The sequence below is a fragment of the Streptomyces sp. NPDC024555 genome (assembly GCF_055559335.1).
In genome coordinates this window covers 1-56,812 of sequence record NZ_JBVHKV010000031.1, presented here as the reverse complement: position 1 = coordinate 56,812, position 56,812 = coordinate 1, and the positions used below count along the sequence as shown (strand labels likewise).

50 protein-coding genes and 1 pseudogene (1 of these 51 cut by a window edge) are annotated in these 56,812 nt (G+C 71.6%); 34 read left to right on the top strand and 17 right to left on the bottom strand.

The genetic code is table 11. The features are described from left to right. On the bottom strand, positions 1–482 hold the 5' portion of the coding sequence (locus ACZ4FH_RS35040; protein ID WP_467309914.1) for a GNAT family N-acetyltransferase. Its footprint begins 52 nt before the window's first position; 482 of the gene's 534 nt are visible here — the first part of the coding sequence; it begins with the start codon at positions 480–482; its stop codon lies beyond the left edge, outside the window. Further along, the gene (locus ACZ4FH_RS35035) at positions 479–1,543 is read right to left on the bottom strand and encodes a LacI family DNA-binding transcriptional regulator (RefSeq protein ID WP_467309912.1); all 1,065 of its coding nucleotides are present in this window, start codon (positions 1,541–1,543) and stop codon (positions 479–481) included. Before ACZ4FH_RS35035 ends, ACZ4FH_RS35040 begins: the two co-directional genes overlap by 4 nt. 215 nt (positions 1,544–1,758) lie before the next feature. Between ACZ4FH_RS35035 and ACZ4FH_RS35030 the strand changes: the two genes are divergently transcribed. The 10 genes from ACZ4FH_RS35030 to ACZ4FH_RS34985 all read left to right on the top strand — a co-directional run bounded on the left by ACZ4FH_RS35030 (position 1,759) and on the right by ACZ4FH_RS34985 (position 17,260). Then, complete coding sequence (locus ACZ4FH_RS35030) at positions 1,759–2,997, top strand: extracellular solute-binding protein (RefSeq protein WP_467309941.1); 1,239 nt, start codon at positions 1,759–1,761, stop codon at positions 2,995–2,997. A gap of 2 nt (positions 2,998–2,999) precedes the next feature. Beyond that, the gene (locus ACZ4FH_RS35025) at positions 3,000–3,929 is read left to right on the top strand and encodes a carbohydrate ABC transporter permease (RefSeq protein ID WP_467309910.1); all 930 of its coding nucleotides are present in this window, start codon (positions 3,000–3,002) and stop codon (positions 3,927–3,929) included. A gap of 4 nt (positions 3,930–3,933) precedes the next feature. Next, positions 3,934–4,827, top strand: coding sequence for a carbohydrate ABC transporter permease (locus ACZ4FH_RS35020; RefSeq protein ID WP_467309908.1), 894 nt, complete (start codon positions 3,934–3,936; stop codon positions 4,825–4,827). Between the two features lie 51 nt (positions 4,828–4,878). Then, positions 4,879–7,290: a beta-xylosidase/alpha-l-arabinosidase gene (locus ACZ4FH_RS35015; protein ID WP_467309906.1), complete on the top strand. Its 2,412-nt coding sequence runs from the start codon at positions 4,879–4,881 to the stop codon at positions 7,288–7,290. Positions 7,291–7,460: 170 nt separating this feature from the next. Next, positions 7,461–8,558, top strand: a complete 1,098-nt coding sequence (locus ACZ4FH_RS35010; RefSeq protein ID WP_467309904.1) for an endo-1,4-beta-xylanase — start codon at positions 7,461–7,463, stop codon at positions 8,556–8,558. A gap of 13 nt (positions 8,559–8,571) precedes the next feature. After that, entirely contained in the window at positions 8,572–11,757 is a 3,186-nt protein-coding gene (locus ACZ4FH_RS35005; RefSeq protein ID WP_467309902.1) for a glycosyl hydrolase 115 family protein, read from the top strand. 35 nt (positions 11,758–11,792) lie between these two features. Continuing rightward, complete coding sequence (locus tag ACZ4FH_RS35000) at positions 11,793–12,182, top strand: hypothetical protein (protein ID WP_467309900.1); 390 nt, start codon at positions 11,793–11,795, stop codon at positions 12,180–12,182. 69 nt (positions 12,183–12,251) lie between these two features. Then, complete coding sequence (locus ACZ4FH_RS34995; RefSeq protein ID WP_383636940.1) at positions 12,252–12,524, top strand: DUF1876 domain-containing protein; 273 nt, start codon at positions 12,252–12,254, stop codon at positions 12,522–12,524. Between the two features lie 143 nt (positions 12,525–12,667). Beyond that, positions 12,668–13,765: an NADH:flavin oxidoreductase/NADH oxidase gene (locus tag ACZ4FH_RS34990; protein WP_467309897.1), complete on the top strand. Its 1,098-nt coding sequence runs from the start codon at positions 12,668–12,670 to the stop codon at positions 13,763–13,765. Between the two features lie 231 nt (positions 13,766–13,996). After that, positions 13,997–17,260, top strand: coding sequence for a LamG-like jellyroll fold domain-containing protein (locus tag ACZ4FH_RS34985; RefSeq protein WP_467309895.1), 3,264 nt, complete (start codon positions 13,997–13,999; stop codon positions 17,258–17,260). Between the two features lie 108 nt (positions 17,261–17,368). Here the strand turns inward: ACZ4FH_RS34985 and ACZ4FH_RS34980 are convergent, their stop codons facing one another. Then, positions 17,369–18,373 (bottom strand): LacI family DNA-binding transcriptional regulator, encoded by a 1,005-nt coding sequence (locus ACZ4FH_RS34980; RefSeq protein ID WP_467309893.1) that lies wholly within the window; start codon positions 18,371–18,373, stop codon positions 17,369–17,371. Between the two features lie 153 nt (positions 18,374–18,526). Between ACZ4FH_RS34980 and ACZ4FH_RS34975 the strand changes: the two genes are divergently transcribed. Next, complete coding sequence (locus ACZ4FH_RS34975) at positions 18,527–19,366, top strand: phytanoyl-CoA dioxygenase family protein (protein WP_467309891.1); 840 nt, start codon at positions 18,527–18,529, stop codon at positions 19,364–19,366. Between the two features lie 53 nt (positions 19,367–19,419). Here ACZ4FH_RS34975 and ACZ4FH_RS34970 read toward each other — a convergent pair whose 3' ends face one another. Together ACZ4FH_RS34970 and ACZ4FH_RS34965 are read right to left on the bottom strand one after the other, a co-directional pair. Beyond that, a complete protein-coding gene (locus ACZ4FH_RS34970) occupies positions 19,420–21,750 on the bottom strand; it encodes an AbfB domain-containing protein (protein ID WP_467309939.1) in 2,331 nt (776 codons plus the stop codon). An 89-nt stretch (positions 21,751–21,839) separates the two neighbouring features. Continuing rightward, positions 21,840–24,290: a beta-L-arabinofuranosidase domain-containing protein gene (locus tag ACZ4FH_RS34965; protein ID WP_467309889.1), complete on the bottom strand. Its 2,451-nt coding sequence runs from the start codon at positions 24,288–24,290 to the stop codon at positions 21,840–21,842. Between the two features lie 525 nt (positions 24,291–24,815). Between ACZ4FH_RS34965 and ACZ4FH_RS34960 the strand changes: the two genes are divergently transcribed. From ACZ4FH_RS34960 to ACZ4FH_RS34935, 6 genes are all read left to right on the top strand, one after another. Further along, positions 24,816–25,901, top strand: coding sequence for an ABC transporter substrate-binding protein (locus tag ACZ4FH_RS34960; protein WP_467309887.1), 1,086 nt, complete (start codon positions 24,816–24,818; stop codon positions 25,899–25,901). A gap of 177 nt (positions 25,902–26,078) precedes the next feature. Next, positions 26,079–27,704, top strand: a complete 1,626-nt coding sequence (locus tag ACZ4FH_RS34955; RefSeq protein WP_467309883.1) for a sugar ABC transporter ATP-binding protein — start codon at positions 26,079–26,081, stop codon at positions 27,702–27,704. Further along, positions 27,701–28,678, top strand: a complete 978-nt coding sequence (locus tag ACZ4FH_RS34950; protein WP_467309881.1) for an ABC transporter permease — start codon at positions 27,701–27,703, stop codon at positions 28,676–28,678. The genes ACZ4FH_RS34955 and ACZ4FH_RS34950 overlap by 4 nt, the downstream gene beginning before the upstream one ends. Continuing rightward, entirely contained in the window at positions 28,675–29,715 is a 1,041-nt protein-coding gene (locus ACZ4FH_RS34945) for an ABC transporter permease (protein WP_467309879.1), read from the top strand. Before ACZ4FH_RS34950 ends, ACZ4FH_RS34945 begins: the two co-directional genes overlap by 4 nt. Before the next feature lie 101 nt (positions 29,716–29,816). Next, positions 29,817–30,833: a LacI family DNA-binding transcriptional regulator gene (locus tag ACZ4FH_RS34940; protein ID WP_467309877.1), complete on the top strand. Its 1,017-nt coding sequence runs from the start codon at positions 29,817–29,819 to the stop codon at positions 30,831–30,833. Between the two features lie 339 nt (positions 30,834–31,172). Continuing rightward, positions 31,173–32,264 (top strand): aldose epimerase family protein, encoded by a 1,092-nt coding sequence (locus tag ACZ4FH_RS34935; protein WP_467309875.1) that lies wholly within the window; start codon positions 31,173–31,175, stop codon positions 32,262–32,264. A 308-nt stretch (positions 32,265–32,572) separates the two neighbouring features. On the opposite strand, the gene ACZ4FH_RS34930 is transcribed toward ACZ4FH_RS34935, so the two are convergent. Next, complete coding sequence (locus ACZ4FH_RS34930; protein WP_467309874.1) at positions 32,573–33,217, bottom strand: TIGR03086 family metal-binding protein; 645 nt, start codon at positions 33,215–33,217, stop codon at positions 32,573–32,575. A gap of 107 nt (positions 33,218–33,324) precedes the next feature. On the opposite strand from ACZ4FH_RS34930, the gene ACZ4FH_RS34925 reads away from it, so the two are divergent. Together ACZ4FH_RS34925 and ACZ4FH_RS34920 are read left to right on the top strand one after the other, a co-directional pair. Continuing rightward, the gene (locus ACZ4FH_RS34925) at positions 33,325–33,936 is read left to right on the top strand and encodes a TetR-like C-terminal domain-containing protein (RefSeq protein WP_467309872.1); all 612 of its coding nucleotides are present in this window, start codon (positions 33,325–33,327) and stop codon (positions 33,934–33,936) included. A 55-nt stretch (positions 33,937–33,991) separates the two neighbouring features. Next, entirely contained in the window at positions 33,992–34,408 is a 417-nt protein-coding gene (locus ACZ4FH_RS34920) for an acyl-CoA thioesterase (protein WP_467309870.1), read from the top strand. A 7-nt stretch (positions 34,409–34,415) separates the two neighbouring features. Here the strand turns inward: ACZ4FH_RS34920 and ACZ4FH_RS34915 are convergent, their stop codons facing one another. Further along, complete coding sequence (locus tag ACZ4FH_RS34915) at positions 34,416–34,991, bottom strand: YdeI/OmpD-associated family protein (RefSeq protein ID WP_467309868.1); 576 nt, start codon at positions 34,989–34,991, stop codon at positions 34,416–34,418. A gap of 154 nt (positions 34,992–35,145) precedes the next feature. Here ACZ4FH_RS34915 and ACZ4FH_RS34910 point away from each other — a divergent pair, with 154 nt between their 5' ends. After that, entirely contained in the window at positions 35,146–35,514 is a 369-nt protein-coding gene (locus ACZ4FH_RS34910; RefSeq protein WP_467309866.1) for an ArsR/SmtB family transcription factor, read from the top strand. A gap of 180 nt (positions 35,515–35,694) precedes the next feature. Here the strand turns inward: ACZ4FH_RS34910 and ACZ4FH_RS34905 are convergent, their stop codons facing one another. Together ACZ4FH_RS34905 and ACZ4FH_RS34900 are read right to left on the bottom strand one after the other, a co-directional pair. After that, positions 35,695–37,065: an FAD-dependent oxidoreductase gene (locus ACZ4FH_RS34905; protein WP_467309863.1), complete on the bottom strand. Its 1,371-nt coding sequence runs from the start codon at positions 37,063–37,065 to the stop codon at positions 35,695–35,697. 492 nt (positions 37,066–37,557) lie between these two features. Next, the gene (locus ACZ4FH_RS34900; RefSeq protein ID WP_467309862.1) at positions 37,558–38,286 is read right to left on the bottom strand and encodes an SMI1/KNR4 family protein; all 729 of its coding nucleotides are present in this window, start codon (positions 38,284–38,286) and stop codon (positions 37,558–37,560) included. Positions 38,287–38,479: 193 nt separating this feature from the next. On the opposite strand from ACZ4FH_RS34900, the gene ACZ4FH_RS34895 reads away from it, so the two are divergent. The 4 genes from ACZ4FH_RS34895 (at position 38,480) to ACZ4FH_RS34880 (ending at position 42,111) form a co-directional block, all read left to right on the top strand. Beyond that, the gene (locus ACZ4FH_RS34895; RefSeq protein WP_467309860.1) at positions 38,480–38,893 is read left to right on the top strand and encodes a hypothetical protein; all 414 of its coding nucleotides are present in this window, start codon (positions 38,480–38,482) and stop codon (positions 38,891–38,893) included. Positions 38,894–38,976: 83 nt separating this feature from the next. After that, positions 38,977–39,411, top strand: coding sequence for a hypothetical protein (locus ACZ4FH_RS34890; protein ID WP_467309858.1), 435 nt, complete (start codon positions 38,977–38,979; stop codon positions 39,409–39,411). A 430-nt stretch (positions 39,412–39,841) separates the two neighbouring features. Further along, on the top strand, positions 39,842–40,843 hold the full coding sequence (locus tag ACZ4FH_RS34885) for a hypothetical protein (protein ID WP_467309937.1): 1,002 nt from the start codon (positions 39,842–39,844) through the stop codon (positions 40,841–40,843). Between the two features lie 287 nt (positions 40,844–41,130). Beyond that, on the top strand, positions 41,131–42,111 hold the full coding sequence (locus tag ACZ4FH_RS34880) for an HNH endonuclease (RefSeq protein ID WP_467309856.1): 981 nt from the start codon (positions 41,131–41,133) through the stop codon (positions 42,109–42,111). Between the two features lie 114 nt (positions 42,112–42,225). Here the strand turns inward: ACZ4FH_RS34880 and ACZ4FH_RS34875 are convergent, their stop codons facing one another. Further along, a complete protein-coding gene (locus ACZ4FH_RS34875) occupies positions 42,226–42,894 on the bottom strand; it encodes a DUF305 domain-containing protein (RefSeq protein ID WP_467309854.1) in 669 nt (222 codons plus the stop codon). A gap of 175 nt (positions 42,895–43,069) precedes the next feature. On the opposite strand from ACZ4FH_RS34875, the gene ACZ4FH_RS34870 reads away from it, so the two are divergent. Next, the gene (locus ACZ4FH_RS34870) at positions 43,070–44,560 is read left to right on the top strand and encodes an LVIVD repeat-containing protein (protein WP_467309852.1); all 1,491 of its coding nucleotides are present in this window, start codon (positions 43,070–43,072) and stop codon (positions 44,558–44,560) included. A 136-nt stretch (positions 44,561–44,696) separates the two neighbouring features. Here ACZ4FH_RS34870 and ACZ4FH_RS34865 read toward each other — a convergent pair whose 3' ends face one another. From ACZ4FH_RS34865 to ACZ4FH_RS34845, 5 genes are all read right to left on the bottom strand, one after another. After that, positions 44,697–44,876 carry a hypothetical protein gene (locus ACZ4FH_RS34865; protein ID WP_383636878.1) on the bottom strand — a complete coding sequence of 60 codons (180 nt, stop codon included), beginning with the start codon at positions 44,874–44,876 and terminating at the stop codon, positions 44,697–44,699. 70 nt (positions 44,877–44,946) lie between these two features. After that, on the bottom strand, positions 44,947–45,648 hold the full coding sequence (locus ACZ4FH_RS34860) for an HAD family hydrolase (protein WP_467309849.1): 702 nt from the start codon (positions 45,646–45,648) through the stop codon (positions 44,947–44,949). A gap of 46 nt (positions 45,649–45,694) precedes the next feature. Next, entirely contained in the window at positions 45,695–46,390 is a 696-nt protein-coding gene (locus tag ACZ4FH_RS34855) for a phosphatase PAP2 family protein (protein ID WP_467309847.1), read from the bottom strand. Positions 46,391–46,485: 95 nt separating this feature from the next. After that, positions 46,486–47,421: a M56 family metallopeptidase gene (locus ACZ4FH_RS34850; RefSeq protein ID WP_467309845.1), complete on the bottom strand. Its 936-nt coding sequence runs from the start codon at positions 47,419–47,421 to the stop codon at positions 46,486–46,488. Positions 47,422–47,508: 87 nt separating this feature from the next. Further along, a complete protein-coding gene (locus ACZ4FH_RS34845; RefSeq protein ID WP_467309843.1) occupies positions 47,509–48,084 on the bottom strand; it encodes a DUF5134 domain-containing protein in 576 nt (191 codons plus the stop codon). 225 nt (positions 48,085–48,309) lie between these two features. On the opposite strand from ACZ4FH_RS34845, the gene ACZ4FH_RS34840 reads away from it, so the two are divergent. Continuing rightward, positions 48,310–48,867 carry a GNAT family N-acetyltransferase gene (locus ACZ4FH_RS34840; RefSeq protein WP_467309841.1) on the top strand — a complete coding sequence of 186 codons (558 nt, stop codon included), beginning with the start codon at positions 48,310–48,312 and terminating at the stop codon, positions 48,865–48,867. A 63-nt stretch (positions 48,868–48,930) separates the two neighbouring features. Here the strand turns inward: ACZ4FH_RS34840 and ACZ4FH_RS34835 are convergent, their stop codons facing one another. After that, on the bottom strand, positions 48,931–49,614 hold the full coding sequence (locus tag ACZ4FH_RS34835) for a glycerophosphodiester phosphodiesterase (RefSeq protein ID WP_467309839.1): 684 nt from the start codon (positions 49,612–49,614) through the stop codon (positions 48,931–48,933). A gap of 268 nt (positions 49,615–49,882) precedes the next feature. Between ACZ4FH_RS34835 and ACZ4FH_RS34830 the strand changes: the two genes are divergently transcribed. The 5 genes from ACZ4FH_RS34830 to ACZ4FH_RS34810 all read left to right on the top strand — a co-directional run bounded on the left by ACZ4FH_RS34830 (position 49,883) and on the right by ACZ4FH_RS34810 (position 54,528). Then, positions 49,883–51,280 (top strand): DUF6421 family protein, encoded by a 1,398-nt coding sequence (locus ACZ4FH_RS34830; RefSeq protein WP_467309837.1) that lies wholly within the window; start codon positions 49,883–49,885, stop codon positions 51,278–51,280. 26 nt (positions 51,281–51,306) lie between these two features. Further along, positions 51,307–52,074, top strand: coding sequence for an SDR family NAD(P)-dependent oxidoreductase (locus ACZ4FH_RS34825; protein ID WP_467309835.1), 768 nt, complete (start codon positions 51,307–51,309; stop codon positions 52,072–52,074). Beyond that, complete coding sequence (locus tag ACZ4FH_RS34820) at positions 52,053–53,132, top strand: threonine aldolase family protein (protein WP_467309833.1); 1,080 nt, start codon at positions 52,053–52,055, stop codon at positions 53,130–53,132. The genes ACZ4FH_RS34825 and ACZ4FH_RS34820 overlap by 22 nt, the downstream gene beginning before the upstream one ends. 74 nt (positions 53,133–53,206) lie before the next feature. Next, complete coding sequence (locus ACZ4FH_RS34815; RefSeq protein ID WP_467309831.1) at positions 53,207–53,809, top strand: transglutaminase-like domain-containing protein; 603 nt, start codon at positions 53,207–53,209, stop codon at positions 53,807–53,809. A 26-nt stretch (positions 53,810–53,835) separates the two neighbouring features. Further along, positions 53,836–54,528, top strand: a complete 693-nt coding sequence (locus tag ACZ4FH_RS34810) for a B3/B4 domain-containing protein (RefSeq protein ID WP_467309829.1) — start codon at positions 53,836–53,838, stop codon at positions 54,526–54,528. A 28-nt stretch (positions 54,529–54,556) separates the two neighbouring features. Here ACZ4FH_RS34810 and ACZ4FH_RS34805 read toward each other — a convergent pair whose 3' ends face one another. Continuing rightward, positions 54,557–55,279 (bottom strand): lysophospholipid acyltransferase family protein, encoded by a 723-nt coding sequence (locus ACZ4FH_RS34805; protein WP_383636844.1) that lies wholly within the window; start codon positions 55,277–55,279, stop codon positions 54,557–54,559. Positions 55,280–55,496: 217 nt separating this feature from the next. Here ACZ4FH_RS34805 and ACZ4FH_RS34800 point away from each other — a divergent pair, with 217 nt between their 5' ends. The 3 genes and pseudogenes from ACZ4FH_RS34800 to ACZ4FH_RS34790 form a co-directional block, all read left to right on the top strand. Further along, complete coding sequence (locus tag ACZ4FH_RS34800) at positions 55,497–55,823, top strand: TlpA family protein disulfide reductase (RefSeq protein WP_467309826.1); 327 nt, start codon at positions 55,497–55,499, stop codon at positions 55,821–55,823. A 196-nt stretch (positions 55,824–56,019) separates the two neighbouring features. After that, a complete protein-coding gene (locus ACZ4FH_RS34795; protein WP_467309824.1) occupies positions 56,020–56,526 on the top strand; it encodes a flavin reductase family protein in 507 nt (168 codons plus the stop codon). 202 nt (positions 56,527–56,728) lie between these two features. After that, positions 56,729–56,812 (top strand): annotated as a pseudogene (locus tag ACZ4FH_RS34790) (electron transfer flavoprotein subunit beta); the annotation flags it as partial.

Sequence of the window (56,812 nt, the reverse complement as noted above, 5' to 3'; positions counted from 1 at the left end):
TCGTCCTCGGTGAGGTCGTCCACGTGCCGGAAGCCGATGCGCTCCAGCAGGGCGAGGGAGGCCGCGTTGTCCGCGGCCACCGTGGCGTGGACCTCGGACAGGCCCAGCGCGGAGAAACCGTGGGCGACCAGGGCCTCGGCGATCTCCGTGCCCAGCCCCTTGCCCCAGACCGAGGGCGTCAGGGCGTAGACGATCTCGTGGCCGTCCACCTCCGGCTCGGGGGACGGTTTGATCTCCGCGTGGCCGACGGCGCGCCCCTCGTGGCGCACGATCCAGACGCCGAACAGGTCGAGCGCGTAGACCTTGGAGAAGACGCGGGCGAAGAGGGCCCGGTCCTCGGCCTCCGTGGACCGGCCGTCGCCCAGCCGGCGGCCCACCCGGGGATCCTGGAACAGCGCGACGAAATCCTCCTCGTCGGCGGGGACGTACGGCTCCAGGAGCAGGCGGCCGGTCCGCAGGACCGGGGACTTCGACGCGCTCACGACCGGCTCCCGGGGGCGGCCGTGCTGCTGCGGGTCACCAGATTGGTGGCCAGGTCGACGCGGGTCGTCGCCGGCTGCCTGCCCCGGCCCAGGTCGAGGACCAGACGGGCCGCCGTCTCGGCCATCTCGATCAGCGGCTGGCGCACCGTGGTGAGCGGCGGGCCGATCCAGCGGGTGAGCGGGAGGTCGTCGAAGCCGACGACGCTCAGGTCCTCGGGGATGCGCAGTCCCAGCTCGCGGGCGGCCTCGTACACCCCGAGCGCCTGGAGGTCGTTGCCCGCGAAGACCGCCGTCGGCCGGTCGGGCAGCCGCAGCAGTTCCAGCCCCGCGGTGTAGCCCGCCTCGTGCTGGAACTCGCCCTCGCGGAACAGCTCGGGGTCGATCGGCAGTCCCGCGGTCTCCATCGCCGCGCGGTAGCCGTCCACCCGGGCACGGCTGCACATCATGCGCGAGGGCCCGCTGATCACGCCGATGCGGCGGTGGCCCAGACCGGTGAGATGGCGGGTGGCGGCGAGCCCGCCCTGCCAGTTCGTCGTCCCGACCGAGGGGACGTCGTCGCCCGGGTCGCCGGCCGGGTCCACCACCGCGTACGGGATGGAGCGGCTGGTCAGCTGGGCGCGCTGGGCGGCCGTGAGGTCCGAGAGGACCAGGATCACCCCGACGGGGCGGCGGGCCAGCACCCCGTCCACCCAGGTCTGGCCGGGTGTGAGCCGGCCGGCGCTCTCCGAGAGCACCAGGCTCAGGCCCTCCTCGCGCGCGACGTTCTCCACCCCGCGCACGACCTCCATGGCCCACGCGCTGTCCAGCTCGTGGAAGACCAGGTCGATCAGTTGCGACTGGGTGGCGGAGCCGCGTCTGCGGCGGTAGCCGTGGCGCAGGAGCAGCTCCTCCACCTTGGTGCGTGTGCTCGGGGCGACATCCGCGCGCCCGTTCAGCACCTTCGAAACTGTCGGAGCCGAGACTCCGGCCGCTCGGGCGATTTCCGCCAGGGTGGCAGTGCCTTCCGACGCATCGCCGGCCGGCGCGTTCTCCTGATGTGACTGGACGTTTGCGGGGCTCATGAAGGGATCGTAGCTTCCCTCGGCGCCGGGGCAACGTCCCGGTGCGGTCCGGTCAATTGCCTGCTCCCACCCTCTTGACGCGCCCGAAACGCGACCGTACGGTTCCGGCAACATTCGGAAGTGGTACCGAAACATTCGACAGAGGTGCGGTCATGCGGTCGGGCATTTTCACTCATGGTTCACGTACGGCGAGATGGACCGCGGCCGGTGCCGCCATGGTCATGGCCGGACTGCTCGCGGGCTGCGGCTCCGACGGCGGGGGCGGAGGCACCCTCACCGCGTACGTCTACGGCGACGACGCCGTCAAGGTTCAGCAGGCGGCGGTGAAGGAGTTCAACAAGACCTCCGACGTCAAGGTCAAGCTCGTCTCCGTCCCTGGCACCGAGTACGTCAACAAGCTCCGCAGCGCCATGGGCTCCCCGAGCGCGCCCGACATCTTCTTCAACTGGGGCGGCGGCTCCATCAAGCCGTACGTCGACGCGAACCAGCTGGTCGACCTCACGTCCACGATCAAGAACGACGCCACGCTCAAGAACGGATTCCTCCCGTCCATCGTCGCCGCCGGCGGCCTCGACGGGAAGACCTACGGCATCCCGATGCGCGGCATGCAGCCCGTGATGCTCTTCTACAACAAGACCCTCTTCGCCCAGAACAACGTCCAGGTCCCCAAGACCTGGGAGGACCTGCAGAAGGCCATCACCGCCTTCAAGGCCAAGGGCATCACGCCGTTCGCCCTCGGCGGCTCCGACAAGTGGCCCGAGCTGATGTGGATGGAGTACCTCCTCGACCGGATCGGCGGCCCCGACGTCTTCCGCAGGATCCAGAACGGCGACAGCTCGGCGTGGGGCGACCCGGCCGTGCTCAAGACGGCGCAGACGGTCAAGCAGCTCGTCGACGACGGCGCCTTCGGCAAGAACTTCAACTCCGTCGACTACGGCAACGGCGGTGCCCCCACCCTGCTCAACAAGGGCAAGGCCGCCATGCACCTGATGGGTTCGTGGGAGTACTCGACGCAGTTGGGCAAGGCACCCAAGTTCGCCGAGAAGGACCTCGGCTGGACCGCCTTCCCGACGGTGGCCGGAGGCGTCGGCAACCCGGCGAACGTGGTCGGCAACCCCACCAACTACTGGTCCGTCAACGCCCGCACCAAGCACAAGGACGCCGCCATCGCCTTCCTGAAGGCCATGGCCGCCGAGTCCTACAGCAAGGCGCTCGTCGACAACGGGGACGTCCCCACCACGTCCAACGCCGCGTCGATGCTCAGCTCCTCGCCGAACCCGCAGTTCGCCAACGACCAGTACACGATGGTCCAGAAGGCGCCCGACTTCACACTCTCCTGGGACCAGGCCCTGGTGTCGAAGATCGCCACCCCGCTGCTCACCGAGATCAGCAAGCTGTTCGCCGGCAAGTCCACGCCCGAGCAGTTCGTCGCCGCGATGAAGGCCGTCAAGTAACGATGTCCCAGCTCTCCACGTACAGGAAGGTGCGCGGAGGAGGAAGGGCGGCCGCCGGCAGCGTCGGCCGCCCTTCGGTCGCCTGGGCCCTGCCCGGCATCCTCTTCTTCGCCCTCTTCGCGATCGTCCCGCTGGCGATCGCCGCCTATCTCTCCTTCTGCCACTGGGACGGGCTGAACTCCCCGACCCTGACCGGCGCGGACAACTGGACCCGGCTGTTCAAGGACCCGGAGTTCCGCCAGGCCGCCTGGCTCAGCCTGCTGCTCACCACGATCAGCTGGGCCTTCCAGACCCCGGTGGCCCTGCTGCTCGGCGTCTGGGCGGCGGGCAGGGAGCGCAGCCGGGCCGTGCTCTCCGCGGTCTTCTTCATCCCGCTGCTGCTGTCCACCACGGCCATCGCGATGCTCTTCCACGCGCTGCTCGACCCCAACTTCGGTGTGATCAACACGATCGGACCGTGGATCGGCGTCGACCCGAACATCATGGGCTCGTCCCACGGGGCGCTGCTCACCGTGGCCTTCGTCGGCGGCTGGCAGTTCATGCCGTTCCACACCCTGATCTACCAGGGCGGAACCCGGCAGATCCCCCAGGTGCTGTACCAGGCGGCGGAGATCGACGGCGCCGGCATGCTCCGGCAGTTCTTCCACATCACGCTGCCGCAGCTGCGCCACACCATCACGACCTCCTCGGTCCTGATGATCGTCGGCTCGCTGACCTACTTCGACACCGTGCTGATCATGACCAAGGGCGGGCCCGGCACGGACACCACCGTGCTGCCGTACCTGATGTACCGGACCGGTTTCCAGACCTACGACCTCGGCTACGCCGCGGCGATCGCCACCGCCCTGGTCGTGGTGGCCACCGCCCTGTCGCTGATCCTGGTCCGCTTCAGCGGCTTCGGGAACATGCGGTCCACCCGGGAAGGTATGTGACGAGATGTCGACCGACACCCGCCCCGCGCCGCGACTCGCGTCGCCCGTGACCCGCGGCCGGGCCGCGACCGCCGCGCGCCGCCGCCGCTGGGGCAACCCGCTGGCCGGCCTCGGCTCCCTGGTCTGGCTCGTGATCGTGGCCGTACCGCTCTACACGCTGGTCTCCGCCTCCCTGATGCACCAGGACCAGGCGCTGAACGGCGATCCGCTGGCCGTGCCGACCGACCCGACGCTCGACAACTACCGCACGGTGCTGGACAGCGGCTTCTCCTCGATGCTCGTCAACACGGCGATCGTCGCCGTGTCCACCGTCGCGATCGTGCTGGTGCTCGCGGTCCCCGTGGCCTATGTCGCGGTACGGACCCGCAGCCGGCTCTCCGGGCTCGCCTTCCGCACCTTCCTGCTCGGTGTCGCCATTCCGGCGCAGGCCGTGATCGTGCCGCTCTACCTGCTCATCACCAAACTGGGCCTGTACGACAGCCTGCCGGCGATCATCCTGCCGACCGCCGCCTTCGCGATGCCGGTCGCCGTCCTGATCCTCAGCGGCACCATGCGCGACGTCTCCGAGGAGATGTACGAGGCCATGGCACTGGACGGCGCGTCGCCGCTGCGGATGCTGTGGCAGCTGGCGGTCCCGATGTCCAAGGGCGGCATCAGCACCGTGGCCATCTACACGGCGCTCCAGGCGTGGAACGGCTTCCTGTTCCCGCTGATCCTGACGCAGTCGGAGGAGAACCGGGTCCTGACCCTCGGCCTGTTCAACTTCATGTCCCAGTTCGGGGTGAACATCCCCGCCGTGCTGGCCGCGATCGTGCTCTCGGTCGTGCCGATCTTCGCCGTGTACCTCGTGGCGCGCAAGGCGCTGGTCAACGGACTGATGGGGGTGGGCGGCAAGTAGAGATCCACGCCGCCCCGCACCACCGCACTCATGAGAGGAACCCCTGCCCCCATGGCAATCCCCGCTGTCCCGCATGCCCGCTCCACACCGGACCCGTCCGTCGACGGCCCGTGGCGCGACCCCTCCCGCACCCCCGAGGAGCGGGTGGCCGATCTGATCCCCCGGATGACCCTGGAGGAGAAGGCCGCCCAGCTGTACGGCATCTGGGTGGGCGCCGACGCCGACGGCGACGGGGTCGCCCCCCACCAGAACGACATGGTCGACCCCGTCGACTGGGACGCACTGACCACCCGGGGCCTCGGCCAGCTCACCCGCCCCTTCGGCACCGCCCCCGTCGACCCCGGCCTCGGCGCCCTCGCCCTGGCCCGCGCCCAGAGCCGCATCGCCGGAGCCGGCCGCTTCGGCATCCCGGCGCTCGCCCACGAGGAGTGCCTGGCCGGTTTCACCGCCTGGGGCGCCACCGCCTACCCCGTGCCCCTGTCGTGGGGCGCCGCCTGGAACCCGGAGCTGGTCGCCGAGATGGCCCGCCGGATCGGCGCGGACATGCGCGCCGTCGGCATCCACCAGGGCCTCGCCCCCGTCCTGGACGTCGTCCGCGACCTGCGCTGGGGCCGGGTCGAGGAGACCATCGGCGAGGACCCCTATCTGGTCGCCACCCTCGGCACCGCCTACGTCCGCGGACTGGAGTCCGCCGGCATCGTCGCCACGCTCAAGCACTTCGCCGGATACGCGGCCTCCGCCGGCGCCCGCAACCTCTCGCCGGTCCGCGCCGGGGCCCGGGAGATGGCGGACGTGATCCTGCCGCCCTTCGAGATGGCGCTGCTGGAGGGCGGGGCGCGCTCGGTCATGCACTCGTACGCGGAGATCGACGGGGTGCCCGCCGCCGCCGACCCGGAGCTGCTGACCGGACTGCTCCGGGACACCTGGGGCTTCACCGGGACCGTCGTCGCGGACTACTTCGGCATCGGCTTCCTGGAGACCCTGCACAAGGTCGCCGCCGACCGCGCCGACGCCGCCCGGCTCGCCCTGACCGCGGGCGTGGACGTCGAACTGCCCACGGTCCGCAGCTACGGCGACGTCCTGGTCGCCGCCGTCCGCGAGGGCGCCGTCGACGAGGAACTGGTCGACCGGGCGCTGCGCCGCGTCCTGCTCCAGAAGTGCGAGCTGGGTCTGCTGGACCCCGACTGGTCGCCGCTGCCCGCCGCCCTGAAGGACACCGACCCCGGGCAGGCCCGCGAGCGGGTCGACCTGGACCCGCCGGAGAACCGGGCGCTCGCCCGCGAACTCGCCGAACAGGCCTGTGTGCTGCTCGCCAACCCCGGCGGCACGCTGCCGCTGCGCGCCCCCGGACGGATCGCCGTCGTCGGGCCGCGCGCGGACGACGCGCTGGCCATGCTCGGCTGCTACTCCTTCCCCAGCCACGTCGGCGTCTCGCACCCGGAGAGCACGATGGGGATCGACGTCCCGACCGTGCTGGAGGCAGTCCGCGCGGAGTTCCCGGACACGGGCGTCGGCTTCGCCGCGGGCTGCGCGGTGGACGGCACCGACACCTCCGGTTTCGCGGAGGCGGTCCGGCTCGCCGGGGACGCCGACGTCTGCGTCGCCGTGCTCGGCGACCGGGCGGGCCTCTTCGGCCGGGGCACCTCCGGCGAGGGCTGCGACGCGGCCGACCTCGCGCTGCCCGGCGTGCAGGGCGCACTGCTCGACGCCCTGCTGGCCACCGGCACACCCGTGGTGCTGGTGATGCTGACCGGCCGCCCCTACGGGCTCGGGCCGTGGGCGGACCGGGCCGCCGCCGTCGTCCAGGCCTTCTTCCCCGGCGAGGAGGGCGGTCCGGCGCTGGCCGGGGTGCTGTCCGGCCGGGTCAACCCCTCGGGCCGGCTGCCGGTGGGCGTGCCGCGCGGTGCCGGGGGCCAGCCGTGGACGTATCTGCAGCCGCCGCTCGGGCTGGCGAGCGGGGTCAGCAGTCTCGACCCGACGCCGCTCTACCCCTTCGGGCACGGTCTGTCGTACACCGCCTTCGACTGGGAGGGCGGCGATCCGGAACCGGCCGAACTGCCCACCGACGGCTCCGCCGACGTGGAGATCACGGTCCGCAACTCCGGGGACCGCGAGGGGGCCGAGGTGGTGCAGCTCTACCTCCACGACCCGGTCGCGCAGACCACCCGCCCGCAGGCGCGGCTGATCGGCTACGCCCGGGTCCCGCTCGCCGCGGGCGCCGCCGCCCGGGTCCGCTTCCGCTTCCACGCGGACCTGGCGTCCTTCACCGGGACCGGCGGTCGCAAGGTCGTCGAACCGGGGGAGCTGGAGCTGAGGTTCGCTCCCTCCAGCGACGCGGCGGCGGTCCGCCGGACCGTACGGCTGCGGCTGACCGGCCCGGAACGGGTCGTCGACCACCGGCGCCGGCTGGTCTGCGGGGTCTCGGTCGAGCCGGCCCCCGTCGTGGAGCCCGCCGCACCCTGACCGGTCGCGTGCCGGCCCCCGCGCACCACCCCTTCGTGGACCTCCCCCCCCCGCCGGCCCCTCCGCCGGATGCGGGGAGGTCCACGAAACTTTCGGAACACCTTCATCGAACGTGCGTCGATCCCGGTACCCAGGGTCCGGGACGGCGTGTCCAGCGAAAGGGATCTGTCATGCGCAAGACAATTCGCGCGGGTCTGGTCGGCACCGCCGCCGCGGCCCTGCTCGTCTCCTCCTTCACGCTCAACGCCTCGGCCGCGCCCGAGCACACCGCCGCCCGGGGCAGGCCGAAGCCGCCCGCCGCCGACACCCTCGGAGGCCTCGGCCAGCGGGCCGGACTGCGCATCGGCACCGCCGTGGACATGGACGCCCTGGCCTCCGACGCCCCCTACCGGGCCCGTGCGGCGGGCGAGTTCACCTCCGTCACCCCCGAGAACGTCATGAAGTGGGAGGTCGTGGAGCCCCGGCGCGGCACCTACGACTGGAGCGCCGCCGACGCGCTCGTCGACTTCGCCCGGAGCAACGGCCAGCTGGTGCGCGGCCACACCCTGCTCTGGCACAACCAGCTGCCCGGCTGGCTCACCGAGGGCGACTTCACCGCCGACGAACTCCGCGCCCTGCTGCGCAAGCACATCACCGATCAGGCGAGCCACTTCAAGGGCCGGATCTGGCAGTGGGACGTCGTCAACGAGGCCTTCAACGACGACGGCACCCTGCGCGACAGCATCTGGCTGCGCGCCCTCGGACCCGGCTACATCGCGGACGCCTTCCGCTGGGCCCACCGGGCCGACCCCAAGGCCGAGCTGTACATCAACGACTACAACATCGAGGGCGTCAACGCCAAGAGCACCGCCCTCTACGACCTGGTCACCGAGCTGCGCGCCCAGGGCGTCCCCGTCGACGGCGTCGGCATCCAGGGCCATCTCTCCGTCCAGTACAACGCCCCGCACGACATCGCCGCCAACATGAAGCGGTTCGACGACCTCGGCCTGGAGACCGCGATCACCGAGGCCGACGTCCGGGTCCCGATGCCCGTGGACAGCACGGACCAGGAGGCCCAGGCCGAGGGGTACGACGTGCTGCTGCGCGGCTGCCTGCTCACCCGGCACTGCACCGACTTCACCGTGTGGGGCTTCACCGACCGCTACTCCTGGGTCCCCGGCACCTTCGAGGGCGAGGGCGCCGCCAACCTCCTCGACGAGAACTACGGGCCCAAGCCCGCCTACCAGGCCCTCACCGAGGACCTGAAGCTCGCCGCCGGCCGGAAGTGAGGGAGGCATTCGCATGAACGACGACAGCGTCCCGCGCACCACCAGCCGCAGAGCGGCGCTCGGCCTCGGACTGGGACTCACCGCCCTGGCCGCCACCCCGCTCGGCTCCCTCGCCGGGCTCACCGCAGAGGCCTCGGCCGCCGGGCACGGACCGGCCGCGGAGCCGACCGACCCGGGCGCGTACATCACCTTCACCCCCGGGAAGGGCACCTTCCCGCTGGCCGGGAGCGGGCGCGCCGCACCGCTCCTGGTCAGCGACCGCGACTGGCCCGGTGTGGTCCGGGTCGCGGGCGATCTGCGCGACGACATCGAACGCGTCACCGGCATCCGCCCCGCCCTGTCGCACGCCCCGGTGGCCGGGGCCCGCGAGATCACCGTCATCGGCACCCTGGGCCGCAGCCCCCTGATCGACGACCTGGTCGCCCGGGGCGTACTCGACGTCACCGGTCTGCGGGGCGCCTGGGAGACCAGCCTCCAGACCGTCGTCGAGCGGCCGATGCCCGGCGTGGACCGGGCCTTCGTGATCGTGGGCAGCGACCAGCGCGGCACGATCTTCGGCGCGTACGACGTCTCGCGCGGCATCGGCGTCTCGCCCTGGTACTGGTGGGACGACGTGAAACCCGAACACCGGGACCGCGTCCACGTACGGCCCGGCCGGCACACCCAGGGCACCCCCGCCGTGAAGTACCGCGGCTTCTTCATCAACGACGAGAACCCGGCCCTGGGCACCTGGGCCCCCGGCTACTTCGGCCCCGGCAAGGCCCCCGGCTTCGAGGGCGGCTTCAACGCAGGCTTCTACGCCAAGGTCTTCGAGGTGATGCTGCGCCTGAAGGCCAACTACCTCTGGCCGGCGGTCTGGGGACGCGCCTTCGCCGAGGACGACCCGCTCAACCACGCCACCGCCAAGGCGTACGGCGTCGTCATGGGCACCTCGCACGAGGCCCCGATGATGCGCGGCATCGAGGAGTGGAACCGGCACGCCGTCGCCGCCGTACGGGACGGCGACGGCAATGTCACCACCCCCGGCCACGACCCCTACGGCGGCACCGGCGAATGGTCCTTCCGCCGCAACGCCGAGGCGATCAAGGCCTACTGGGCCGAGGGCATCCGGCGGATGCGCGACGAGGACTTCGAGGGCGTCGTCACCCTCGGCATGCGCGGCAACGGCGACGTCAGCCTCCCCGACGGCGACGGCATCGAGCTGATGACCGAGATCATCGCCACCCAGCGGCAGATCCTCGCCGAGGTGTCCGGCCGGGACATCACCACGATCCCCCAGGTCTGGACGCTCTACAAGGAGGTCCAGCGCTACTGGGACCGGGGACTGCGGGTCCCGGACGACGTCACGGTCGTCCTCACCGACGACAACTGGGCCAACATCCGCAAGCTGCCCGACCCCCGCGAGGCCGCCCGCGCGGGCGGCTACGGGCTCTACTACCACTTCGACTACGTGGGCGTCGGACGCAACTACAAGTGGGTCGACACCGCCTCCCTGCCCAACCTCTGGGACCAGCTCCACCAGTGCGCCGCCTACGGCAACCGCGGTCTGTGGGTCACCAACGTCGGTGACCTCAAGGGCAACGAACTGCCCACCCAGTTCTTCCTGGACTACGCCTGGAACCCCGGCCGCTGGCCCCTGGACCGGCTGCCGGAGTGGGAGCAGGGCTACGCCCGGCAGAACTTCGGCGAGAGGAGGGCCGCCGAGATCGCCGCCGTACTGAACACGTACGCCCGGCTCCAGTCGCGGCGCAAGCCCGAACTGCTCAACCGGAAAATCACCCTGGACCCGGCCAAGGACCCCGCCCAGGACTCCTCCGCGGTCGTGTACGACGACGAGGCGAGCCCGTTCAGCCTCGTCGACTACCGCGAACTGGAGCGCGTCACCGAGGAGTGGCGGCTCCTCGGCGCCGAGGCCGAACGCGTCGGGCGGAGCCTGCCGGCCTCCGCCCAGGACGCCTGGTACGAACTGGTCGGCTACGAGGTGGCGGCCACCGCCAATCTGTACGCGCTGCGCGAGGCCGAGTTCACCAACCTGCACTACGCGGCGCAGGGCAGGAACCGCACGAACGCCCTCGCGGCCGCCGCCGAGGCCCGGCTCGCCGACGACCTGGCCCTGGCCGACCGCTTCAACACCCGTGTCGCGGGCGGCAAATGGAAGGGCTTCCAGACCCAGCCGCACATCGACTACGGCGATGTCGCCCGCTACGGGCCCAACGCCCCCTGGCAGCAGCCCGAGATCGACAACGTCGCACTCAAGGACGTGCTCTTCCCCGCGGTCCGGCGCATCGACCTGCCCGCCGCCGCCGAGATGGGCGTGGCCGTCGACGGCTCCGCGCACTGGTGGCCGAAGGGGCCGGGCCGTCCCGTGCTGCCGGTCTTCAGCCCGTACCAGAGCCAGCCCGCCCAGTACATCGAGGTGTTCAACCGGGGCCGGGCCCCGTTCGACTACCGGGTGCGCACCGGAGCCCCCTGGCTGTGGGTGGACCGGGTCCGGGGCCGGGTCACCGACCAGGACCGGATCACCCTGCGCGTCGACTGGGACCGCGCCCCGAAGGGGACCACCGAGGTCCCGGTCACGGTGACCGGGCCGGACGGCCGCGAGGTCGTCGTCACGGCGGTCGTCGACCGGCCGGCCCTCCCCGGAGCGCGGCCGGAGGGCTTCGTGGAGGCCAACGGCTACGTCTCCGTCGAGGCCGACCACGTCACCCGGGCCGTCGGCGGCCGGGGCATCACCTGGCGGCGCATCCCCGGCATCGGCCGGACCGGCGCGGGCATGGAACCCTTCCCGGTCACCGCCGCCCGCCAGGTGCCCGGCGGCCGGGGACCGAGGCTGGAGTACCGGGTCACCCTGTTCACCACCGGGCCGGTCACCGTCCACGCGTACCTCTCGCCCCGCAACAACCCGCTGCCGACCGACGGGCTGACCTACGCCGTCTCCTTCGACGACGACGCCCCGCGGTCGGTGAACGTCACGCGGACCACCGGGGCCGACGACGGCACGATGAACCCGCAGTGGGCCCGCAACACCTCCGACAACGTCAACATCACCAGCACCGTGCACCACATCGGCGAGGCCGGCGCGCATGTGCTGAAATTCTGGATGGTCGATCCGACGGTGGTGCTGCAGAACCTGGTGATCGACACCGGCGGCCTCAAGCCCAGCCATCTGGGCCCGCCGGAGAGCCTCCGGCTGCGCTGAAGCCCGGGGGACCGGGCGCGGAGGAGAACAGAGCGATGACGAGCGGGAACGACCACGACGCGGTGGCCGGGGACCTGGAGATCACCCCCATCGGCACCGAGGTGCGGATCCGGGCCGTGACGCCGTCCGGGGCGTTCTCGCTCGTCTGCTCACCGGACCGGGCCCGGGAGCTGGCCGCCGCGCTCGGCGCCGCGGCCGACGAGGCGGCGTCCGCGCGCACGGCCGACCCGGTCACCGTCCGCGCGGACGGGCTGCGCCGGGGCGATGTGCGCGACGGTGAGCGCGTGATGACGGTGGAGTCCGTCCGGGCCGACGGGGCCACCGTCCACATCGGCTGGAGATCCGGCGCGGGCCGCGGCTGGAACCAGTCGTACGACGCCGACGCCCTGATCACCCTGCGCCGCAGGGGACCGGAGCCCGCCTGACCCCGGGCCGCCGTGCGACGCCGGGGGAGGGGGCGCACTCTGGAGAGGTAGCTCCCGGAGGTGAGCGCCATGACCCAGACGGCTGTCGGATGGCACATCGAGCTCGAATTCGAGGAGGACACCCAGCGCACCCGTGCGGCCGCGCTCGTCAGGCTGTCGGACGGGACCGAGGTGCGGGCCCACGGCTACGCCAGCCGGCACCCCGCCGACGCCCGTCAGCCCCGGGTGGGCGAGGAGATCGCGGGCGCCCGCGCCCTCAACGAGCTGGCGATGAAGCTGCTGACCAAGGCCCATGACGAGATCGACGAGGCCTCGGGGCGCACCTCGTACCCGCTGACCTGAGGAAAGCCGCGGAACGGGGCCGGGGCCGCGGCGGGCCGTCGCGCCTGCCGCTTAGTACGAGAGGCTTCGTAATTTGACGGGCGTCGTAGTACGGGATGTATCGTACTAGCGATCCTTTCCGGCCCGTCGATGCGGAGTCTGTCGTGAGTGCCCTGTTCGAGCCGTTCACCCTGCGGTCGCTCGTCGTGCCCAACCGGGTGTGGATGGCACCCATGTGCCAGTACAGCGCCGCGCCCGAGGGCCCCGACGCGGGCGTCCCGACCGACTGGCACTTCACCCACCTCGCCGCCCGCGCCACCGGCGGCACCGGCCTGATCCTCGCCGAGGCGACGGCGGTCAGCCCCGAGGGGCGGATCAGCCCGAACGACCTCGGTCTCTGGAACGACACCCAGGCCGCCGCGTTCCGCCGGATCACCGACTTCGTCAAGGCCCAGGGTGCCGTCGTCGGCATCCAGCTCGGGCACGCCGGTCGCAAGGCGTCCGTGGACGTGCCCTGGGCGGGCGGCGCCCCGGTCGGCCCCGAGGCCCACGGCTGGACACCGGTCGCCCCGAGTCCGCTGCCCTTCGACGAGGGTCACCACGTCCCGCACGAGCTGACCGTCGAGGAGATCCGGCGGGTCGTGGACGACTTCCGCGAGGCCGCGCGCCGCGCGCTCGCCGCGGGCTTCCAGGTCGTCGAGGTGCACGGCGCCCACGGCTACCTCGTCGGCCAGTTCCTCTCGCCGCACAGCAACCACCGCACCGACGCCTACGGCGGCAGCTACGAGAACCGCACCCGCTTCGCGCTCCAGGTCGTGGACGCCGTGCGCGAGGTGTGGCCGGACGACCTGCCGGTCTTCTTCCGCATCTCCGCCACGGACTGGCTCAGCGAGAACGCCGACGACGCGCGCGAGGGCTGGACCGCCGATGAGACCGTGCGCTTCGCGGAGGAACTGCGCGCCCACGGCGTCGATCTGCTCGACGTCTCGACCGGGGGCAACGCGCCCCGTGCCCGCATCGCGAGCGGCCCCGGCTACCAGGTGCCCTTCGCCGAGCGCGTGAAGCGCGAGACCTCGCTCCCGGTCGCCGCCGTCGGTCTCATCACCGACCCCCAGCAGGCCGAGAAGATCCTCACCGAGGGCCGCGCCGACGCCGTCCTCCTCGGCCGCGAACTGCTGCGCAACCCGTCCTGGGCCTGGCACGCGGCCGCCGGACTGAACGTCCGGGGCCGCGCCCCCGAGCAGTACGACTACGCGATCTGAGCGCACGGTCCGGCCCCGGCCCCCGTCGCGCCTCCCCCGAGGGGAGGGCGGCGGGGGTCCGTGCGTTCCCGGGGCGTTTTCCTTCGAGCAAATTTTTCTATCGTTGAAAATTCTTCGTGCACGACTGTTGTTTTGCGTTTGGTGCTGTGACTCAATGTTCGATCATGTGCTGTGCCTCACAGGATCGAGGCACTACGGCTCTCTCGACAGGACGACGCCTTGAGACGACAAATGCCCTGTTCCCGTGCGGTTCTGAGGACCGTGGCGTGCGCCGCCGCCCTCCTCATACCCGTCGGTGCGACCCTGGTTCCCGCCGCCGCGGCCACCCCGGTCGGTGCCGTCCCGGCCGCGTTCGCCGCGTCCGACCCGGCCACCGCCGTGCACGGTCTGAAGGGCGAGTACTACAGCATGTCCGCGCCGGGCGCGCGGGACTTCGCCCAGCTCGGCGGGGTCGCCCTCGAACCGAACATCAACTTCCCCGGCCTCACGGGAACGTTCCAGTCGACCACCGGCCGGACCGAGAACACCACCGCCCGCTGGACCGGCTTCCTCACCGCCCCCGAGGACGGCGACTACACCTTCTCCGCCAGCGGCGACAACGGCTTCCGCCTGTTCATCGACGGCAAGGCCGTCATCGACCACTGGCAGCCGGACTGGGACAACGAGCAGACCAGCGAGCCGATATCACTCAAGGCCGGCGAGCCGCACGCGTTCAAGCTGGAGATGTTCCAGGACACCGGCGGCGCGAACATGTTCCTGCGCTGGTCCAGCCCGAAGCTGGCCAAGCAGTTCGTCCCGGAGTCCGCCTTCACCCCGCCCGCCGACTTCGAGGTCTACCCCGTCGGGCTGAGCATCGCGGACAACGGCACCGAGCTGCACGCCGTCTTCGACGACAAGGTCAGCGACTACGCGTCCCTGAAGGACCACCTCACCGTCGAGGCCGACACCACCCCGATGCCGGTCAAGTCCGTCACCCGGGCCCGCAGCGGCAGGGAACTCGTCGTCAAGCTGGACGCGGCGGTCCTCAAGGACCAGCGCGTCAAGATCGCGTACGACGGGAAGGGCGGCCTGAAGGCGGGCGGCGAGACCGTCCCCGAGATCAACCGCACGGCCACCAACAAGTCCACGCACCGCCTCACCACCAAGTGGGGCGACAAGGTCGACCGCAACCACCCGCTGCCCGAGTACCCCCGGCCGCAGCAGGTGCGCGACAAGTGGAAGAACCTCAACGGCCAGTGGGAGTTCGCCGGCGCCGCGGCGGGCGAGAAGCCCGTTTTCGGCAAGAAGCTCGACGAGCGCATCACCGTGCCGTACCCGGTCGAGTCGCAGCTCTCCGGGGTCGAGCGCCACGAAGACCACATGTTCTACCGCAAGCTCGTCACCGTCCCGCAGAACTGGGCCGTCAAGACCGACAAGCACGGCAAGAAGAACCGGCTGAAGCTCAACTTCGGTGCCGTCGACTACCAGGCGACCGTCTGGGTCAACGGCAAGAAGGTCGCCGAGCACACCGGCGGCTACACCGCTTTCACCGCCGACATCACCGACGCGCTCAAGGGCAGCGGCCCCCAGGAGATCGTCGTCGGGGTCACCGACACCACCGGCCCCGACCAGCCCACCGGCAAGCAGTCCGCCAACCCCGGCGGCATCTTCTACACCGCCTCCTCCGGCATCTGGCAGACCGTCTGGATGGAGCCCGTCGCCCCGGCGGCCGTCGACTCCCTGACCACGACCCCGGACATCGACAAGGGCCGCCTCGCCCTGACGGTCAACTCCGAGGACGCCTCGAAGTCCGCGACGGTCACCGCCGTCGCCCGTGACAAGAAGGGCAAGGTCGTCGGCAGGACCAGCGGCCCGGCCAACCGCGAGCTGAGCCTCCCGGTCGCCAAGCAGCACCTGTGGACGCCGGACGACCCGTACCTGTACGACCTGGAGGTCACCCTCAAGGACGGCGGCTCCAAGGACACCGTCGACAGCTACTTCGGCATGCGCTCCGTCGGCATCGCCGATGTCGGCGGCTACCGGAAGATCGTCCTCAACGGGAAGCCGTTCTTCTCGCTCGCCCAGCTCGACCAGGGCTTCTACCCGGACGGCCTGAACACCGCGCCCAGCGACGACGCGCTGGTCTTCGACCTGAAGGCGCAGAAGGACCTCGGCTTCAACTCCGTGCGCAAGCACATCAAGGTCGAGCCCGCCCGCTGGTACTACCACGCCGACCAGCTCGGTCTGTTCGTGTGGCAGGACTTCGTCTCCGGCAACCTCACCAACGACAAGGGCCACCAGGCCTTCGTCGACCAGGGCGCCGAGATGATGGAGCAGCTGCACAACTACCCCTCGATCGGTTCCTGGATCGTCTTCAACGAGGGCTGGGGCGAGTGGGACCGCACCGAGACCGGCAAGATCACCGAGCAGGTCCAGGCCGCCGACCCCTCCCGCATCGTCAACGCCCACAGCGGTGTCAACTGCTGCAACTCGAAGGGTGACTCGGGCAAGGGCGACATCATCGACCACCACGACTACAACAACACCGACCCGGCCTTCCCGGACACCACCCGCGCCGCGATGGACGGCGAGCACGGCGGCTTCACCCTGCGGATGCCCGGTCACATGTGGCCCGGCGCCCCGACCGTGATCTACAGCGGCGTCGCCGACAAGGCCGCGCTCACCGCCAAGTACGTCGAGAACACCCGCAAGTACTACCTGGAGGCGGCCGGCGCCGAACTCTCCGGCTCCATCTACACCCAGGTGACCGACCTGGAGAACGAGCTCAACGGCCTCTGGACGTACGACCGCCGCGAGATCAAGGTCGACGCCGCCCAGGTCCGGAAGATCAACCGCGAGGTCATCGCCGCCGGTGCCGCGGCCGGCACCCGCACCCCCGTCAAGGGCGGCGGCTCCTGGTCGCTCGACGAGAACAAGGGCACCAAGGCCGCCGACGCCGGACCGAACCACAAGGACCTCACCCTCTCCGAGGGCACGTCCTGGACCACCGGCGTCCACGGCTCGGCGCTGAAGTTCGACGGCGAGGGCCAGTACGCCGAGACCGACGGCCCGGTCGTCGACACCACCGGCGACTACACCGTCTCCGCCTGGGCCTCGCTGGACGCGCTCCCCGGCAACTACGCCACCGTCGTCAGCCAGGACGGCCGGCGCCAGGAGAACCCCTTCTACCTCCAGTACGGCCAGGGCGCGTTCTCCTTCTCCACCCCCGGCGCCCACCGCGCCCGCGCCGAGCTGACGCCGGAACTCGGCCGCTGGTACCACCTGGTCGGCGTCCGCAGCGGCGACGAGATCAAGCTCTACGTGGACGGCGCGCTCGTCTCCACCGCCCCGGCCGGATCGGCCGACGTCAGCAGCGGTGCCCTGTCCGTGGGCCGCGCCAAGTGGTCGGGGAACAACACCGACTTCTGGAACGGCTCCGTGGACCAGGTCCAGGTGTTCGACAAGGCGCTCACCGACCAGGAGGTGACCGCCCTGTACGACGGCGGGAAGGCGTAACACCCTCGGTGCCGCACCCCGTGTGCGGCACCCCGCCCCCTCGGGACCGCTCCCGGCGGTGCGTGGCACAGGCCCGCACCGCCGGGAGCCTCCGGCTGCCCGACGCGCCTACACCCCGCTGCTCTCCCGGACCAGCAGCCGGTGCGGGACCACGATCCGGCGCGCCGCCAGCCCGGAGAGCCGCCCGAGGACACGCTCGCTCAAGCACTGCACCGCCCGCTCGGCGATCTGCGTCAGGTCGGGGGAGACCGTGGTCAGCGCGGGGGTCGAGAACCGCCCGTCCTCGATGTCGTCGAAGCCCGCCAGCGCCAGGTCCTCCGGCACCCGCACCCCCCGTTCGCCGCAGGCCCGCAACGCCCCCAGGGCCAGTTCGTCGCTGAAGCAGAACACCGCGTCCGGGCGCTCCGGCAGGAGCAGCAGCTCGCGCAGCGCCCGCGCCCCCTCCGCGCGGTGCAGGTCCGCCACCTCCACCTCGGCGACCGGACTCAGCCCCGCCTCCGCGAGCCCCTGCCGGAAGCCCTCGGCCCGCAGCTCGGCCGTGCCGTGCCCCAGGGCGGACTGGAGACCGATCGCGGCCACCCGCCGGCGTCCGGCCGCCACCAGATGGCGAGCCGCGTCCCGGGCCGCGGCCACGTTGTCCACCGCCACGTGGTCGATGGTCCCGTGCGGATCCAGCTCGCCGAGGACCACGAGCGGCAGCCCGCCCGCCAGCGAGGCGAGTTCGGCCGGGGGAGTCGACCAGGGGCTGATGATCATCCCGTCCACCTGGTGGCCCTCGGAGCCCTCCAGCAGCCGCCGCTCCAGGTCCGCGCGCCCCGCTGTGCGCTCCAGGAGCACCGTCCAGCCGCGCTCCTGGGCCGCGTCGATGAGAAGACCCGTGAGCGCCCCGAAATAGGGGGAGTGGATCTCGGGGACGGCCACGCCGATGAGGCCCGTGCGGCCCTGGCGGAGGTTGCGGGCGGCGAGATTGGGGCGGTAGCCCAGCTCCTCCACCGCGGCGAGGACCCGGGCCCGGGTCGCCGGGGCGACGGCGGCCGCGTTGCTCACCACATTGGAGACGGTCCTGACGGACACGCCCGCGCGCGCGGCGACGTCCTTGAGTCTCGCTGCCACGTCCGGTGCTCCCGCTCTCTGCCGGGGGCGGAGGGCCCGCGCCCCGTGCGCATGACCGTAACAGGTGGCCCGAGGTTCGTCCGCGCACTCTCTTGCCACGTTGCTTGCAACGTTGCAATATGAGGGTGCCCCGATCGGAGAAAGGACCCCACCATGCATGAGGCCGTCACCACCACCGCCCCGTTCCCGTCCGCCGACGAGGCGGTGCGCGATCTGTACGGCCCGGGGATCACCGCGTGCCGCGGGGCCTTCGCCCCGGAGTGGGCGGACCGGATGCGCGAGGACATCGACGCCGCCTTCGCCGAGGCCCGCGGCCGGGAGGGTGGCGCTGTCGGCCGGGGTCCGCACCGGTACTACGTGGAGATCCACCCCGAGCAGCTGCGCGGCTTCGTGGACCTCGTCGACCACCCCTGGGTGCGCGCGGTCGCCGAGGCGGTGCTCGGCCCCGGCTACCGCGTCGTCGAGCTGGGCTTCGACGTGCCGCTGGCCGGTGCGGTGAACCAGCCCTGGCACCGCGACTTCCCGATGCCGGAGGAGACCCGCCGCGGCCGCCGGCTCACCTCGCTCGCCTTCAACCTCACGGCCGTCGACACGCGCGAGGACATGGGGCCCTTCGAGATCGCGCCCGGCACGCAGTGGGACGACGGCGCCCGCTTCGGGCACGCGATGTTCCCGCGCCGCGAGGAGTACCCGCGCTACGAGGCCCTGGCGAAGCGCACGTACCCGCGGCGGGGCGACATCTCGGCGCGCTCGGCCCTGACCGTCCACCGGGGCACGGCCAACCGGTCGCAGGACCCGCGCCCGGTCCTGGTGCTCGGGGTGGACGCCCCGGGCGCGGGGAACGACGGCCACCACGACATGGCGGTCACCCGGCGCTTCTGGGAGTCGCTGCCCGAGCGGGTCCGGGCGCACCTGGGCTGCCCGGTGGTCGACCGCCTCGCGCCGATCGTGCAGAAGCACACCATCGAGGGCTTGGTCATGGGCGACGCGTAGAGCAGAACGGGGTCCGGCGGACAGGCCGCCGGACCCCGGTGCTCATCTCGTTCTCAGGGTGCCCAGGGCGCCTCCACCGCCCAGGTGGTGTCCTCGGTGAACGTGGCCGGGTTGTCCCAGTCGTGGCCGCCGCCCGGGGTGGCCAGCCACACCTCCGACCGGATGTGCCGCAGATAGCTGCCCGGCAGGTTCGCGCTGGTCAGCCGCACACCGCCGGTGCCGGCGATCGCGCACCAGGTGGCATCGGCCTTGTACAGTGCGGAGCCGTCGTTCGCGTCGCGGCGGACCCGGAAGTCCCGGTGGCGCAGATACTCGCCGGGGTAGTTGCGCGACTCGAACGAGTAGCAGTTGCCGTTCGCCAGACCGGGGACGATCTTCCAGGTGGCGTCGTTCTTCAGCAGCGCGCTGCTGTTGCCGTCGACGACCTCGGTGAAGGCCAGCGCGTCCTGGTGGCGCAGGTACTTGTCGGTGTAGCCGGGTGTGGTGACCCGCAGCGACTTGTAGCCGCCGGTGGGCAGGGTCACCGGCGGGGTCGGGTTCTTGGAGGCGTTGATGAGGGCCTGGTTCGCGGCCCGCACCCGGGCCGTGTCCACCTTGACGACCTGGCGGTCGTAGGTGAGCAGGCCGTTCGCCTCGTTCTCGACGTCGGTGATCTCGGTGTAGACGGAGGCGGAGAGGCCTGCCGGGAGCTGGCCGATCCGGATGCCGTCGATGAGCCCGGTGAACCGGTCGTTCAGCGCGGAGAGGCTCGGCTGGTCCTCGTAGCTGAAGCCGCCGCCGGGGAACCACTCGTGCCCCGGGACCTTGTAGCCCAGCCCGCCGAACTCGCCGAGGACGGCCGCCCGGGTCGCGGTCGGCGCGGTGTTGCCGGGGCCGACGTAGATGTGGTTGTCGACCACGTCACCGTTGCCGCCGTCCACCGAGCCGCAGCAGTTGACCCCGCTCATGTTGTCCACGAGCCGCGTCGGGTCGTACGCCTTGACCTCGTTGGCGATCCTGGCCTGGTCGTACTGCCCCCAGCCCTCGTTCTGGTCGACCCACATCACCAGCGAGGGCGAGCTGCGGTGCTGGTCGATGATCGCGTGGAACTCGGCCTCCCACTGGGTGCGGGCCGCCGAGTCCGGGGACTTGCCGGTGTCCATGGCCGGCATGTCCTGCCAGACCAGGAGGCCCAGCTTGTCCGCCCAGTAGAACCACCGCTGCGGTTCCACCTTGATGTGCTTGCGGACCATGTTGAACCCGAGGTCCTTGTGGGCCTGGAGGTCCGACTTCAGCGCGGCGTCGGTCGGCGCGGTGTAGATGCCGTCCGGCCAGTAGCCCTGGTCCAGGGTGCCCGTCTGGAAGACGAACTTCCCGTTGAGGACCGGCCGCAGGACGTTGTCGACCTTCGCGATCGCGATGGAGCGCATCCCGGTGTAGCTGCCCGCCGAGTCCGTCACCGCCGAGCCGTCGAGCAGTTCCGCCTTCACGTCGTAGAGGAACGGGTCGTCCGGGGTCCACAGACGCGGGTTCGGCACCGGTACGGAGATCTCGGAGCCGACCGTACCGGTGGCCGAGCCGACCACGGTGCCACCGCTGGAGACGGTGACGCGCGCCGTGCGCCCGGAGGCGGACGCGCCCTGCACCTTCACCCGCAGGGTGCTGTCGCCCAGGTTCGGCGTCATGTCCAGCCGGGTGATGTGCGCGGCGGCGACCGGTTCCAGCCACACCGTCTGCCAGATGCCGGAGGCGGCGGTGTAGAAGATGCCGCCCCCGTTGTGCGGCTGCACATCATTGATGCGCTGTTTGCCGACGGCCTGGCCGCCGGTCTGCGTCGGGTCGTAGACGGACACCACGATCGTGTTCGTACCACCGTTGAGCTGCGGAGTGATGTCGTACGAGAACGAGTCGTAGCCGCCCTTGTGCGCGCCCACCTGGGTGCCGTTGACCCAGACCGTGGTCTGCCAGTCGGAGGCGCCGAAGTTGAGCACGGTCCGGCGGCCGTTCCAGTTCGACGGGACGGTGAAGGCGCGCTTGTACCAGAGCTTGTCGTTCTCGGTGATCCTGCGCTGGATGCCCGAGAGCGCGGACTCGGCGACGAAGGGCACCCGGATCTGCTCCGTGAACGACGCCGGCTGCCCGGCGTCGCGGCCGGTCACCGCGAAGTCCCAGATGCCGTTGAGGTTGGCCCAGTCGGGCCGGGTCAGCTGCGGGCGCGGGTACTCGGGCAGCGGCTGATCGACCGGGACCTGACCGGTCCAGGGCGTCGTCATCGGCGGGGTCTTCGGCGACCAGGACGCGGCGGTGGCGGGGGCTGTGCCCACGCCCACCAGCGCCGAGGACACCAGCGCCAACAGGCCGGCCGTCGCGATCGTCCGTCTCCACCACGGCCTGCGGCCGGGCATACGTAAGCGGCTCACGGGTTCGTCTCCTTGATTCGGTTCGGCCCCCGGGAGCGGGGGCGGCATGGGGGGTGTGCGCGGAAGCGCGGGAATCAGACGAGCTGCCAGAGGTGGTCGTCGGTGCCGTTGTCGTCGAACTGGACGACATGGGCGCTGTCGGCGGTGGACATGGAGTCGACGCCGAGGACCTTGCCGGAGTGCCGGTTGCGGATGCGGTACCAGCCGGCCTCGTCCGGGACGAGCTGCCAGAGGTGGTCGTCGGTGCCGTTGTCGTCGAACTGGACGACATGCGCGCTGTTGTCCATCGACATGTTGTCGACGCCGAGGACCTTGCCCGAGTGATGGTTGCGGATGCGGTACCAGCCGTCGCCCTCCGCGACCAGCCGCCAGTCGTGGTCGTCGGTCCCCGTGTCCCCGAACTGCACGACGTGCGCGCTGTTGGCGGTGGACATGACGTCGACGCCGAGGACCTTGCCGGAGTGGCGGTTGCGGATGCGGTACCAGCGGTCGGCGAGCCAGGGACGTGCGTCCGGGGCGGCCGTCGGGAACGAGGTGATGCGCAGCCGGGCCGCCCCCATCGGGACGAGCGTTACCTCCTCCACCGGCTCGGTGCTGCGGGCCGGGGAGTCCTGGAGCGGGGCGACGACGTGCTCGTCGTCGGCCGTCCATTCCGGGATGCGGCGGGCCTTCGCGGTGAGGGTCAGCGGGGTGCCGTCGAGCGTGAACGGGTTGGCGCCGCGCACCGGCCGGCTCCTGTGGTGGCGGGGGGAGGCGGCCTGCCCGTCCGCGTCCAGGACCAGCCCGTAGTTCCACGGTCCGGTCGCGTGCACCGCGTACTCGGGGAACTGGTCGCTGCCGCCGATGCGCTCGTACGTCTCGCCGATGCGCAGCGAGTACGTGAGCGGGCCGTGGTCCACGCTGACGGAGCCCCGGTTGTCCGCCCAGGTGCGCACGGTGGTGCGCTGCGGGAAGCGCAGGACGACCCGGTCCCCGTCCGCCCAGGTGCGGTCGATCCGGGTGAAGGCGGGGCCTGCGGGGGCGTCGACGCGCCGCCCGTTCACGGTGATCTCCGGGGCGTCGCACCAGGCCGGGACGCGCAGCACCAGCGGGAAGGCCAGCCGCTTCGGGGCCTTCAGGGTCAGCGTGACCGTGTCCGTGAACGGGTAGTCCGTCTGTTCCGTGAAGGTGACCTCGGTGCCGTCCGCGACCTTGGCCGTCACCTCGCAGGCGGCGTACATCGCGGCGGCCAGACCCCCGTCCGGGGTGGCGAGCCACAGCTCCTCGGTGAAGTAGGGCCAGCCCATGCCGTAGTTGTGCGGACAGCAGCGGTACTGGTCGACGCCCGGCAGGAACGCCTGCATGGCGAAGCCGTTCTGGAACTGCCGGTCCCGCTTGGGCACGTTGTCCAGATCGACGCTGTTGGCGCTGGTGATGTAGTGGACCGCCTTCCCCGAGGGGTCGAGGGAGGCGGGCAGCGAGTTGAACGCCAGTTCCTCGCAGCGGTCGGCCCACAGCGGGTCGCCCGTGATCCGGGTCAGCAGCTGGTGGCTGGCCATGAACTCGACGATCCCGCAGGTCTCGAAGCCCTGGCGGGGATCGCCGTGCCCCGGGCGGGCGTTCTCGTCGCCGGCGAAGCCGCCGCCGGGGAACTGCCCGTACTGGTCCATGGCCTTCCCGTACGTTCCGTACGTGTTCCGGGTGTCCTGGGCCGAGCCGCTGCGCAGCGCGTACTGGGCGGGCTCGCGGAAGCCCTGGGCGATGTTCACGTTGTGCGGGTTGACCAGGTTGTCGCCCCAGTCGGCCCCGTACGTGTGGATCGTGTCGGCGAGGTCCAGCAGGAAGGCGTCCCCGGTGCGGTTGTACAGCCAGAAGACGCTGTCCAGGCCGTCGCCCCAGCGCAGGGCGATCCAGCTGGTGTTGAAGGCCCCGGGGCCCTGGGCGTTCATGTAGCGGAAGAACCTGCTCAGGAAGGGGATGATCCGGGTGTCGCCGGAGTACTCCTGCCAGGAGCGCAGGGCCTGCACCAGGGGCAGGAAGGGCCAGAAGTCGGGGCCGCCGTTCAGCGAGGTGCGCAGCGCCTTCGGACCGAAGAAGCCGTCGGACTGCTGGGTGGCCAGGATCGCGTCGAACCACCGGCGCACCGACGCCAGCGCCTTCGCGTCGCCCGTGACGATCGCCAGGTCGGTGTAGCCGCGCAGCCAGTACGGGACCTCCTCCCACCCGCCGAGATCGGGGCGGACCCAGCCGGTGGCCGAGAAGTCGAGGAAGTGCGAGAACTCCTCGTACCGGCCGCACAAGCCGTCGAGCTGGAGCTTCAGCTGTCCGGCGAGCCAGCCGCGCGCGGTGACCCGGCCCGGCGGCAGTCTCAGGAACGCGGTGGGGTGCAGGGGCGCGGCGTTGGGGGAGTAGTGGCCGCCGTGCGCGGGGCGCGCGCGGTGCTCGGCGGCGGTCGCGGTGGCGGCCCAGCGGCCGGAGGACACGGCCGTGGCGGCGGCGGCCGTGGCCATCGCGCCGGCCATGAGCTGTCTGCGGTTCAGGGGCATGGAGGGGCTCCTGCTCTCGGCCGGAGGTGCGGGCCGGCCGGTACGGGGTGCGGCACGGGCGGGGGGTGCGGCCGACGCGGTGTCCGGCAGGGCTGGTGCCGTCCGGACGCGCGCACGGTGAGGCGCGCCGTCGGCTGTGGGGGCGGCGCGTGACAGCGTTGTCTTTCAACGTTGGAAAGATGGGTGCCTGCGGTATGACAGCACGGCTCCGGGCGGCTGTCCAGAGGTGCGGCGGCAGTTGTCCGGCGGTCGCCCCGGAGGGCTCCGACTCATTTTGGAAACGGGGCGACGCCACTCTTGCCGCCCGCGCCGCGGCGCATATATAACGTTGTAAACCGAGCCGCCGAGAGGCCGCGAAGGCTCTCATGGCCACAGTTCTCCCAGGTGGGGGCTTTGTGGCCGTACAGGGGCCGTGAGGAATGCAGTCGCTCGACTCCGCACCCCCGCGGCAGCCGACGCACCGTCCAGCCATGCCCGACCGCACGCACATCGGCGTGCCGTCATCCCGCCAAGGAGCTCCCGCGCATGATGATCCAGCGCCGAACCCGTACCCTCGCCGTGGCCTGCCTCCTCGCCGCCACCGCCACGCTGGCCGCCTCCGGCTGCTCCAAGTCGGAGACCTCGGACACCGCCAACGCCGACAGCAGCCAGGGCGCGCAGGCGGCCAAGACCCCCGAGTCCTCCTCCGGTTCGGGCTGCTCGCTGCAGACCTACGGCGCGCCGAAGCTGGACCTGAAGGACGCGGTGGTCGGCTTCTCCCAGTCGGAGAAGGAGGCCAACCCCTTCCGCATCGCCGAGACCCGGTCCATCAAGGACGAGGCCCAGAAGGTCGGCGTCAAGAAGCTGCTCACCACCAACGCGCAGTCCCAGCTGTCCAAGCAGATCAGCGACATCCAGGACATGCTGGCGCAGGGCGCCCAGTTCCTCATCGTGGCCCCGCTCAACTCCGACGGACTGGAGCCCGCGCTCAAGGCCGCCGCGGCCAAGAAGGTCCCGGTCCTCACCATCGACCGCAAGCTCAACTCCACCGCCTGCAAGGACTACGTGGCGTTCCTCGGCTCCGACTTCGTGGAGCAGGGCAAGCGGGCCGCCGACGCGATGATCAAGTCGACCGGCGGCAAGGGCAAGGTCGCCATCCTCCTGGGCGCCTCCGGCAACAACGTCACCACCGACCGCACCAAGGGCTTCGTCGACCAGCTCAAGGCCAAGGCCCCCGGACTGGAGATCGTCGCCCAGCAGACCGGCGAGTTCGCCCGCGACAAGGGCCAGCAGGTCATGGAGCAGCTCATCCAGTCCAAGCCCGACATCACCGCCGTCTACGCGGAGAACGACGAGATGGGCCTCGGTGCCGTCACCGCGCTGAAGGCCGCCGGCAAGAAGCCCGGCAAGGACGTCAAGATCGTCTCCGTCGACGGCACCCGCAACGCCGTCCAGGCCCTGGTCAACGGCGAGTACAACGCCGTCATCGAGTCCAACCCGCGCTTCGGCCCGCTGGCCTTCGCGACCGCCCAGAAGTTCTACGGCGGCGAGGCCATCCCGGAGAACGTCATCATCACCGACCGCGCCTACGACGAGTCGAACGCCAAGGCCTCGCTCGGCGGCGCGTTCTGACCGAGAACGGCCCCCACGGCCCGCACCACCGGCGGACCGCCGGGCGCCCGGCGCCGGCCGCGTACTGAACCGTACGCGGCCGGCCCCGGCCCCCGGTCCGGACGCCACCGTGACGCCGCCACCCGCACGGCGGCCCCGGGCCCCCACTTCTGGAAGAGCGGAAGGCCAAGAACAGCCATGGCACCACCCGAAGCAGTACCGCAGCCGGCCGCCGGCACGAAGGAGTCACCCGCGCCGGCGGCCACCGCGCCCGCGGACCCGGCGACGGCCGCACCGGTCCTCGAAGCCCTCGGGGTGAGCAAGCGCTTCCCCGGCGTCGTCGCCCTGGACGGCGTCACCTTCACGCTGCGCGCCGGCGAGACGCACGCCCTCGTGGGCGAGAACGGCGCCGGCAAGTCCACCCTGATCAAGGTACTGACCGGCGTCTACCGGCCCGACGAGGGCGAACTCCGCCTCGCCGGGGCCCCCGTCGCCTTCGCCCGCCCCTTCGAGGCGCAGCAGGCCGGCATCTCCACGATCTACCAGGAGGTGAACCTCGTCCCGCTGATGAGCGTGGCGCGGAACATCTTCCTGGGCCGCGAACCCAAGAACCGCTTCGGCCTGATCGACTTCGCCCGGATGCACCGCGAGACGACCGGACTGCTCGACGGCTTCGGCGTACGCGTCGACCCCAGGCGCCCCCTGCACACCCTGGGCATCGGCACCCAGCAGATGGTCGCCCTGGCCCGCGCCGTCTCCGTCAACGCGCAGGTCGTCATCATGGACGAGCCCACCTCCTCGCTGGAACCGCGCGAGGTCGAGACCCTGTTCCGGGTCATCGAGGACCTGCGGTCGCGCGGCATCGCCGTCGTCTACGTCAGCCACCGCATGGACGAGCTGTACCGGATCTGCGACCGCGTCACCGTGCTCCGCGACGGCAAGCACATCCACACCGGCGACCTCGCCGACCTCGACCGGATGCGCCTGGTCTCGATGATGCTCGGCCGCGACATGGCCGAGGTCCGCCGCTCCGGCGTCACCAGCTTCGGCGCCGAGGGCCACGACGCCTCCCGCACCCCCGTGCTCACCGCGACCGGCCTGAGCCGCGACCACCAGCTCCACGACATCTCCCTCTCGCTGTACGGGGGAGAGGTGCTCGGTCTCGGCGGACTCCTCGGCTCCGGCCGCAGCGAGACCGCCAAGGCGCTCGCCGGCGCGCTGGGCCTGGACTCCGGCGAACTGAGCATCGGCGGACGCACCCTGCGCCGGCTCAGCTCCGCCGGGGCCATCCGGGCCGGCATCAGCCTGCTGCCCGAGGACCGCAAGGCCGAGGGCATCGTCCCCGGCCTCTCCGTCCGCGAGAACATCGTGCTCGCCGCCATGCCCCGGCTCTCCCGCGCCGGCATCGTCTCCCGCGCCAAGCAGGACCGGATCGTCGACATCTTCATGAAGCGGCTGCGGATCAAGGCCGCGAGCCCCGAGCAGAAGGTCGGCGAACTCTCCGGAGGCAACCAGCAGAAGGTCCTCCTGGCCCGCTGGCTCTGCCTGGAACCCAAGGTGCTGCTCCTCGACGAGCCCACCCGGGGCATCGACGTCGGCGCCAAGGCCGAGGTCCAGAGCCTCATCGACGAACTCGCCGGGGAAGGCCTCGCCGTCCTGCTCATCTCCTCGGACATCGAGGAACTCATCGAGGGCGCCGACCGCATCGTCGTCCTGCGCGGCGGCGCGGTCGCCGGTGAACTCTCCGGCGACGAGGTGGCCGAGAGCCATCTGCTCGAAGTACTCGCCGACCACGCGCCGGCCGCGAAGGAGGACCCCCGATGACCCAGGCAGCACTCACCACCACCCCCGCCGCCGGGCCGCTCGCCCGGCTGCGCGACCCCGCCTGGTACCAGGAGTACGGCGTCTACCTCGCCGTCGCGGTCGTCCTCCTCTTCAACGCCCTGTTCACCGAGCACTTCATGACGGTGGACAACCTCCGCACCCAGCTCGTCCAGGTCGCCCCGATCGTGATCGTCGCCCTGGGCATGGCCCTGGTCATCGGCACCGAGGGCGTCGACCTCTCCGTCGGCTCCACCATGGCGCTGGCCGCGGCCCTGCTCCCGCTGTACCTCGGATACGGGCTGGTGCCCGCGCTCCTGGTGGCGCTGCTGGCCGGTGCCGTGGTCGGAGCGGTCAACGGCAGCCTGGTCTCGCTCGTCGGACTGCAACCGATCGTCGCCACCCTCGCCCTGTTCGTCGGCGGCCGGGGACTGGCCCTGGTCATGGCGGACGGGCAGCTCAAGCAGATCGTCAACCCCGACCTGCTCTCGCTCGGCACCGGCTCCTTCCTCGGCGTCCCGACCGTCGTGCTCATCGCCGGCGTCCTCGCCCTGGCCGTGGCCTTCCTCGTCACCCGCACCACCTTCGGACGCCAGATCGTCGCCATCGGCGGCAACCGCTCCGCGGCCGCCCTGGCGGGACTTCCCGTACGCCGGGTACTCATCGGCGTGTACATGCTCTGCGGGGTCCTCGCGGCCCTGGCCGGCATCCTCGCCACCGCCCGCCTCACCGCGAGCGACCCCTCGTCGCTCGGCACCCTCATGGAACTGTCCGCCATCACGGCGGTCGTGGTCGGCGGCACCCCGCTCAACGGCGGATCGATCCGCATCCTCGGTACCGTCGCCGGCGCCCTGCTGATGCAGCTGCTGCGCGCCACCCTCGTCAAGCACGACCTGCCCGACTCCACCGCACAGATCGCCCAGGCGGCCATCATCATCGCCGCCGTCTACGTCGCCCGGGAGCGTCGGTCCCGATGAACGAAATCTCCTCCGCCCCCGTGGCCCAGGCCCCCGCGCCGCCGAAGACACCGGCCCCGTCCGGCCGCACCCCCCGCCCAGCGGGCGGGCAGCGCCTCGCCGAACTCCTCCAGCGCCAGGGCGTCCTCGCCGTCCTGCTCGTCGTCGTGATCGTCGCGTCCTTCGTCTACCCGACGTTCGGCACCCTGGACAACGCCCGCGGCGTGACCGTCCAGGCGGCGTTCCCCGCCGTCGTCGCCCTCGGCATGACCCTGGTCATCATCACCGGCGGCATCGACCTCTCCGTCGGCTCGGTCTTCGCCCTCGGCGGAGTCCTCGCCGCCTGGGCCTCGCAATACGGCTTCCTGGCCGCGCTGTTCCTCCCGCTCGTGGTGTGCGGGGCGATCGGACTCCTCAACGGATTCCTCGTGGCACGGGCAGGCATGGCGCCGTTCATCGTCACCCTCGCCACACTGCTCGGGGCGCGCGGACTGCTCCTCGCGCTCACCGACGAGGGCGCCACCACCTATCTGGTGCCCAAGGACTCCGCCTTCGCGGAACTGGGCCAGGGCAGCGTCTGGGGCTTCGGCTACCCGATCCTCGTCGCGCTCGCGCTCTTCGGCGCCGGCGGACTGCTGCTCCAGCGCACCTCGTTCGGGCAGACGCTGTTCGCGGTGGGCGGCAGCAACGACGCCGCGCTGCTGATGGGCCTGCCGGTCGCCCGGACCAAGATGCTCGTCTACACCCTGAGCGGGCTGCTGGCCGGACTCGCCGGCGCCCTCAACGCGGCCCGGCTCTCCTCCGGCGTCACCATCGTCGGCGTGGGCATGGAACTCGACGCGATCTCCGCCGTCGTCATCGGCGGCACCCTCCTCATCGGCGGTGCCGGATCGATCAGCGGCACGCTCTGGGGCGTCCTGCTCCTGGCGGTCATCCAGAACCTGATCAACCAGATCGGCTCGCTGAACTCCTCCTACCAGTCGGTCGTCAGCGGCGGGTTCCTTATCGTTGTCGTCGTGGCCCAGCGCTATCTGTCGCGCAGCCGCAGATCCACCTGAACCCGGTGCCGGGGCCCACGCGCCCCGGCACCTCCGGAGCAGAACCGGCGGAGCCGGTCCCCCCGCGCGTCACCGCGCGACGAATCGATCCAGGGAGTGCCGTGGGCGTCAGCCTCAAGGACGTTGCGCAACGGGCGGGCGTGTCCATCAAGACCGTGTCGAACGTGGTGAACAACTACCAGCACGTCACACCGAAGATGCGGGCCAAGGTCCAGCAGGCCATCGACGAGCTGGGCTACCGGCCGAACCTCACCGCACGCCATCTGCGCAAGGGCCGCACGGGCATCATCGCCCTGGCCGTCCCCGAGTTCGGCAACCCCTACTTCGCGGAACTGGCCGGCGCCGTCGTCGACGCCGCCGCCCGCCACGACTACACCGTGCTGGTCGACCACACCGGCGGACTGCGCGAGAAGGAACTCCTGGTCAGCCAGGGCTTCCGGTCCCATGTGATCGACGGGCTGATCCTCAGCCCGATCCATCTGGAGACCGAGGACCTGATGGCCCGCACCGAGACCGCGCCGCTGGTGCTGCTCGGCGAACGGGAGTACGAGGCCCCGTACGACCACATCGCCATCGACAACGTGGCCGCCGCCCGCGACGCCGTCGCCCACCTCATCGGCCTCGGCCACCGCAGGATCGCCTTCCTCGGCTCCCGCACCGGCCGCGAACGCCAGCCGGCCCATCTGCGGCTGCGCGGCTGGCGCGAGGAGCTCGCCGCCTCGGGCATCGGGGCCGACGAGTCCCTGGTCGTCGTCACCGACGGCTACGGACGCGAGGACGGTGCCGTGGCCATGGCCGCGCTCCTGGACCGGGGCGAGCGGCCCGACGCCGTGTTCGCGTACAACGACCTCATCGCCATCGGCGCCATGCGGACCCTGTCCGAACGGGGACTGCGCGTCCCCGAGGACGTGGCCGTCGTCGGGTTCGACGACATCGAGGAGAGCCTCTACGGCGTCACCACCCTCACCACGGTCGCCCCCGACAAGGAGGCCATCGCCCGCCTCGCCGTCGACAGCCTCGTCGAACGCCTCTCCGGCGAGCCCGTGCCCGAACCACGGCGGCCGCGCCCCGGATACCGCCTGGTGGTCCGCGAGTCCACCGTTCCCCGGACGCCCTAGGAACATGTTCGGAAAGTCCCGCCCGCTCGGCGGCGCCCGGCACGCGCTCCCCCATGGTCTTGCCTTCGCTCGGCCACGGGGCGATCCCCTCCCGCGTCGTCGGGATCACCCCGGTACATCCAGTACCGGGGCGGCCCTCAGCCTTGCGATCGCACGCACCAGACGCCGCCGAGCCCGTCCCACGGGCGGACGGCTCCACTTTCCGGACACGCCCTAGCGCGCGACGCCGGATCCGCCCCCACGCGGGGGCCGGGCGCGCGTCCCCGGGGAGTGCCCCGCCGTTCCGCGGCAGGGCCCGGCCCGGCCCGCCCGGCCGCCCCGCCCGTCCCAAGGAAACTGATGCCTCGCCCCACCGCGACACGCACACCGTTCGGCGCCCACGGGCCCGTGGACATCGACGTCTGGACGCTCGACTCCGGCACCGGAGTCCGGGCCGAGATCCTCACGTACGGCGGCATCCTGCACCGTCTCACCGTGCCGGACACCCAGGGAAGACCCGCCTCGGTCGTCCGCTCCCTGGAGTCGCTCGACGCCTACATGGGCGAGAACCCCTTCTTCGGCGCCCTCATCGGCCGTTTCGCCAACCGCATCGCCCACGGCCGCTTCACCCTCGACGGAACGGCCCACCAGGTGCCGCCCACCGACCGGGGCCACGCCCTGCACGGCGGCCCCGAGGGCTTCCACACCCGCGTCTGGCGGGCCGAGGGCGAGGCCGACGACAAGGCCGCGGTCCTCCGGCTCACCCTGCACAGCCCCGACGGCGACATGGGCTTCCCCGGCGCGCTCGACGTGACGGTGACGTACACCCTCGACACGGCGGGCACCCTCGCCCTCGACTACACCGCGACCGCGGACCGCGCCACGGTCGTCAACCTCACCAACCACGCGTACTTCGACCTCACCGACGGGGCCGGCATCCTCGGGCACACGCTCCAGGTCGACGCCGGGCACTACCTCCCGGTCGACGGGGAGGGCATCCCGGAGGGGCCCGCCGCCCCGGTCACCGGCACCCCCTTCGACCTCACCGCCCCGCAGGTCCTCGCCGAACGCGTAGCCGACCCCCACGCCCAGGTCCGCCGGGCCGGGGGCTTCGACCACTGCTGGGTCCTCGACGCTCCCGCCACCCCGGGCGCGCTGCGCCGGGCGGCCCGTCTCACCGCCCCGGATGCCGCCCGCACCATGGAGGTGTGGACCACCGAACCGGGCATCCAGGTCTACACCGCCAACCAACTCGACGGCACCCTGACCGCGCCCGGCGGCGGCCGCCACACCCGGCACGGCGCCGTCTGCCTGGAGACCCAGCACCTGCCCGACTCGCCCAACCGTCCGGACCAGCCCACCACGGTGCTGCGCCCGGACGAGATTTTCACCAGCCGTACGGAACTGCGCTTCCCGCACCTGGGACGGGGCGGGGACGCGACGGGGGACTGAAAGACCACGACGTCTTCGCGCGGTCCCGGCCCGGCGGGGCGCCCGGTCGCTGCCGGCCGTCCGGCACGGGTCCGGTTCTGATTCTGGTTCTGGTTCTGGCCGTACGGTCCGGGCCCGGACCACATGACCGCACCCTGGCGGTCCGGGCCCGGACCGCACCCCACCCGTGCGGACCGCACCCTGAGCCTGCCGCCTGCCGCCTGCCGCCTGCCGCCTGCCGCGCTGCCGTTGCCATGCGTGCCACGCCTGCCGTGCGTGTCGCGCTCTCGCGCCCGCCGTCCTGGCAGTCCTCGCCGGGCGGCCGGGGGTCAGGCCCCGGCCGCGACCGGCCGGCCCAGATACGCGGCCAGCCGCACCCGGGCCGGGGCGTCCGCCGGGGCCGGGCGCTCGGGACCGAACATGCCGGGCCGGCGGAACGGGTCCATGCCCGTCCGCCGCGCCCGGGACAGCAGGTCCTCGCACAGTTCCTCGTCGACCCGGTCGGTACGGCCGGCGGCCCACGCCAGATCGAGGCCGTGCACCAGGACCTCGGTGAGGTGGATCAACGCCGCCAGAGGGCCCGGAACCGCGCCGAACCCGAGGCGCACGGTGATGGAGGCCAGGTCCTCCTCGCTCCCGGCGGCCCGCCGCCAGGCCGCGCGGTCGGCCTCCGCCGCACGGGCGTAGGCCCCCGCCGGATCGGTGCCCAGCCAGTCGTCGTGGTGGGCGCCGCCGGGGTCGGTGCCGGTCAGCTCGGCGGCGAAGATCCGCATGCCGCCGACGAGATGGTTCAGCGTCGCGCGCGCGTCCCAGCCCGCGCAGGGCGTCGGCGACGACCAGGCGGCGTCGTCGACCACCGCGACCACCGCGCCCGTCATGGCCAGCGCCCTCTCGATCCGCTCCGTCACCCCGGGACGGGGGCCGCGCTCCGGATCCGGCGGCGCGGGACGGTCGATGGAGGGGATCGGCGGCATCGGGTGCTCCTCACGCGGTGGCGGACCGGTTCACGTACGGCTGCGAGCAGGACCGTAGACCCACCCTCCCCACTAACGCAAGGAATTACTGCGTTAGTCTCGGCGGTGTGAACCAGGACCCCGCCACCGCCGCCCCGCTGCCCCCGTCGCCCGCCCGCCGCCCCGGCGGCCGCAGTGCCCGGGTCCGCGAGGCGGTCCACCGCGCCGCCACGGAGCTGATCGCCGAACGCGGCCACGGCGCCTTCTCGGTCGCCGATGTCGCGGCGCGCGCCGACGTCGCCGACAGCAGCGTCTACCGCCGGTGGGGCACCCTGGAGGCGCTGCTCATGGACGTGGTCGTCAGTCGGCTCACCGCGCACTCGCCCGTGCCCGACACCGGCAGCCTCGGCGGTGACCTGCGCGCCTTCGCCGCCAAGGCCGCCCAGGACGTCACCGGACCGGACGGACTGGCCCTGCTGCGCACCGTGGTCGCTGCCCTTTCCGCGGGCCCCGACGGCGTGTCCGCCCGCGACCGATTCCTCGCCGTCCGTTCGGCCCAGGTCGACGGCATGCTGGAGCGGGCCCGCGCCCGGGGGGAGGACGCCCCCGACGTCCTGGACGTGCTGGACGGCGTGCTCGCGCCGCTCTATGTCCGGGTGCTCTTCGGCGTCGTCCCCCTCGCGCCGGACTACACCGACACCCTGGTCGACCGGCTGCTCGCGCACCGTGCCGAGGGGTGATCCGTACCACTCGGCCTGCGGGAATGCCGGAAGCGGAGGCGCTGTTGCGCCGTTCATGACCTTCTTCGTGGATGTGACCGTACGGGGCTACGAACTCGATACGCAGGGCCACCTCAACCAGGCCGTCTACCTCCAGTACGCCGAGCACGCACGCTGGGAACTGCTGCGGGCGGCCGGGCTCCCCCAGGAGAAGCTGCTGGCCGACGGCGTGGGGCCGGTCGCGCTCGAAGTCACCGTGAAGTTCCGCCGCGAACTGCGCGGCGGCGAACGGGTCCGGGTGTCCTGCCGCTTCGACTACGGGGAGGGCAAGACCTTCACGGTCGCGCAGCAGATCCTCAAGGAGGACGGCACGGTCGCCGCCGAGATCACCGGCGTGGCGGGCATCCTCGATCTGACGACCCGGCGGCTGATCGCCGACCCGGCGGACCGGCTGGCCTCGCTCGCCAAGGACCCCGAGCTGCTGCGCGGCTGACCGGACCTCAGCGGACCTTCCGGCCCGCCGCCAGCGAGGCCACGGCCTTCGCCAGACGCGCCGCCCGGACCTCGGGCGTCGTCGCCGTCATCAGCCGCAGCAGCACCAGATAGCGGTCCGACCTGCTCAGCCCCTCGAAGAAGACGCGCGCCGCCTCGTTCGCCGCGAGCGCGGCCGTGAGGTCGTCCGGCACGGTGGCCCGGCTCTGCGAGGGGTACGCGGCGGCCCACCGCCCGTCCGCACGGGCCGCCTCCACCTCGGCGAGCCCCGCGGCCCGCATCCGGCCCTCCTCCGTCAGCGTCGCGACCTTCTCCACATTGATCAGCGACCACGGGCTGCGGCGCCGCCTGGGGGAGATCCGCTGGAGGTAGTACACCGCGTCCAGGGACTTGCGCTGCCCGTCGATCCAGCCGAAGCACAGCGCCGTGTCGATCACCTCCGACGCGGTCACCGACGCCACCCCGGACCCCCGCTTGGCGATCTTCAGCCAGAGCCCGTCCCGGCTGTCGTGGTGCTCCTCCAGCCAGGCCTCCAGCGCGGCGGGCCGCGCGAAGGGAAGTGCCTGCTCCACCGAGTCCGTCATGGTCCGCGCCTCCTGGGGGCCGGGTCGGGTGCCCGGCCGCAGGACCACAGTAGGCAGGCTTCAGGACAGTTCCTGTCCTATACGGCGCCTTCGGCGTACTACGACGCACCTCGTAGTATGGGAGGCCGGACCGAGCGACGATGCGGAGCGAGACGTGACCCCTGCCAGCGCCACCGACCCGGTGGCCGGCGCCCGCGCGCTGGCCCACCCCGCAGGGCACGAGATCAGGCTGGAACCGGTCCTGCACGCCCTCGCGGACCCGGTGCGCCTGCGCATCGTCCGCGAACTGGCCGCCGCCGAGAGCGAACTGACCTGCTCCCGGTTCGACCTGCCGGTGACCAAGTCCACCACCACGCACCACTTCCGGGTGCTCCGCGAGAGCGGCATCGTCCAGCAGATCTACCGCGGCACGGCCAAGATGAACGGCCTGCGGCGCGATGACCTGGACGCCCTCTTCCCGGGCCTGCTGGACCGCATCCTCGAAGCCGCCGACCGCCAGGCCGCCCGCCTCGCCGAGAACTGACCCGCCTCCTGCGGCCGGGCACCGGTCGGGCCGGCCCGCCGCGCATCCGGGGGCGTTGCCAGGCGTCTGCCCGCAGCGCACCCGGGGGCGTCCTGGCCTATCTGGCGATCCGGTTCCGCTGGACCGTCTGCCCGCAGCGCACCTGGGGGCGCCGCCAGGCGCGGGCTATCCAGCCGCGGCCTACACCCCGTCGCCCCGGGCGGCGCCCATCAGCCCCGGCCAGTCCGGGATCTTCACCGGCCCCCTGCCGAGCGAACGCCCGAGGGCCGCCTCCGCGCGCTCGATGGACTGCCAGCCGTCCCACTCCACGGGGCGCAGTCCCCAGGACCGCAGCACCGCCAGGGGGTCCGGGGCGGCCGAGCGACGCGCGAGCAGCGGCGCGTCCTCGATCAGCGAGGCGACGGTCTCCTTCGCGCAGGACCGGTTCGACCCGATGACCCCAGTCGGCCCCCGCTTGATCCACCCCGCGACGTACTCCCCGGGTGACGGCACACCGCCCCTGAGCACCCGCCCGGCCCGGTGCGGCACGGTCCCGTGCACCGGATCGAAGGGCAACCCGGGAAGCGGCACGCCCCGGTACCCGACCGCCCGCAGGACCAGCTCCGCGGCGATGTCCTCGTACGCCCCCGTGTCCCGGATTCCGCCCTCGCCGTCCGGCACCGTCCGGGCGAACCGCACTCCCGCCACCCGGCCGCCGCGCTCCAGCAGCTCGACCGGGCGCAGAAAGAACCGCAACGCGATCCGCCGCCCCCGGACGTCCCCATCGGCCGGACCCGCCGCGGCCCAGCCGCGCAGGACGTCCAGATTCCGCCGCACCACCGCGGGCGGCGGCGGAGCATCCGGTGCCGGACCGGCGTACCAGGGATCCTGGGCCAGCTCCGCCGGCTCGACGACGACACGCGCTCCGGGCAGCGCCCCCAGCTCCCGCAGCTCCTTCGTAGTGAACCGGGCCTGCGAGGGCCCGCGCCGCCCGGCCATCACCACCTGCCGCACCCGGCTGCCCGCCAGCACACCCAGCGCGGGCTGCGGCACGTCCGTGGGCCGCAGCTCCTCCGCGCCCCGGGCCAGGATCCGGGCCACGTCCACCGCCACATTGCCCATCCCGATCACCACGACCGTACGGGCCCGCAGCCCGAAACGCCCCGTCGCCGTATCCGGATGAGCGCTGTACCAGGAGACGAACTCCGTGGCCGAACGGCTGCCCGGCAGCTCCTCGCCGGGAATCCCCATCGACCGGTCCGCCGCGGCCCCCACGCAGTACACCACCGCGTGATACAGCCCCGCCAGCCGCCCCGGCTCCACCCCGCCCGCGCCCACCGGCACGTTCCCGACGAAGGTCACCCGCTCGTGCTCCAGCACCGACCGCAGACTCTGCTGAAGCGACTTGATCTTCTCGTGATCGGGCGCCACGCCGTACCGCACGAGCCCGTACGGACAGGGCAGCCGGTCCAGCACATCGACCCGCACCCCCGGAACCAGATCCTGGGCCACCAGGGCCTGCGCGGCATAGATCCCACTGGGACCGGACCCGACGACAGCGACACGAAGCACGACACACCTCATTCCCGAGGGTTCCTCCAGCATCGCACCCGGGCGGCGTTCAGGGGCAGAGTGCTGCTCCGAGCGCTGTCCGGCGGATCATGCGACTGTCCAGTACCGTCACCACTGCCGCGATCCGGCACTGGCTCCGGGGCTGAGCAGCCCCGCTGACTCGCTCCCCAAGCGGCAAGCGGTGGTGCCGGCGGGGCTTGGTGACATCGGCGCGGGCCCGATTCCGGTCGCCACAGAGACGTTGCGCGGCTTTCCGGCCGCCGCCAGATCCACGTATCGCCCCGCCTGCTACTGCCCGCCATCGCGCTCGCGGCAGCGATTTCCGCCCCGAGTCCGCTGCCGCCGACGCCCGGGTCTTGGCAGCAACCTCCGGACCGACCGGCACGCTCACCGGCCTCTGCGGCGGACAGTGAGGCGGGGCAGACCCGTCGCGGCTCTCGCCCGTGCCCACCAGGAAGCTCCTCGGTGGCCTCTACCGCGGGTGAGGCAACTTCAGCGGACCCAGGGTCCGGAAAGGTCCTTGCGTATGGTCTCAAGATCAGCAGCCGCATGTCCGCGTGCATGGATCCAGGACTGGTCCTGAGTTCCGTCTCTGCGTACCAGTCGGCCAGGTGCCGAGTACCAGCGCACGGGCGAGTCTTCCTTGCCGGCCCACAGGGGATGGTCAGGCAGGTTCACTCGGGCATAGCGCTCGTGGAGGCTCGGCAGCAGTGAGCCGGGCAGCTCGCAGGCATCGTAGAGCCCCAGGTCGTCAGCTCCGAAGAGGGACTCGCTCAGCACGAGTTCGACCCATGCGAGGGACATCCGATCGAGGAACAGGACCCAGCCGTCGTGTGAATCCACCATCACCGGCGGATCGTTCTGTTCGATCTCGGCCAGGGGGATCGCCCAGGAGGCGCAGCCCTGATTCTCGTGGCGGAAGACCAGGACGCCGCCCAATGCGTCGGTGACGCGGAGCCCCGACACCGGCACCAGAGGATCCTGCTGCCGGGTCAGGTCCTGTCGGCGCCCGAACAGCGCGTATCCCTCGCGCAGGGCAGCCGGGAGTCCGAATCCCAGCTCGGCCTCGGCTGCCGCCAACTCGCCCTCGCTGTAGCCGTCTGACGGCACCAGCGGGCGCCGCATCCACGCGTCCGCGAACCAGCGCACAAAGTCCCAGGCTTGCGTGGGAGTCTGCACCCCGCCTCGCAGTGCCGCCGAGACATCAGGACCGTCCAGCATGCCGAGAACGCTATCGCTTCCGCGCTGTCCCGGCCTGTGCTCACCGAATGGGGCATTCCAGGGCCGCGTTGACGCCGTGATCAGACCACTCACGGCGAGATCGTCCGAGCTCGATCACGCTGTGGGACCGCCGGGCTCCGGCGAGAGCACATCTCGGTCGCCCGGAAGGCCTCTGCATGAGAGCCTCACGCCCGTGGCTACTGAAACCGAGGTGGGAGAATTGTTGCACCGACGTGGCTGGCGGACGGCGTTCACCGTCGCCGACAGAGTGAACGCGTGGGCTGCCCTGGTGAGCGCCATCGAGCGCGGCTACGGCGACGACGTCTACGAGTACACCAACGACCTCTCCTGCCGAAACTGGCTGCACGAGGCGTGGCTCCTGCTGGACGAAGCCGTCGTCCAGCTCTGGACCCCGCGAATCAAAGTTCTGGACGACCAATACAAGGCCGCGACCCTTGACGACGACGGCCAAGCACTCGGCCGATTCAGCAGACTGCCCGGCCCCGACCTGTGGTGGTGGCGTCGCCACCCCCGCATCCTCACCGGAGACCTCGGGCGTTCGCTTCACGCAGCCGGTGCCACCGGCGCCCCTCCGGATGAGGCCTGACCCTCGGCCTCATGGGATTGCGGGACAGAGCACCTGGGATGCCCGGCCGATCACGGCTGTGGGCTGTCGGGCATCATGCCCGGGTGAGCATCATCGTGGAGTTCTTTGTGGCGCCGGACGACACGACGGCGAGTCTGGCCCTCCAGACCGGGCCGGGGCAGGCGTTCGAGTCGCTCTCCTTCGGGAACTTTGACCCCGAAGAGGCTGTGGTCGAGTGGGAATACCTTCTGCTCGGCGGCAACTTCGAGGAACTCGTCGAAGCCGGTGAGCCTCGCATCGTTGCCGGCCAGGACAATGGCGGGTGCATCGTCTTCGCGATGTCGACCCGCCTGTCCGATGCACTCGGGGACGCCGAACGCTCCAGGCTGCTGGACGTCGCTGCCGCGTGGGCTCAGCTCCGTGCGGAGGACGGCGAGGCCATCGACACGGCGACCGCGGACGCGATCGTGAGCGATCTGGCTGACCTCGTCACCAGCGCCCGGCGCCAGGACCAGAGCGTCTACTGCTGGGTCGCGTAGGAGCTCATGCACAAAGCCGGACGGCAACGGCCGCCGCGGTGGCGGTGCCGAGGAAGACGTGGCTGCGCTCGTCGTTTCGTGTGGCGACCGCTCGGGACTGCTCCGGACCGGCCCTTGCTTCCGGCATCATCTCCACCGAGCGGGCGAAGAGACTCTGCCACGGCGTCAGAGCCTGTCTCCTTGATGAAGGAGTTGCCCAGCCGATCGCTCCGGCCGAATGCTGGTGAGCGCGGCAGACGGTGGAGTCCACTCTGGTCGCTGGTCACGCGCATCATCGGCGAGGTTTCCGGCTGTCTGAGGCCGCGAGCGGGGCGTGGAGGTCTGCTCTGCCAGTCGGTGGGGCGTTGGCGTCGACAGAAAAGCGCTTGCCCCCGGTCCGACCGCTTGGTGGGATGCTGGAGCTTTCACGGCGGGAGGGGACGGCTTGGCGGTGTTCGGGTGTGCGGGCTGCGGTGCGGTGCTGACAGCGGCAGTGTCGGAGGTGGCGTTGCCGATCCACCTGGCCGACGCCCACTGGGAGACGCTGCACCCTTCCCTGCTGGAGGCCGGGTCCTACGCCGTCGACCCCGCACCGTACGGGCCGCCGTGGCAGCAGTGGGACGAGGTCGGGGCACGCGAGGCGGCGGAGCGGGGGCGCTTCGCGCCGTTCGGCGCGCTGTCCAACGGACCGTCGGACACCGTCCTCCTCGCGCCGGGCGACATGCGCGGCACAAGGCTGATTCTTGAGCGGGCAGGGGGCTACTGCAGGGGGATCGACGGGAGGGACGGGCCAAACCTTGCCTGCCTGGGCTGTGATCTGCCGGTCGGAACGAGGATGGACGACTGCGGGTGCTGGCAGATCGTCCGTCTCCTCCCGCAGGCGGTGGTGCTGCTGCCCGGCCCGCCGGAGCGGCCGGTCATGGACTGGGCAGAGCTGTTGACCACGGGCGCGCTGTGGCACCGGCTTGGCGTATATCGGGACATCCCGGCGGGCGTGGCTCTCGCCCAGGTAGTGGTGGCCGCCGGTGGCGCGCCGGTCGAGGTGGTGCCAGGGCCTGCAGCTGACCTCCTCGGCCCGGCACTCGGAGCGCTGCTGCCCGCCGGGGAAGGTGCGAAGCGGCTGGACCTGGCGGGACCGGAGTTCGGCGAGTCGGCCACCGACCTGGTGCTGGTGCCGGTCCATCCGCAGACCGGAGACATGTGGCGGCCGCGTGCCGGGGCGGTGCCGGTGCCTATGGATGCCGCGCTGTGGGCCGAGCTCGCCTTCCCGCCGCAACGGACCCGGCTGCCGGTGGTCGGCGGGCTGCCGGCAGGCGTGGAGCGGGACGACCCGCTGCCGCCGCACCCGTGGTACCCGTTCCAGCCGTCCAGAGAGGCGTTCCGGTACACACTGGCGCGGATGCCCGCCGTCCGGGAGCCGTGGCTGCGGGCCATCTACGACCGAGGTTGCTGACCCGTCAGAGGTGTCGCGAACCCAGACGTGGGTTCGACGTAGCAGCGTATTCATGGACCGACTCGGAGCCGGAACCAGAACACCCCTGATCACATATGGTGGACCGACATCACACCTTCAGCGTCAGTAGCGGCGGATCACCGTGCCGGTCGGGCGGTCGATGAAGGCCAGACGGTTCGGCCGGTGGCGTTGTCAGGATCCGGGGGACGGCCGAGGGGCGGCGGTGTGTCGGGGCCGGCCGGGCCATCGGTGCGGCCGACGGCCCGCGCCGCTCATATGATCCCGCCATGGATGCGGAGCAGGCCGCGACGGCGATCGCGCGTGGAAACGCTTGGTCGTTTCTGGTCGTAGGGGGAGAGGAACGGCAGTTCCAGGGGAACGCCGGCTACGAGGACGTCGTGGAGGAGTCCTACAGCTACGACTCGACTGTGGGAAACCACCGTCGGGTGTCAGTGGGTGATCTCATTGTCGTCCGTACCGGCCGTGAAGCTCTTGGCGTGGGATACGTGGAAGAGCTGGAGATGATTCCGAACCAGGAGAAGCCACGTAGCCGATGCCCGGAGTGCGGGAGCACCGGGTTCAAGGAACGAACGTCTCAGCAACCCCGCTACCGGTGCAGCCCGTGTGCCACGGTCTTCGATCACCCGAGGGTCGAGACGATCCACGTCACCAGCTACAGGGCGCACTACGGAGGGACCTGGCAACCCCTCGAAGGGAGTCTGGGCAGGACGCAACTGGCCGAGCTCAGCCTCAGCAAGTCCGACCAGCAGTCGATCAAGGCCATGGACCGGGCGCGGACGCTGGCCGCGGTGGCCTCACGAGGGATCCGCCTTCCCCGGAGCCGAGCGGCCGATGCATCAGGACACCGGCCCTTCGAGTTGCCGGGAGGGCGTCGGCGGACGTCGGCAGCAGTCCGGCGCGGTCAGGATGCCTTCCGTAGAGCTCTGGTCCGCCAGTACGGGTTGGTCTGTGCCGTGACGGGTGCAGCGCCGGCAGAGGTCCTCGAAGCCGCTCACCTCCGGCCGTTCGCAAAGACGGAACGGCATCTCATCGGCGAGGGGTTGCTCCTGCGCTCCGACATCCACCGCCTCTTCGACAGCGGACTGCTGGCCATCAGCAGTGGCCTGACGGTCTGTGTCGCACCGAGCATTGCAGGCCATGCCGCATACCGCCCTCTGGACGGTGCGGCCCTGCACCTTCCGGAGTCGGCGCCACTCGACCGTGATGTGCTGGCGGAGCACCACGCCGCCACGACCGCCACCTGGTGACGTCATGCTCCGCTGACCGGCTGCGACCGGTGCGTGATCGCCGTCGAGCCGACACGGCAGATGCCCGCGCGGCCCGGCGCGCAGTTCCGGGCGGGCCGGTCATGGGCAAGGCCGTCACCGGGAGACGGCCCGCATCCGGTCGATCTCGCTGGTCTGCTGGGCGATCACGTCGTCGGCCATCTCCTCGACCTGGACGTTGTTGCCCTGGGAGAGCACCTCGGTGGCCATGGTGACGGCGCCCCGGTGGTGCGTGATCATCAGGTCCAGGAAGAGCCGGTCGAAGGCCGCTCCCTTTGCCGCGCGGAGGTCTTTGAGCTGGGCGGCCGTGGCCATGCCGGGCATCGCCGTGTGGTCCTGGTGGCCGGCGGCCTTCTCGTCCTTGCCGTGGCGGGAGAGCCAGCCCTGCATGGCGCCGATCTCCGGTCGCTGGGCGGCGGTGATGCGTTCGGCGAGGCGTTTGACGGAGGACGAGTGGGCGCGGGAGGGGACGAGCGCGGTCAGCTCCAGGGCCTGGGTGTGGTGCTCGATCATGCGCCGCACGTAGGTGACGTCGGCCGCGTTGGGGGAGTCGACCGCGGCCTCCTTCGCGGCCTGGGAGGGCGAGAGGGTTCGCGCGGGCTCGCCCGGCCTGCCCGGCGCGACGACCGAACCGGCCTCGTGGGTCCGGGTGTCGGGCCCGTCGTCACCGCCGTCCGCGTCGCAGCCGGCCGAGAGGAGCAGGGCGGCGACGGCCGCGGCGAGGACGCGTCCGCGCGGACCGAGGATGCGGCGACGTATCAACAAAGCGACCTCCATGGAGGATTGGGCGGTTGCGCTCTGTCCTAGCACGTCTACGCACAGCGTCGATCAAAAACTTTCATGACGTTCTTGTTGCCATCTGTTGGTATGGGCATGGCAAGGACCATACTGCCGGAGTCCGTGAATCGGTCAACTACCTACCGAACCATGGGAGGACGCAGTGACCTCGTTGCACACCACCCCGGTGCGGCGCAGACGTCTGGGCGTGGCGGCGGCCGCCGCCGGGCTGCTCGCCACCGTGCTGATGGCCGGACCCGCGGCCGCGACACCCGACCCCGGGGACGCGCCCGCGCAGAGAACCGAACTCTCCACGAGCGGCCGGGCCGAGGCGGCCGCCGCGATCAGCAGCGGTGAGGTGCCGGGTGTGGACGAGATCGTCCACAGCGCCAACGTCACCCACGTCGCCAACGTGCCCAAGGACGCGCTCCGCAGCCTCAACACCGACCTGGCCTTCCAGGGGAAGTACGCCTTCGCCGGGAACTACGACGGCTTCCGGATCTTCGACATCAGCAACCCGAGGGCGCCCCGCACCGTGGCCCAGGTGCTGTGCCCCGGATCGCAGAACGACATCTCCGTCTCCGGGAACCTGCTCTTCCTGTCCACGGACTCCTCGCGCAGCGACGACTCGTGCAGCAGCACCACCCAGCCCGCCACGGAGAAGTCCTCCTGGGAGGGCATGAAGGTCTTCGACATCAGCGACAAGCGCAACCCGAAGTACGTCGCCGCCGTCGAGACCGCGTGCGGTTCGCACACCCACACGCTCGTGCCCGAGCGGAACGACGTGTACGTGTACGTGTCCTCGTACTCGCCGAGCGCGACGTTCCCCGACTGCCAGCCGCCGCACGACGGGATCTCCGTCATCAAGGTGCCGCGCAAGGCGCCCGAACAGGCGCGCGTCGTCAACTTCCCGGTCCTCTTCCCGGACGGCGGGAACCCGGGCGCCCCCGAGAACCCGGGCGTGTCCAAGACGACGGGCTGCCACGACATCACCGTGCTGCCGTCCAAGGACCTGGCCGCCGGGGCGTGCATGGGTGACGGGCTGCTGTTCTCCATCAAGGACCCGGAGCACCCGAAGATCATCGACCGGGTCCAGGACAACGTGAACTTTGCGTTCTGGCACTCCGCCACCTTCAACCAGCGCGCGGACAAGGTCGTCTTCACCGACGAACTCGGCGGCGGCGGAGCGGCCACCTGCAACGAGGAGATCGGCCCGAAGCGCGGTGCCGACGGCATCTACGACATCGTCGGCCGCGGCGACCACCGCAAGCTGGTCTTCCGCAGCTACTTCAAGATCGACCGCCCGCAGGCCGACACCGAGGTCTGCGTCGCGCACAACGGCTCGATCATCCCGGTCAAGGGCCGCGACCTGATGGTCCAGGCCTGGTACCAGGGTGGGGTCTCCGTGTGGGACTTCACCGACTCCTCGAAGCCCAGGGAGATCGGATACTTCGAGCGCGGCCCCGTCACCCTGGACGAGGTCTCCACGGCCGGCCCCTGGTCGGCGTACTACTACAACGGCTACATCTACTCCAACGACATCGAGAAGGGTCTCGACGTCCTGAGGATCGACGACCGGCGGACCGACCCGGCCAAGCGGGTGCGGACGGACGAGCTGAACGTCCAGACCCAGCCGGACTACTTCGACCGCTGACCCCGCGGCCGGCCGGCCCGGCCGCGGCCTCGTCGCAGGAAAGGGTCCCGTCCGGTGCGCCACCGGGCGGGACCACGCGTCGTGACCGCGCGGACACGGGGGTGTCGGGGGAGGGTTCCCGAAGGGGAGGGGGCGCTCAGGCGGCCGAGCGGGCGCTGCCACCGGTGGCGGCGGCCCATTCGACCAGCAGCCGCTGGTACTCCTCCTCGTCCTCCGGCGACAGCTGCCCGCCCGAGCGCTGCCACAGCTCGCGAATGTCGTCATTCACGTCGGCTGCGGAGCGCACGGAGGAGGACGGGCACGGAGTCGGGGACATACACCCCAGGCTACGGCCCCGATGTGACTATCGGACCCATTGGGCGTCAGGGACATCTCTCACATGTGTCTCAGGCAACCCGGCGGGTCAGTTCGAGCTCCCGCAGCCCGCCCGGCCGCTCGTCCACCGGCAGATGGTCCACGAACCGCACCTCACACCCCAGCGCGGCCGCCCCGCCGTCCGCCACGCGGTCGTCCCCCACCATCACCACATCGGCCGGATCCTGTCCCAGAAGTGTGCAGGCCGTGCGGAAGAGCCGTGCGTCCGGCTTCTGGACGCCGTACTCGAAGGACAGCACATACGCGTCGACCCAGCGGTCCAGCCCGTGCGCCCGGAACACCGGCCGCAGATCCCAGCCGATATTGCTCACGACACCGACGGCGATCCCCTCGTCGCTCAGAGCGGCCAGCACCTCCGCCGCGTCCGGGTAGGGCAGCCAGGCGCCCGGCAGCCGATGCCGTTCGTAGAGCGTGTCGTACAGCCCCGGATCGGGCAGCTCCACCTGACGGGCCAGTCCGATGTACGCCTCCCGGTGCCGGGCCGCGCTCTCGTCGCGCAGCGCCCACGCCTCCGCCAGCCGCTCGGGCACCCGCCGGGGGGACGGGCCGCCCGGCAGCGCGCCAGCGGCCTCCAGCTCCCGGGCGCACCGCTCGAACTCCGCCGCCCCCAGCTCCACCTCCCGCTCCGCCAGGGCCCCGGTGAGCCACGCCCGGACGGACTCGATCCGGAACAACGTCCCGGAGAAGTCGAAGAGCACACCCTTGATCGCCATGGCCCCGATCCTCGCGGAGGCCGTGAAACCGGGCAAGGGCGCCCGTTCAGCCGGATTCCGTGCGGTGGCGCGATTCCCGCCGTTCGTACGCGCCCGCTGCCAGGGCCGCCAGGGCGGCGCCGAGCAGCCAGCCGCCCAGCACGTCGGAGGGCCAGTGCACTCCCAGATAGAGCCGGGTGAGACCGACCCCGAGCACCGAGACGACCGCCAGGCCCAGAACCGTCCGCCGGACCCCGCGCCCGGCGCCCGAGCGGTGCACCAGCCACACCAGGAGACCGCAGCTCACCGTCGCCGTCATCGCGTGTCCGGACGGGAACGCCGCGTAGTGCGCCGAGTCCACCGGATCGGGCCAGTGCGGACGCGGCCGGTCGACCGCGGCCTTCAGAGCCTGCTGGAGCACATTGGCCACCACTGCCGTCACCGCGGCCCAGACCGCGAGCAGCCGGGCACCGCGCCACCACAGCACCACGGCCACCACTGCGATCAGGGCCCGCATCGTCCACGGGTCCCACACCCAGTCCGTCAGCACCCGGTTGACCCGGACGAACCCCGGCTCCACGACCGCCCGCCGGTGCAGGGCCTGCGCGATGTCCCGGTCCAGGCGCATCAACGGGGACCAGCGCGCGGCCACCGCTGCCAGCACGGCCAGGGCGAGGAACGCGCACACCGCCCCGGCCCGCAGCAGCGGCGCGGCGGCACGGGTGCGGACGGGGGGTGCGGGGGAGCGGAGCAGGGAGGACATGAGGGGATCTTCGCCGACCGTCACCGGCCGAAGCCATCCCCCGCGCGCGGACTTCACCGTTCCGCGCCGGGACGGCCCCCCTTCCGGGACAGCGCTCAGCCGAGGGCCCCGAGCGCGGGCACGAACGCCACCAGCAGCGGAATCGCGGGCAGCAGGGTCGCCGCCGCGGTCAGCCCCAGCCGCCGGCCCGCCGTCAGCCGCCCGGCCGGTGCCAGCAGCCGGCTGACCCGCTCCGGCATCTGCGTACCGGGCGGCGGGCAGGGCCCGAACACCCCCCGGTCCTCGTTCAGTTCGACCAGGGCCAGGGCGGTCGTCAGCCGCCCGAAACGCCGGGACGCCGTGTCGTCGGCGGCGAGTTCGACGAGCCGGTGCATCTCGCCGCGGAACGCCGCGAAGACCGGGATCTGCGGGAAGCCGGAGGCCAGCGCCCCCGAGCAGTTGAGCAGCCAGTCGTGGCGCGCGTTGGCGTGCCCCTGCTCGTGGGCGAGGACCGCGTCGAGCTGACGGCCCTTCAACCTCCCCAGCGCGGCGGTCGTGACGACCAGCTGCGGAGCGGCGCCCGGCAGCCACCAGGCGTCGGGGCGCTCGCCCTCCAGCACGACGAGCCGGCTGCTGCCGGGCTCCTCGCCGGGCAGCAGCGGGGAGCGCACCAGCAGTTCGTCACGGCGGCGGCGCCGCTCCTGACGGGCGCGCCGGATCTCGCGGGTGAGCATTGCGGCCGTCCACACCCCGCCGAGCCCCAGCAGCACGGCCATCACGGCGGACCACGGTCCGTACGACCCCAGTGCATAGGCCTCCACCACCGCGTGCGGGGCCGGGGCGAACACATGGCCGCGCACGGCCTGCCAGGCGGCCGCCGCGCTGAACGTCATCGACAGCGCGAACGACAGCAGCACCCCCGCCACGACGCACTGCCACACCCACAGAGCCACCACGGGCTCGCGTTCCGGCCATTCGGCCCGCGCCATCAGCCGGGGTGTCACCACGGCGGCGAGCACACCGAGCAGCAGCAGAACGACGGAGACCACCATGGCGTCAGCCTATGAGCGCCGTGGTCCGCACGGGTATGGGTGTGCTCGCCAAGTGACGTACGCCACGGTTTCGCCCTGCCCGGTGTCTCACAGAGTGAGCAGCATGGCGAACATCGCCAGGGCCATCGTCAGCCGGCACGCCAGCGCCAGCTCCGGCCGGGCCCCCCAGCCCACCGCCGCCGTGCCGGCCGGTGCCGGGGCGACGCCCACGGGTATGAGCCGGGTCCCGGCACGCAGTACGTACCCCGCGTAGTAGACGAGGAGCAGTCCGGTCAGCAGCGGCACACCCCCGGCGGCCGCCATCGCGTGCGAGGCGTGGGCGCCGTGGCCCGCCCCGCCCGACCGTGCCATCACGAGGGACATGTAGACCATCGCCGACGAGCCGACCAGATGGTGCAGATGGTGGCGGCCCCGGCGGGCGGACCAGAGGGCCCGCAGCGCGGCGACGCCGAAGAGCGCGGCGTACACCGACCACCCCCACGCGGGCGGGGCGAGGACCGCGGTGGGCAGGGCCATCGCCGCCATGCCGAAGCCCATCACCGCCTCCGCCCGCGCACCGCGGCGCGCCTCCCCGGACGCACCGCGGGCGCGGAGCAGGCAGTACGCCCCCGTCAGCGCGCACAGCGCGGTGAGCAGCCAGCCGGACATGCCCGGTCCGTGCACAGCGCGACCTCCCCCCGGCGACCCGTGTCGCCGCCGCTCAGAAGCTGCCCGTGGCCGCACGCCCGTACGCGGCGCACAGGAGCGAAGGGGGAGCGCGCGTGGGGGGTGAAACGGCCGGCGGCGCCGTCCGGCGGGCCGGTCCGCACCCCGGACGCGGGGCGTCCGGCACGGACCCGGGAGTTACGCTGCTGCCGCACCGCCCCAGCACAGACGAGGAGACCCGCCATGGACACCGCCCCGACCAGGGACCCGGGACAGCTGACCTTCCGTGACGCGACCGAGGCGGACGTGCCGGCGCTCGTGGACCTCGTCCAGTCCGCCTACCGGGGCGACGCCAGCCGTGCCGGCTGGACCACCGAGGCGGCCATCCTGGAGGGGCAGCGCACCGACCCGGACGAGGTGCGCGGAGTGATCGAGGCGCCGGGGAGCCGGCTCCTCATGGTGGAGCGGGACGGCGTGCTCGTCGCCTGCTGCCAGCTCGAACACCGCGGAGACACCGCCTACTTCGGCATGTTCGCCGTGCGCCCCGCCGAGCAGGGCGCGGGACTCGGCAAGGTGATCATCGCCGAGGCGGAGCGCGCCGCCCGGGAGACCTGGGGCGTCCGCTCGATGCAGATGACCGTCATCTCGGTGCGCGAGGAGCTGATCGCCTGGTACGAGCGCCGCGGCTACCGCCGTACCGGGAAGCTGACTCCCTTCCCGTACGGCGACGAGCGCTTCGGCATCCCGCAGCGCGACGACCTCGCCTTCGAGCTGCTGGTCAAGGACCTCACCGAAGGATGAGCGACGACCGCCCCCGGCTTCGCCCGGGGGCGGTTCCCGGCCACGGGGCGCCCGCGACGGTCCTCACGCGGTGAAGCGGCCCGCGCGGCGGATCTCCGGGAAGTCGGTGGTCGCCCCGTCCAGGCCGAGCCCGCGGGCCAGCCTCAGATGGTCCTGGGTGTTGACCACCCAGCCGACCACGGTCAGCCCCCGGGCGTGCGCCTTCTCGACCAGCTCCAGCGTGATGCGCCGGATGTTGAGCACCAGACGGGTGGCGCCCACCGCCGTGGCCCGGTCCACCACGTCGTCGCCCCACCGGCTGGCCACCAGCGCGGTGCGGACCCCCGGCACCAGCCGCGCGACCTCCGCGATGGCCTCGTCGTGGAACGAGATGACCTCCACCCGGTCGACCAGGGCGCGCCGCGTCATCACCTCGGCCAGGGTGCGGGCCGCCGCCACGTCCTTGATCTCGGCCTGCATCGGGGACCGGACGGCGTCGAGCACCTCCTCGAACACCGGCACCCGCTCGCCCTGCCCGGCGTCCAGCTCGCGCAGCTCCGCCAGGGTCTTGTCGGCGATCGCCCCCGTGCCGTCGGTCGTGCGGTCCACCTCCGCGTCGTGCATGACGGCGAGTGCGCCGTCCTTGCTCAGATGGAGATCCAGCTCGATGAGGTCCATCCCGGCCTGTTCGGCGCGGACGAACGACCGCAGGGTGTTCTCCGGCTCGACCCCCATCACACCGCGATGACCGATGGTGAGAAAAGACAAGGCACTCTCGCTTCCGTCGTTGCTTGCGCCCGTGCCGCTCCTACCCCGCGGGGCGCCCCGGCATGACCGCACACCGTAGGCGATCCCGGCCCGCCGCCCCGTGAGGACGCCTCCAGCCCGACGGAAGAATCCGTCTGGGGCGCGGAAGGCAGGAAGAATCGCGGTGACCATGGGGTAGCGCAGGATAATTTCCCGGACCCCACTTGTCTCGGGGAACCGCACATGGATACGGTTGTTTGACGCGAGGTTCTCCTGTGGAGGAAGAGCAATGACGGAAATTCTTGTGCATGACGGTGTCGGCGGGGGCATAGCTTCCGCGGAACGGGTGGTGGATCACCCGGCCTGGTCCGCGCTCAAGAGTGCCGTGGAGGAGATCCGCCCCTGGCAGTCGAAGGACGGTTCCATCGACTTCGGCGCCGAGGACGCGCCGGAGCGGGCACGCGCCGAGGAGGCGCTGCGCCGGGTGACCGCGGCGGTCGAGGAGCTGTCCCCGCTGCTTCCGCACGACGCCGACTACCACCACGCCCTGGTCCGGGACCTGCGCCGCTGGGGTGCCGAGGGCTTCGGCGTCCCCGACTTCCTCGACTCGCTCCTCGCCTTCCAGCCGGCCAGGGACCGCGCCGACGGGCTCCAGCACCTGGTCGTCTTCGCGATGTACACCCAGAACGGCAACCCCGACCGCAACCTCGAAGCGGTCGTGCTGCGCATGGTCTGGCCCGAGTGGCTGGCCGACCTGGAGGCGACCCGTTACGACAACCCGCTGTTCTGCGGGATCACCTTCGAGGACTTCACCTCCGGCTACGACACCAACTCCGCCGTGCTCTTCCCGGAGACCATCGCGGTGCGCGAGGCTCCCGAGCGCTTCAGCTGGGGCGGCATCTTCTGCGACCGCGAGGCGGCCCGCTTCCGCCGCGTCACCGAGGCCGCCGTGGAACTGCTGGGGGTGGACCTGCCCGAGGACATCCGCGAGATGGTCGGCGACCAGCAGCGCTGCGAGCAGGCCTTCGTGCTCTGGGACATGGTCCACGACCGCACCCACAGCCACGGTGACCTGCCCTTCGACCCCTTCATGATCAAGCAGCGCCAGCCGTTCTGGATGTACGGCCTGGAGGAGCTGCGCTGCGATCTCACCGCCTTCAAGGAGGCCGTGAAACTGGAGGCCGACGGAGTCCGCCAGGGGCGCGACGTGCAGTACGCCGTGCTCTTCGACCGGATGTTCCGCTTCCCCGTCACCGGTGAGCGGGTGCGCAACTACGACGGTCTGGGCGGCCAGCTGCTCTTCGCGTACCTCCACAAGCACGACGTCGTGCGCTGGACGGACAACACTCTCAGGATCGACTGGGAGCGCGCCCCGCAGGTCACCAACCAGCTCTGCGCCGAGATCGAGCAGCTGTACCGGGACGGCATCGACCGCCCCAAGCTGGTGCACTGGTTCGCCGCGTACGACCTGGTCGCGACCTATCTCGCACCGCACCCCGGATCCCGCTGGGCCAAGGGCCCCGACGCCCTGGACCTCACTCAGCCTCCCCGCAAGCTCGTCGACGACGTGCTTCCGGACGAGTTTCCCCTGAGCATGTTCTATGAGGCGCTCTCCAAGAAGCTGAAGAACGTGATCGCCTCCACCAAGGGGATCACCGCCGCGGACGCCGGGCGGGCGGCCGCGTGAGCGCACGTCGTGAGGAGGCGGTGGCCATGAACGGAAACGGCACGGGCAGCGGGAGCGGTGCGCTCGAAGGGGCGGTCGTGGCGGTCGCGGGCGCGGCCGGACCGGCGGGCCGGGCGGCCCTGCTGCGACTGGCCGAGGCGGGCGCCGTGGTCGTCGCGTCGGACGCCAACGCGGCCAGGCTCGCGGAGGCCGTGGACGCAGCGCGGTACGCCCACGGGGGCGCCACCGTCACCGGGGACACCGTCGACCTGACCGACCTCGGCGCGGCCCGGGAATGGGCCGAGAAGACCGAGAAGGAGTTCGGCCGCATCGACGGCCTGGTCCACCTGGTGGGCGGCTGGCGCGGCAGCCCGAGCTTCGGCGAGACCGACCTCGCGGACTGGACGCTGCTGGAGAAGCTGCTGATCCGGACGGTCCAGAGCACCTCGCTGGCCTTCCACGACGGTCTGCGACGCAGCGACCGCGGGCGGTACGTGCTGATCAGCGCGGCCGGCGCGAGCAGCCCCACCGCGGGCAACGCCGCGTACGCCGCGTCCAAGGCGGCGGCCGAGGCCTGGACCCTCGCCCTCGCGGACGCCTTCCGCAAGGAGGGGGGCGAGCAGGGGCCGAGCAGCGCGGCTGCGATCCTGGTCGTCAAGGCACTGGTGCACGACGCCATGCGCGCCGAGCGCCCGAATGCGAAGTTCGCGGGCTTCACCGACGTCGGGGAGCTGGCCGATGCCATCGCCGGCGTCTGGGACCGGCCCGCCCCGGAAGTGAACGGAAAGCGCCTGTGGCTGACCCCGCACCCGTAAGGACCGACGCGCGTCGTCATCACGACCCGCTGGTCCGCGGCTTCGCCAGCGACAACTACGCGGGCACGCACCCGGAGATCCTGGCCGCGCTCGCCCTCGCCAACGGCGGTCACCAGATCGCCTACGGCGAGGACGAGTACACCGCGCATCTCCAGCGTGTGATGCACAGCCACTTCGGCCCCACCGCGGAGGCCTTCCCGGTCTTCAACGGAACGGGCGCCAACGTCGTCTCGCTCCAGGCGATGACCGACCGCTGGGGTGCCGTCATCTGCGCCGAGTCGGCCCACATCAACGTGGACGAGGGCGGGGCCCCCGAGCGGGTCGGCGGGCTCAAGCTGCTCACGGTGCCCACCGAGGACGGCAAGCTCACCCCCGAGCTCATCGACCGGGAGGCGTACGGCTGGGACGACGAGCACCGCGCCATGCCGCAGGTCGTCTCGATCACCCAGAACACCGAGCTGGGCACCGTCTACACCCCCGCCGAGATCCGCGCCATCTGCGAGCACGCCCACGGGCACGGCATGGCGGTCCACCTCGACGGCGCCCGCATAGCCAATGCCGCCGCCGCCCTCGACGTACCGATGCGCACCTTCACCAACACCGTCGGCGTCGACGTGCTCTCCTTCGGCGGCACCAAGAACGGGGCGCTGTTCGGCGAGGCCGTCGTCGTGCTGAACCCGGACGCCGTGCGGGCCATGAAGCACCTGCGCAAGCTCTCGATGCAGCTCGCCTCCAAGATGCGCTTCGTGTCCGTGCAGCTGGAGGCCCTGCTTGCCGGTGACCTGTGGCTGCGCAACGCACGGCACGCCAACGCCATGGCCCAGCGGCTCGCCGAGGGGGTGCGTGCCGTGGACGGCGTGGAGATCATCCACCCGGTCCAGGCCAACGCCGTGTTCGCCCGGCTCCCGCACGAGGTGAGCGAGCGCCTGCAGAAGCGCTTCCGCTTCTACTTCTGGGACGAGAAGGCCGGCGACGTGCGCTGGATGTGCGCCTTCGACACCACGGAGGACGACGTGGACGCCTTCGTCCTCGCGCTGAAGGAAGAGATGGCCGCCTGAGTCATTCTGCATAGAGTTGCGATCGACCGTAAAACTATTGATCACGGTCGATCGCTTCTCTATGCTCACCCGGCATGGAGCTGATCCAGCAGAACCCCGACATCAATGCGTACCTGGCCGTCGATGAGGCCATCGATCACGACCATCCGGTGGTCCGTGAGGCCGCCGCCCGGCTGCGCTCCGAGGTGAGTGACGCATATTCATACGCCGAGGCTGCCTTCGTTTTCGTCCGCGACACCATTCCGCACTCCGTCGACTCCGGAGACATGCGCGTCGCCTGGCGCGCCTCGGACGTCCTCGCCACCCGCAACGGCATCTGCCACGGCAAGTCCCACGCCCTCGCCGCTCTGCTGCGCGCGGAGGGCATCCCCGCGGCCCTCTGCTACCAGGCCCTCGCCGGCGACGACGGCATGCTCGGCGTGCTCCACGGGCTGATCGCCGTACGGCTCCCCGGCCGGGGTCGCTGGGACCGCCTGGACGCGCGGGGCAATGTGCCGCCGGGGGTGGACGCGCAGTTCTCGCTCGACCGGGAGCGACTGGCCTGGCCGGTCCGTGCGGAGTTCAATGAAGTGGACTATCCGGTACTCTATTCAAAACCGCAGCCCGAGGTGCTCCACGCCATGCGGTCGGCCGCGGACCGCGCGGAACTCTGGCGCCTGCTCCCCACGGCACTCTGAACCACCGTCTCCAGACGAGGTACGACATGTCCCTGACCCTCACCGTTTCCGACGAGGTACGCACCCTCGCCCCCGGCTTCACGCCCCTGGCCGTCGAGGCGCGGGGCCTGGTCAACGGGCCCAGCGACGCCGTGAGCGCCGCGCTCCTCGACGACGCGGCACGCCGTCTGAAGGAGCGGCTGGGGGACCGGCCGCCGCACGAGGACCCGCACCTGGCCGCCTGGCGCGACGTCTACACGGCGTTCGGCGCCAAGCCCTCACGTACCCGCAACTCCGCCGAGGCCCTCGCCAAGCGGGCCCTGACCGACGCGGGGCTGCCGAGGATCAACCAGCTCGTCGACCTCTACAACGCGGTCAGCGTCGCCCATCTGATCCCGGTCGGCGGCGAGGACACCGACCGGATCGCGGGGACCATGCGCCTGGTCCGCGCCACCGGCACGGAGCCCTTCGCCACCGTCGCGGGCGGGGCCGAGGCCGTCGAGCACCCCGAGTCCGGCGAGGTCGTCTGGTGCGACGACGAGGGCGTGACCTGCCGCCGGTGGAACTGGCGCCAGGGCGTACGGACCCGGCTGACCGAGCAGTCCGTGAACGCGGTGTTCCTGCTGGAGGGCATGGCACCGATGACGGCGGCCGAACTCGACGCGGCGGCCACCGAACTCGTCGAGGGGCTGGAGAAGCTGAGCCCCGGGGCGCGGATCACGGTCCGCACCCCGGAGTGACGTTTCCGCCGGCCCCGGCGCGGCCTCGTCAGCCGCGCTCGCGCACCTCGGCGGCCGTCGGAGCCGTACCGCCGAGGTGGGCCGGCACCCACCAGGTGTCGTTCGCGTCCCGGGGCCGCACCGGATAGGCGCGCTGGGCCGCTTCGAGCAGTTCCTGCACCCGCTCCCGCAGCCGCCGGGTGATGGCACCCGCGTACTGGTCGGTGGGGGCCTCCACGGGCTCACCGACCCGCATCGTCACCGGGATGTGGTCGCGCTTGAGGTTGCGCGGCCGCCCCTTGGTCCACAGCCGCTGCGTCCCCCACAGCGCCATCGGCACCAGCGGCACACCGGCCTCCTGCGCGAGCCGGGCCGCCCCCGACTTGAAGCTCTTCAGCGTGAACGACTCCGAGATCGTCGCCTCGGGGAACACGCCGACGATCTCCCCGGAGCGCAGCGAGGCCAGCGCGTGCGCGTACGCGTCCTCGCCCTGCTTGCGGTCGACGGGGATGTGCTTCATTCCGCGCATCAGCGGCCCCGAGACCTTGTGCCGGAACACCGACTCCTTGGCCATGAAGCGCACCAGCCGCTTCTGCGGCAGAGCAGCGAAGCCGTTGAAGATGAAGTCCAGGTAACTGATGTGGTTGCTGACCAGTACGGCGCCGCCGGTCTTCGGGATGTGCTCCGAACCCTGAGTGTCGATCTTCAGGTCGAGCGCCTTGAAAAACGTACGAGCGACGCCGATGACCGGTCGATAGACGAGTTCTGCCATCTGGAGAAGACCCTTCTTCAGCGCCTGAGGAGGTTCTCCCGGCGGAAGTTACGCAGCCGTAGGTTTGCGGCATTGGGCCGATCGTGCCGTATGCGCGACGCGCTGGCCAGTCTCGGAGGGCCCGGGGCGGGAGATTCTCGTCACGTGGCGCGGCCGGGAATGTCCGGCGGCCCTCGGACGCTGACCCCTTGAGCAGAGATCCGGCAGGAGGCCGAAGGTGGACGGGCAGAAGCAGGCGGAACGGCTCACCGCGGCCCAACTGGGGGCCGAGCTGGGGGAGAAGGCCACCCTCGTCCAGTTCTCCAGCGCGTTCTGCCAGCCCTGCAGGGCCACCCGCCGCACCCTCGCGGAGGTGGCCGGCATGGTCGACGGCGTCGCACACGTCGAGATCGACGCCGAGGCGCATCTCACTCTCGTCCGCGCCCTGGACATCAGCCGCACCCCCACCGTCCTCGTCCTCGACGCCACCGGCCGGATCGTCCGCCGGGCGGCCGGACAGCCCCGTACCGCGGACGTCGTCGCCGCACTGGGCCGCGCCATATGACGGACCGTGATGCTTCTCCCACCTGATGGGACGGTCTTGACTGCACCCACCACCCATCGTCAGTCTGACGCTATGCCGCCAGAACTCCTTCTCTACGGCCGGGTCCACGTCGACCTCGCCCGCAACGCGAGTGCGCGCTGTCCGGGTGCCTGAGCATCCACGGCCCCGCACATCCGACGCGCAGAAGGACATCTCCATGACGGCATCACCCGAGATCGGCAATCCCCGCACGGCCACCCCCGACCTCCTCCGCTCCGTCTTCCGGCAGCACGCGGCGGGCGTCGCCGTGATCACCGCCGCCGGCGAGCGGCCGGTCGGCTTCACCGCCACCTCGCTCAACTCCGTCGCCGCCGATCCGCCGCTCGTCTCCTTCGGCGTGGGCACCTCCTCGTCCAGCTGGCCCGTGATCGCCCGGACCGAGCACATCGGCGTCCACATACTCGGCGAGCACCAGCGGGACCTGGCCGCCACCTTCGCGCGCAGCGGGGCCGACCGCTTCGGTCCGTCCACCGAATGGCGCAGCGGGCCCGAAGGCGTCCCCCTGCTCGACGGTGTGCTCGCGTGGCTGGTCTGCCGGGTCGTGGCCCGGGTTCCGGCGGGGGACCACCGGATCGTGATCGCCCAGGCGATCACCGGCGATCCGGTCGGCGGCGGCCGTCCGCTGGTCTACCACCAGGGCGGTTTCACAGCACTGCGCGACTGAGTTTTTCCTTGGGGCGACTGGGCGCCCGGCGTTGGCCAGATCACAGTGCAAAGCGCTTGCTCATTGGGCGGCGGATGGATGTACTGGCGAGTAATATGACGGTCGGAGCGTCGGTCGCCCCGACCGGAAAACGCCCCATCAGGCGCCTATGCTGCGTGCAACAAGGCAGCCCCGGAAAAGACGATGCAGTAGGAGAGCCGGCGTGAGCTTGAGGATCGTTGTCTGTGTGAAGTACGTGCCCGACGCGACCGGTGACCGGCATTTCGCCGATGACCTGACGTTGGAC

Coding starts and splice junctions, on each gene's coding strand:
- ACZ4FH_RS35035 (WP_467309912.1), bottom strand. CDS start 1,543: ATGAGCCCCGCAAACGTCCAGTCACATCAGGAGAACGCGCCGGCCGGC.
- ACZ4FH_RS35030 (WP_467309941.1), top strand. CDS start 1,759: ATGGTCATGGCCGGACTGCTCGCGGGCTGCGGCTCCGACGGCGGGGGC.
- ACZ4FH_RS35025 (WP_467309910.1), top strand. CDS start 3,000: ATGTCCCAGCTCTCCACGTACAGGAAGGTGCGCGGAGGAGGAAGGGCG.
- ACZ4FH_RS35020 (WP_467309908.1), top strand. CDS start 3,934: ATGTCGACCGACACCCGCCCCGCGCCGCGACTCGCGTCGCCCGTGACC.
- ACZ4FH_RS35015 (WP_467309906.1), top strand. CDS start 4,879: ATGGCAATCCCCGCTGTCCCGCATGCCCGCTCCACACCGGACCCGTCC.
- ACZ4FH_RS35010 (WP_467309904.1), top strand. CDS start 7,461: ATGCGCAAGACAATTCGCGCGGGTCTGGTCGGCACCGCCGCCGCGGCC.
- ACZ4FH_RS35005 (WP_467309902.1), top strand. CDS start 8,572: ATGAACGACGACAGCGTCCCGCGCACCACCAGCCGCAGAGCGGCGCTC.
- ACZ4FH_RS35000 (WP_467309900.1), top strand. CDS start 11,793: ATGACGAGCGGGAACGACCACGACGCGGTGGCCGGGGACCTGGAGATC.
- ACZ4FH_RS34995 (WP_383636940.1), top strand. CDS start 12,252: ATGACCCAGACGGCTGTCGGATGGCACATCGAGCTCGAATTCGAGGAG.
- ACZ4FH_RS34985 (WP_467309895.1), top strand. CDS start 13,997: ATGCCCTGTTCCCGTGCGGTTCTGAGGACCGTGGCGTGCGCCGCCGCC.
- ACZ4FH_RS34975 (WP_467309891.1), top strand. CDS start 18,527: ATGCATGAGGCCGTCACCACCACCGCCCCGTTCCCGTCCGCCGACGAG.
- ACZ4FH_RS34970 (WP_467309939.1), bottom strand. CDS start 21,750: ATGCCCGGCCGCAGGCCGTGGTGGAGACGGACGATCGCGACGGCCGGC.
- ACZ4FH_RS34965 (WP_467309889.1), bottom strand. CDS start 24,290: ATGCCCCTGAACCGCAGACAGCTCATGGCCGGCGCGATGGCCACGGCC.
- ACZ4FH_RS34960 (WP_467309887.1), top strand. CDS start 24,816: ATGATGATCCAGCGCCGAACCCGTACCCTCGCCGTGGCCTGCCTCCTC.
- ACZ4FH_RS34955 (WP_467309883.1), top strand. CDS start 26,079: ATGGCACCACCCGAAGCAGTACCGCAGCCGGCCGCCGGCACGAAGGAG.
- ACZ4FH_RS34950 (WP_467309881.1), top strand. CDS start 27,701: ATGACCCAGGCAGCACTCACCACCACCCCCGCCGCCGGGCCGCTCGCC.
- ACZ4FH_RS34945 (WP_467309879.1), top strand. CDS start 28,675: ATGAACGAAATCTCCTCCGCCCCCGTGGCCCAGGCCCCCGCGCCGCCG.
- ACZ4FH_RS34935 (WP_467309875.1), top strand. CDS start 31,173: ATGCCTCGCCCCACCGCGACACGCACACCGTTCGGCGCCCACGGGCCC.
- ACZ4FH_RS34930 (WP_467309874.1), bottom strand. CDS start 33,217: ATGCCGCCGATCCCCTCCATCGACCGTCCCGCGCCGCCGGATCCGGAG.
- ACZ4FH_RS34920 (WP_467309870.1), top strand. CDS start 33,992: ATGACCTTCTTCGTGGATGTGACCGTACGGGGCTACGAACTCGATACG.
- ACZ4FH_RS34915 (WP_467309868.1), bottom strand. CDS start 34,991: ATGACGGACTCGGTGGAGCAGGCACTTCCCTTCGCGCGGCCCGCCGCG.
- ACZ4FH_RS34900 (WP_467309862.1), bottom strand. CDS start 38,286: ATGCTGGACGGTCCTGATGTCTCGGCGGCACTGCGAGGCGGGGTGCAG.
- ACZ4FH_RS34880 (WP_467309856.1), top strand. CDS start 41,131: ATGGATGCGGAGCAGGCCGCGACGGCGATCGCGCGTGGAAACGCTTGG.
- ACZ4FH_RS34865 (WP_383636878.1), bottom strand. CDS start 44,876: ATGTCCCCGACTCCGTGCCCGTCCTCCTCCGTGCGCTCCGCAGCCGAC.
- ACZ4FH_RS34860 (WP_467309849.1), bottom strand. CDS start 45,648: ATGGCGATCAAGGGTGTGCTCTTCGACTTCTCCGGGACGTTGTTCCGG.
- ACZ4FH_RS34855 (WP_467309847.1), bottom strand. CDS start 46,390: ATGTCCTCCCTGCTCCGCTCCCCCGCACCCCCCGTCCGCACCCGTGCC.
- ACZ4FH_RS34850 (WP_467309845.1), bottom strand. CDS start 47,421: ATGGTGGTCTCCGTCGTTCTGCTGCTGCTCGGTGTGCTCGCCGCCGTG.
- ACZ4FH_RS34840 (WP_467309841.1), top strand. CDS start 48,310: ATGGACACCGCCCCGACCAGGGACCCGGGACAGCTGACCTTCCGTGAC.
- ACZ4FH_RS34830 (WP_467309837.1), top strand. CDS start 49,883: ATGACGGAAATTCTTGTGCATGACGGTGTCGGCGGGGGCATAGCTTCC.
- ACZ4FH_RS34825 (WP_467309835.1), top strand. CDS start 51,307: ATGAACGGAAACGGCACGGGCAGCGGGAGCGGTGCGCTCGAAGGGGCG.
- ACZ4FH_RS34815 (WP_467309831.1), top strand. CDS start 53,207: ATGGAGCTGATCCAGCAGAACCCCGACATCAATGCGTACCTGGCCGTC.
- ACZ4FH_RS34810 (WP_467309829.1), top strand. CDS start 53,836: ATGTCCCTGACCCTCACCGTTTCCGACGAGGTACGCACCCTCGCCCCC.
- ACZ4FH_RS34805 (WP_383636844.1), bottom strand. CDS start 55,279: ATGGCAGAACTCGTCTATCGACCGGTCATCGGCGTCGCTCGTACGTTT.
- ACZ4FH_RS34795 (WP_467309824.1), top strand. CDS start 56,020: ATGACGGCATCACCCGAGATCGGCAATCCCCGCACGGCCACCCCCGAC.